The sequence below is a fragment of the Oribacterium sp. HCP3S3_B9 genome (assembly GCF_052064255.1).
Lineage (GTDB): Bacteria > Bacillota > Clostridia > Lachnospirales > Lachnospiraceae > Oribacterium.
This window is the reverse complement of record NZ_JBQHVY010000016.1, coordinates 1-57397: the sequence shown is the minus strand read 5'-3', so window position 1 is coordinate 57397 and position 57397 is coordinate 1. Positions and strand designations below refer to the sequence as shown.

Here is a 57397-nt window from a genome sequence, read left to right as displayed (position 1 = left end):
ACAGCCCTGCACCATACAGCGATTTCCACGACGCGTTTTTCAGACGCATATCTTATTTAGAATATCTTTTCAACACGATGAAGTAATGTTCAGAATGTAAAACAATCAGGTATTATCATAGCACGCGCTCGGCCTGCCGTGAACGCTCAAGGGGATAACTCGCACGGTGACCGTTATCGTATAAAACACAAAATCTTCAAACAAAATTAATTGTTTTTTCTATGATAAAAGGGTAATATGTAGCGGTATATCGAAAATGTGAAACCACTTCATAAGGAGAAGTACTATTATGGATTTTAAGGAATTTTTCGAGCAGAATAAGAAGGCCTGCATCGGCGGCCTGGCAGGTGCTGTCGTGATCCTCATGGGGATCGCGGTCGCAACCAGCCATACCGGTGGTGACAGCACAGTGGAGACCGCAGCCGCTTCCACCGAGGCAGCCGAGACGACCACCGTCGAGACCGCACCGGTCGAGGTTACCCGTGGCGATTTCTATGATAAGCTGAATTCCGGCAATGCAGTCAACGTACTCGTGCTCGGCGACGGCTTCGCATACGGCGACGGCGCGACGAACCTCGAGGACAGCTGGTCCGAGCAGCTCTCTCAGAAGCTCGGTGATGCATTTAAGTCAAACGTATTCGTAAACAACTACGCGCTCGCTGGTGACAACGGTGCCTACGCCGGCTTCGTCATCGCAAACGAGCTCACCACCGATGTCGAGTATGACGCCGCTGTACTGAGCTTCGGAAGCTACGACGATCAGGACACCTTCCCGGCCTTCTACGAGGCCCTGATCCGCGCCCTGAATAAGAAGTTCCCGGGCATCGAGATCATCTCCCTCATCGAGCCGTCCAGCGTGACGAACCCGGACGGTCCTGCGGCGGCCAATGCAGACGCCATCAAGAACATCACCTCTCACTACCTCGGCGAGACCATCGACATCGCGAAGGGCTTCGAGGATGCCGGTAAGGATGTGAAGAAGACCGTCGCAAAGGATCAGATCAACCAGAACGATGAGGGCAACGACATCACGTCCGATGTCATCCTGTCCGCGATCCAGGCATCCGCTGCCGCTGGTGATCAGAAGGGTGAGACCCAGACCATCCAGCCGCTCGACGAGAAGATCTCCGAGCTGGAGAGCTTCGCTTATATCCCGGCAAGCAGCTTCGCAAAGCTGAACGACACCACCTACGAGATCCTCTCCGATTACGTAACCGACGCCGACGGCAACAAGCTTCAGGGCCTCCTCGGTCTCGACTACGATTATCTGACCGGTGACAATGATGTCTACGTGACCGTCGATGGCCAGCCGTTCGGTCGCCACAGCGTGAAGTTCGACGGTGCCGAGTCCGAGCAGCACATCGTGCTCATCAACGATAACTTCACTTCCGCGGATCACGTCACCATCAAGTTCGCGACCAAGGAAGAAGCCGATACCTTCGCAGGTATGAGCATCTGTGGAAACATTGCCCTCCCGGAGAGCTTCGATAAGTTTGAAACCATGGCGGCAGACGACGAGCTGAGCGCCGAGGATCTCCTCGCAGCTGTTGAGGAGACCAACGCAGACGGTACCCCTGTTCTTCAGCAGGCTGGCGCTATGGAGGAGGGCGATATCGCGGTCGGCGGTCCTGGCTCCGGCGTCGTAGCGGAGGGTGGCGTACTCGCACCGCAGGAGTCTGTTCCAGAAACCACAAAGTACGAGACCACGAACCCGACCCGTTACAACAGTGAAGGTATCCTCGAGGAGAAGTATAACGGCGAGTGGTATGAGGTCGAGCTCGAACCTGTCACCGACGCAAACGCAGGCGTATACGCAGCCGGTGTCGATCATCCGGGTGCACAGCCAACTACCATCGTCGGCAAGAACGCAAAGCGTAAGTCCAAGGCGGCCGGCCCAGGCGGAGACACCGAGGAAACAACGGTAAGCAGCGCAGCAGCCGCAGCTGCCGCAAACGGCACCACCGCTACCCAGGCAGCCGCTGCTGCCGGTACCGAGACCGCTGCACAGACCACTGCAGCCGCAGCGGACGCTTCCAGCTTCGCAAACCCGGGTGCGCAGGTCAAGGCCGCTGGTGACTACAACATCAACGAAACCGATGCAAACGGCAAGGTAATCGCAAGCAACGGCCGCCTCTCCATCAGCAGTGGCGACGATGACGAATAAGTCATAGAGCTTGCATCAAATCCAGACAATCCTGATCGATCGAATGGATTACATATTAAAAAGAACGCGGAGGACTCTCATCGGTTCTCCGCGTTGTTGTTTCTGTAGAATAGCTCAAATATGACAGCTACTCTTCTTCAAATGAAATGCACGCAAATACATATAAAAGTGTGATATTTCTCACACTTTTATTAATAATAATGTGATTTTTTATTTCTTCTTCACCATACACCGCTTCTTGAAGAACGAGATGCCATAGCACAGGATTTCATCGTAGTCGTCCTCGTATTCCTTCGCGTACATGCGCTCATCGATCTGCTGCAGGGCGACGTCGCACGCACGTTCGAGCTGGCCGAGGGACTTCGTGTATTACGCTTCGAAGATCGCGACGCGGGCGTGGATGCCATCGTGCACGACCACGTCGCTGCGGCCCTCGCCATGTTCCTTATTCGAGTCGACCATATAGCCGGCACCGGTAAAAATACCGGCGAGGAACGCATGGTAGAAATCCTCACGGTAATCATGGTAGCTGATGGTCCGGCGAAGCAGCGCATTCATCTCCTTCGTGATGGCCACACTGTCGCCCTGCCACACGGCGTCGAACAGCGCCGTCCGGTTCCACGTCTTCGCGCTGTCATCAAACCAGCGCATGACCGTCATTTCGAAGATGTCACGGATCTCTGCATTCGGGATCATCAGGGCAATGCACCCCTTCGGAACCTCTCCCTCGATGTCTTCGGCACGTGCGACGGTCAGATAGCCACTGAGGTACAGCAGACTCCAGAGATTATCCTCCGAAGAATGGATGAGGTCATAGGTCAGGTTCTCATCCACACTCTGAACGATGACGCCGCCGGCCATCAGAGTCTCCAGCTTCTGCGTGATGTCGCTGCCTGCAACGTCGATGAAGGAACGGATGATCGCGTTATCACTGGTGTTTTTCCAGTAGCTCACCGGCTCTGCTTGCGGGTCCCGCTGCAGCTCCAGCATATAGTTCATCACATCCCACGGACAGTACACATCCGAATCCCCGAAGTGGTAGCCATCGTACCATCTCTTCACACGATCTGCCCGGTCGGAGACATTGGCATCCTCCAGGATACAGTCGACCTCCTCCTACAGGAAGCCGAAGTACTCGCCCAGACGGGCGTGCAGAACATACGCATGCTCCTGATACAGAAGTGCGATTTCATACAGAAACTGACCATACGCATCCTGGAAGTTCAGGCCATCCACCTGCCGAAGCGTGATGAAGACCATCGGATACCGGTTCATCCATGCAGCACACAGCGCAGGATACGATGCGATTTCGAGACCCTCAAACAGCGCCCGATGATCCTTCCGGATGTCGAAGAAAGCCTCCAGCATGCTCATTCCCAGGGTCTTACCGAAACGACGCGGACGAGTGATGAGCATGACCATAGGTGTTCGCTCTGTAAGAATCTCTTTGATCATCCCCGTTTTATCAACGTAGTAATATCCTTGACTTCGAATCTTCTCGAAATTCGAAGTACCAACCGGAAAATATAAATACTTCATGTTTTTTACATAACATACATTGTCATTCTACTTACGTTTTTCCCATCTGCTCCAGGCAACATTTTTCTTTTCCCTCCAGACGCTGTCGACACGTATTACCATCGTTTCCTATAACCCTCACCCATATGCCAGCGTCTCTTTTGGTTTGTTTGCCCACCCCATTCGACGTTCTTTTTCTATTTACTTATCGGACCCGCCCCATGCAAACAAACAAAAATCGACGCCAATGCATCCTGACCGGAGTGAAATCGGATGAAAAACTTGTAATCGGAGTTTTAGAAAGGCGGCATGCGGATCACTGTCATAACGGTTTCCGAAGTTTTCACAAAAACCATTTATAGAATTCTTGCGCCATTAGTTTTTTTGATCTTTGTTACAAACAAGCGATTTTCGGGCTGAGAGCCATTAGATGATTTTCGCAAAGAAAGGATTTCAAAGAGCGATGCCATTATGTTTTCTGGAGTTTGTAACAAACAGGGCATTTTAAAGGTTCGTGCCATTAAGTGACTTTTACAAATCATTAATTTCAGTGATCTGTGACATTAGATTATTTCACAGAATAAGAAATATAAAACTCTGTGACATTAAGTATGCGGCGACGAGACTGGCTCAGCTGGGCGAATGAGGAGCAGACTCAAACTTCCCAAGGGGAGCCGTGGGTGTCTGAACTGTTACACATAAGCAAGGGTTGGGTCACTCAAAAAATATGCTTGGCGGTGTCTCACGCCCGCTCGCTATCGCCTTGACCTTCATGCTAATATAAATCACAATATAAGCACGAAAGCTTGGTATAATATGGAGCGATGAATGTGTGACGATATATGGAGGTATTATTATAAATGCAATTAACACCAGTACAGGTTAGAGATTCGTTGATGGAGGGGCTAAATGATGCTCGTCTGCTCGCTGTTGCCTCTGAACGTATGGCGCACTTCGATCCTGCCTCTTTGATTTCCGAAGAAGAAATGAACCGGCGCCTCGGTATTTCCGACAACGATCTCACAGGTTTTGACGAGGTGGATATCGAATGAAGCATTCAGATTTAGAATTATGCAAAAATAAAAATAATTCCTGTGACTCATCCTTCTCTTCTTCGGTGATTAAGGATGTAAGGAACAGAAAACAGGATATCCGATTCAAAAACGAAAGGAAATAATACTATGAGAAAGAATATGATCAACAGCAGCATGAAGAGCATCCTCCTCGCGGGGATCCTGATCGCGACGGTCGCGACGACGGCGTGTGCGGGTGTGAAGGCGCAGGGCGTGACACCGAAGACCACCGAGACAGAAACCAGCGGTCCATACGTACCGACCGCGGATATGAATCAGGAAGCAGCGAAGCCGGAGGCAGGCATGGCGTTCGATGACGCATACACGAAAACCGACGCAAATCAGGAGGCGGGCATGGCGCTCGATGGCGCATATACAAGCGCTGACGCGTCGGATCTTCAGATCAACTACTACGATACCGAGGAGGCGGGTGGCATCATGACCCTGGAAGCCGCGAACCACTGGGCGCGCTTCGATTTCTTCTCGAATCCGACGATCGGCGAGGACTGGAGCTACACCATGGATAACAACATCCTCGATGTCGAGAAGACCTACACAGCGAAGGATCCGTCCGATACCATGAATATCAATGATGGCACCACCCGTTTCATGCTCACCCCGAACGCACTCGGCACCGTGACCGTCACCTTCAACTACGGTAAGGCCGGCGCAGAGCCGGATGACACCATGATCTACACCTTCGTGGTCGATGAGGATCTCCGCATCACCCTCGTGAAGGCCGAAAATCCACACGGTGACAAGAGCATGATCGTACGCCCGGTCGTAAAGTAAACAAAAAAGCGATGACTCCTCTTTTGAGTCATCGCTTTTTTGTTTACCTGTTTTACAGTTCTTCGACGGCCTTCGTGAAGATCTCGCCGGCGGCGCGGGCGAGCTGGGCAATGTCGTGAATCCGAACCTGATGATGGCCATACATGAGGCTGAGGTTCCCGAGGTTTTCTGTTCGTCCGAGGAAAAGTCCGTACACGAGGATGCCTTGGGCGCGCATCTCCGCGATGGCGTCGGCGGCGTCATCGACCGCCGGGCGGCCTTCATAGGCACTGCCGAAGGGGTACTTCTCACAAGCGGAAAGGCGCGTCGAGTCATCCGGGCTCGCATCCGTCAGGACGATCAGGATGTGTTTTCGGTCACCGGGGCTCCCGCCGGCAGCCATGCCGGGTTTCAGTGCAGACGGCCCGCCAGCACCGGGCATGCTGTGATTTCGCACACCTCCATGCTCCGTTGACATGGTGGCTTTCTGTGCTTCCAGGCGTCGATCAGCTGCCGGCATGCCCGTGCTTCGTGCTTCAGAAACAGCGAGGTTTCGCCGGCTTCCGTGCAGGAGCTCCTCCGCGGCGAGGCGCAGGCCGAGGCCGTCGCGGTTCCAGCCGGCGGCATAGAAATGAAAGAGGTGCGCGCAGTCCCGCTCGGAGAAGTCCTTCATCTTCTCAAGAACAGTGTAGCCGCGGAGCGAGCGGAAATTCCAGACAGCGGCCGGCATGTGGCAGTTTTTCAGCGCTTCCGCGAGGATCCAGGCCTCGGCAGCGAGCTGCTCCTGCATCTGCATGCGGGAAGCGCTGGCGTCGAGCAGCAGCGTCACATCGAGCGGCATCTCCCGCTCCGGGCGCTGCTTTTCGAAGACATCCGGGTCATGCACGACCGGCATGCGCCAGGCGCGCACCGGATCGAGGCGGCCCACAGGGGCATGCACTGCGACGTTCTCCCGAAGATCCGACAGCGTGAGCTCGAGGCGCGCCGAAAGGCGTCGCACGAGTGAACGCGCAAGCTCTCCCTCCGACTCGAAGAAGCGCCGGTTCGCGAGCGCCTGCTGCGCACTGTCCTGCCGCACCTTCGCCGTTTCAGAGTCGAAAAAGCCGCCACGCGACGCTGCCACGTCTGTCCGGGTGCCTGTCCCCGAAGCTTTTCCTGCCCCATCTTCCGTTCTCTGATTTGTCCGACTGATGTCGTTCATCTGTGCACCAGATTTCTCGCGCAACCAGGTCCGGCCATCCGAAGAGCCCATACCGAACTTCCCATCCGTCACATACACGTGGCAGCCGCGGTGCCCGCCGACGCAGAGCCGCGCCTCGAGCTGCTGCAGATCCTCGTCCGTATACAGCGAGCGTCCGAAGCAAGCTGTGATGTAGGCGCGCTCACCCGTCGCCCCCGCGCCGCCGTGCTTGCCATCCGAAGCCACCGGCGTCCCGGCGGAGGCATTGGCCGCGTACGTGTTTTTCATCATCAACGTGTCGGTGTGCTGGTGCTCGGTTCTGAAAATGTGCTGCAGAATCCAGGCCTCCACCGTGTTCAGGCGAATGTGCACGGGCTTCACTTCAGCCTCTCCGCGGTAGGCGAAGAAGCGCGTGAGGATCGCGCGAAGGGTGGCGGCCACCTCGTCCGAACTGAGATCCGGGTCGAGCTCGAGGGCAGCGGCGAGGGCCCTGCGGTCGGGCGCATACACCCGCGTTTTCCGGCCGAGCACGCGGCTCCAGCGGATCGTCTGCTGGTCGAGGAGGCGCTTGTTTTCCGCCATCCACTGCTGGCGATTGAGATTCTGAAGGTGCGCGAAATACGCCTCGGCATGCTGCACACGAAGCGTCTCAAGTGCGGGACGGGACGGCAGCTCACGCGCATAGACGTAGGACTCGATGCCGAGCCAGAGGGTGTCACTGAGGATCGCCGCACGCCGACTCCGGGACACTTCCTCGAGCAGCGCCTCCGTCGGGCGACCGAGCCACTTATGTGCGAGCCCGATGACGAGGTTCATGTAGAGGTCCGCGCTGCCATCCTCTGTAAACGACAGAAAATCCGGCGTGAAGGCATAGTCTCCCGCTGCCGTCCACACCAGATTTTCCGCTCTTTTCCGCTCGTCTTCTGTTCCAGCCATACCTCACCTCAGTCAAATACTTCTCTCCCGTCGCGGTCCGGGATCCGTGCAGTGATCACGTCGCGGATCAGCTGCTGCTCATGTGGGTCGAAGCACTTGTTGACGATGCCCATGTCGAGGGCCGTGCGGATCGAGATACCGAACTGCATGAGGCCGATCGCATCCTGCAGGCCGCGCAGGTCCACCGCCCGCTCCGAAATCTCCGCGTGCTCCGCCTTGTCATTCAGCTCATAAAAGAGCTTCACAAACTGGTCACGCCAGCTCTTCCGGATCGTCAGGAAGCGACCCTCGAGCACACGGCAGAGGTTCTCCTCCGAGATGATCGGCATCGCGATGACGAGAAAACGCGACGCCAGCGCCTCATTGAGCTCGCGCGTGCCTTCGTAGCCGTAGTTCATCGTCGCGATGAAACGTGTCGCCGGATGCAGCTGCAGCCGCTCATAGCCCGGCACATCGATGACCCGCCGGTGATCCAGCACACTGTGCAGCACCGCCAGCGCCTCGTTCTTCGCCATGTTGATCTCGTCAAGCACCGCGAAGCCGCCGTATTTACCCGCGAGGTAGACCGGCCCCGGTTTGAACACGACCCGACTTCCATCGAAGCTGTCCGCCCCGATCATCGACGCCGCATCCATCCCCACATGGAAGGACACATCCCACACCGGGCGCTCAAACAGCGCCGCCAGATTCTCGCAGAGGATGTTCTTGCCCGTCGCCTTCGGCCCCGACAGCAGCAGATTTCGCCCGCTGAGAAGCGCCGCGACCGTCGCCTCCCAGATCTCCCTGCCATAATACGGACACTCCGGCGTCGGGATTCTCGCCACCAACTCCTGTGTTAATACGGATGCATCGGAAGCATACGCCTGCGCCTTATTCAGAAGATCCGAATCCACGCCATCCTTCTGAAGTAATTGAATTAAATTCTCTTTCACTTTCATATTCACATCTCGTCCCACTACTCGTAATCGAAGTTCAGAAACATAGGTTTGATTTCGACGACTTCATCGTACTCCTTCTGCGAGACGGTGACGCTCGAGTTCAGGGCCTGCAGGTCCTTCTTCACGAGGGCGAGGGCGTCCGCCGGTGTTTCAGCGCGGCCCTCGCGGATCACGCGGATCATGCGTTCGATCACAACCGGATGGGCATAGCGGGCCGGCACGTCGAGGGCTTCACCGACGAGCGCGTGCTCCATCTGCTCGACGGCAGAAGCATTGGCCTCACGCACCTTCTGCACGTTGTTCTGTGCGTTCGGCAGCACACGCGACGCGGCGAGCAGAAAGATGATCGCGAAGCCGAAGAACACGACGTAGATCGCGGTCGTACCGCCCTGCAGGAGTCGGACAATGCCGAAGGCCGTCGCGCAGATGGCCATGATGAGGACGACGAGGGCCACCCATTTCGCGCTCGGATTCACGCGCTGGACGATGCGGAGCTGCTTCGCAGACGCGGAGAGCTGGCGGTACAGTGCCGGCTGCTTCTCAAGCGTCGCCTTCTCCGCCTCGAGCTTCTCGATCGTTGCTTCGGCAGCCGGCGTGAGGTGCTCGGCGTAGCGCCGCTTCTCTTCCTCTTCCGCGGCACGCAGCTTCTGCTCGGCCTCGCGGCTGTGGGTCGGGAGCTCCGGACAGCGCTTCGCGACCTCCTCGAGAAGCGTGTCCGCGAACGGCTCAGCCTGCACAGCACAGCTGATCTGGTGCCCGCTCTTCAGCTCCACGACGATGTACGCCATACTGCCGAAGATCCCCTTGCCGGTGAAGCCGCCCTTCGACATCGCGACCTGCTTGAAGATGCGGTTCATGTCCGTGAAGAGGACGTAACGGCTCCGGTCCAGCATCAGCGAGGACAGGAACACGGCCCGATCGCTGACGCCGAGACGCCCGATCTTCACCATGTGCTTCTTTTCGATATTCAGTTCCTCCGGAGACAGGTCCGTGGCCACGGCTGATAAAAACATTCCCATAATTTCGTCAATCCTTTGCTGTAGATTTACAAAAGGCGGAAGTGCCACCACCTCCGCCTTTCGCATGAATATTCAGTTTTAAGTTTATGCCTTCGCAGGCTTCTTCGTAGCCTTCAGGAAGAGACCGAGGAAGAGAATGGCGACGATGATGCCGATCGGATAAGCGACCATGGTGTTGTAGATCGTCGCGCCCTCTGCAGTCTTCTGGTTCACGAAGCCACCGAGACACTCCGGAGCGAGGATGAAGTAGGTCGCGCTGACGGCGCTCATGAAGGTCGCCGGTACAGCGGTGATCCAGTAGTTCTTCTTCTCGCGGAAGAGGTACATCGATGCGGCCCAGAGGACGATCATCGCGAGGGTCTGGTTCGTCCAGCTGAAGTAACGCCATACGATGGTGTAGTCGAGCTGGGAAATGATGGCACCGGCACCGAGTACCGGGATCGTCAGCATTAACCTCGTCTTCCAGTTCTTCATGTCGAGGCCAGCCCAGTCGGCGATGGTCAGACGTGCGGAACGGAAGGCGGTATCACCAGAGGTGATCGGGCAGGCGATGACGCCGAGCATCGCGAGTGCGACACCGACGGAGCCCATGGTCTTGATGCAGACGTCGTAAACGGCGGCAGACTGACCACCTGCGAGGCTCTCCTGCAGTCCGGTCGAAAGTCCACCGGTCTTCTCATAGATCGCGCAGCCGGCAGCGGCCCATACGAGGGCGATGATGCCTTCGCCGACCATCGCGCCGTAGAATACGAAGTGGCCCTGCTTCTCGCTCTTCAGGCAACGTGCCATCAGCGGGGACTGGGTAGAATGGAATCCGGAAATCGCGCCGCAGGCGACGGTGATGAACATGAAGGACCAGATCGGGGTTCCCTTCGGGTGCATGTTGTAGAAGTTCGTCCAGATCTCAGGGATCGTGTAGGCCGGATTCGTCATGATACCGAAGATAACACCGACAGCCATCGCGATCAGGCAGATACCGAAGATCGGGTAGATACGTCCGATAATGGCATCGATCGAGATGAAGGTGGCGATGAAGTAGTACAGCAGGATGATGGCGAGCCAGAAGGAACCGTTCGCCAGCAGTCCGGTGCCGGTGCCTGCCGGATCGATCATCTTGACGATCAGGCTGGCCGGGCCCTTCGCAAATACGGTACCGACCATGACGAGGAGAACGACCGAGAATACACGCATGACGTTCTTCATAGCACCACCGAGATAATTACCAGTGACCTCCGAGATAGAGCCACCGTTGCTTCGCTCGGAAAGCATACCGGAGAAGTAATCATGGACACCACCGGCGAAGATGGTACCACAGGTGATCCACAGGAAAACGACCGGGCCCCAGAGTGCACCCTGCAGGGCACCGAAGATCGGGCCGAGGCCGGCGATGTTCAGAAGCTGAACCAGGAACAGCTTCCACTGTGGCATGACGACGTAATCGACGCCATCATTGATTCTGACGGCCGGTGTTTCACGGTCATCCGGTCCGAAGGTGCTGTCGACGAGCTTACCATAGGTAAAATAGCCGGCGACGAGTGCGATCAGACATAAGAAAAAGCTAGTCATACAAGCCTCCTTAGCGCAGTGGACATACTAAGGCCATACGGAATTGCATGGACATATCCCCCTCCACTGCTATTATTAATTTCCATCTTAGTCTTCTGAAATTTAATATTCAATAGTTTTTGTGAAATCAATTTTCGAAATTTTAGATGTTTCGAAATTTTCATGCAGATTGCACGAAAATTTTTTTCATTTTTGAGCAGAAATCATCTTGAATTCTGGCGGAAGCGTGATTCACGGGGTGTCATGGGGGCGAGGGTTTACAAAATCAAGTACAGCCGCCCGGCCCTCTTGACAAGTGAATTCCATCAATGGTACATTAGCACTCCAAAACCATGTAATGGAGTGGATTTTTCTGAAGCGACAATGCGCGCTTTATTTTTCGCCACACAGCCGGGAGGCTCTCCCCGCTGCGTGGCCTTTTTTTGCGCCGAAAACGGGGGTCTGACCCCATTAAATTTTTCTAAACAAAATCTAAAGCTGGAGTTTATGGGGTCAGACCCCCTTACGAAATTCTTAAGATGATGCCCGGCAGCCGCGGGGTCTGACCCCATCGGACATTCGGCATCCCTGTTCCGGGGCCATGACGGGGTCAGACCCCCAGTCGTCCCGGGAAGCCAGGATGTGCAGCTACTATAATGAAGTAAAGGAGAACTTATGGACCAGACATTTATGAAGGATCGTCCGATCGTGCCGCTCGTGATTTCCATGGCGATTCCGATGACGATTTCCATGCTCGTGAACTCGCTCTACAACATCATCGACAGCTACTACGTCGCGCGCATCAGCGAGCAGGCGATGACCGCGCTGTCCCTCGTCTACCCGGCGCAAAATCTGCTCATCGCGGTGACGGTCGGCTACGGCATCGGCATGAACGCCGTGATCGCGTATTCGCTCGGCGCGGGGCTTCAGAAACAGGCGAACACCGCCGCGACCCTCGGTCTTCTCGGAAACATCCTTCACGGCATCCTCATCAGCGTGCTCTGCATCTTCGGGATGTCGGCCTTCGTAGGACGATTTTCGGACAATGCTGACATCATCCGCCTGGGCACCGAGTATGCACGTATCGTCTTCCTTTTCGGTGTGCCGAATGCCGCCGCCATCTCCTATGAGAAGATGTTCCAGGCGATCGGCCGTATGAAGGTTTCGATGATCAGCATGCTGATCGGCTGTCTCGTCAATATCGTGCTCGACCCGATCATGATCTTCGGCTTCGGTCCGATCCCGGCCATGGGAATCGCCGGCGCGGCCTGGGCGACCGGCATCGGACAGGTCGTCTCCCTCCTCATCTACCTCGTCGTCTACTACCGCGACCTCGCGAACATCCCGATTCGCATCGCTCCGCGGAAGATGCATCAGGTCGGCGCCACCCTCGTAAAGGTCTACAGCATTGGCATCCCGGCAGCCCTCAATCTGGCGCTGTCCTCCCTGATGATCACCGTACTGAACGGCATCCTCGCCGTCTACTCCGCGTCGTATGTGCTCGTGCTCGGCGCGTATTACAAGCTGCAGACCTTCATCTACCTCACCGCCAACGGGATCGTCCAGGGCATGCGACCGATCTGCAGCTACAACTACGGTGCCGGCGAGTTCCGGCGGCTGAAGGCGATTTTCCGCACCGGACTCGCGATGGTGAGCGGCGTCATGGTGATCGGCACGCTGCTCTGCATTCTGCTGCCGAACCAGCTCATCGGGATTTTTGCGTCCAATGCTGACACCATCCAGCTGGGGCGCGAGGCGCTGCTCATCATCTGCCGCGGCTTCATGCTTTCCGGCGTCTCCGTCACCATCTCCGGCGTCCTCGAGGGCCTCGGCAAGGGCGCGGAGTCCCTCGTGATCTCCCTCGCTCGCAATATCGTCGTGCTCCTGCCACTCGCCTATGTCCTGAGTCAGGCGATCGGCGCCGCCGGCGTATGGCACGCCTTCTGGATCACCGAAGCCACCGCCGCTGTCCTCTCGATCCTCCTCTTCCGCCGCATCATGCGGAAGATCCAGGCCGAGGCGCAGAACTGACGGGGTCTGACCCCATTAAATTTTTCTAAACAAAATCTAAACTTGGAGTTTATGGGGTCAGACCCCCTTACGAAATTCTTAAGACGGAAGGTTAAACATGACACAAACCGGGAGTGCATCGTAGTGATACACTCCCGGTTTTGTATTTCATGATCTATGGATATCCAGAAACTCCAGGGCGGGTGCCGGATGGAGGCATTGGCCTGAAAGGGTCTCCGGCAGTTGGTCACCAGGTGCGATGCGCATCACTCCGTGATGGCCCAGACACGTGCCGGGAGGCCGGTCGCACCTTCGATGCGCGGGTAGGAAATGAGGACGACGGCGCCAGCAGGCTGCACCTGATCGAGGTTCGCGAGGACTTCTACCTGAAGCTTGCCCTGGTCGAGGACATAACGCTCGCAGGCGAGATCACCCTCTGCCTCGGCGACCGCGGACGAATCCGTGTCGAGGGTCTCGTGGCCATTGGCGGCGGCGTGGCGGACCTCATAGATGTACTTGAGTGCCTCGAGCGACCAGCCCGGTGCATTCTCATGGCCGTCGGCATCGATGCCGGACAGTGCGTCGATATCCGGCCACTTCTTGTACCAGTCGCTGCGAAGTGCCACCAGTGCCCCCTCCGGGATCTCGCCGTACTGCGCCTCATATGCGCGAATATCGTCGACCGTTACCGTGTAGCGCGGATCCTGCTTCGCCTGCTCGGAAATGTCGATGACCACCAGCGGGAAGATGAGATCATGCACGTCGTACTGCTCGGACAGTGCTCGTCCCTGCACGAAGTGTCCCGGGAAATCGATGTGGGTACCGAACTGACCCGGGAACTTGAAGGTCTGGATCAGGCACTCCAGCTCCGGCTTGCCCCAGTCCCACACCGTCGTGCCCAGCTCGACCGAGCCCTCCGGGATGCCCGACCAGTACGGACTCTCGTTGTTTAATGAGTGGGAAAGCTCCACCCACTTATACTTCTTTGCTTCCTTTAATGCATCCCAAAGCTTGTACTCTGCCATAATATCGTCTCCTTTCGGGTAACCTTTTCTTACGTGATGAAATCATCATAACACCTCCGTTTGATCATGCCTAATACCGGATATTTCGAATCAGTTATAGATTAATCCTATAGTTAAAAGGCGTTTATTTATAAGTGCAGGCATGCTGACTGCCATTCTATTCCGTATGATGGGTTCCATTTCAACGGCAGCGGTCAAACCCTGTTCGTTATGTTTCAGGGACTCTTTCAGACCTTGCTCTTACGCCTGCCGATGTCGTATTATATGAGCATACAGACAGATGCCATCTGATTCCGTGATGGGCATTCCCATATTCTCTGAAAGAAGGTATGAAATGAAAATCACCTACATCGAACACTCTTGTTTTCTGGTCGAAACAGCGGAATGCTATATGTTGTTTGACTACTACTGTGGTGACGTACAGCTTCCAGAGCTGGATCCTGTAAAACCGCTGCTACTCTTTAACAGCCACGCGCACCCTGATCACTTTTCGAAGGAGATTTTCACACTGCACGAGCGATATCCGAGGTCTTTCTTCGTACTCTCGGCTGACATCCCGGTACCGGCGGCCGTTCAGCCTTTCACCTGTTCAATGCTTCCACACGAGCACCGTCTCATCCAGCTCGCAGGCGGGCGGGCAGCTGTAGTGCCGACATCCGCTGACAAGCTGGTTCAGCCGATGGACACAAAACAACAGGAAGCTGTCTTTCGTGCAGGCATCCTGCGGGCGAGCGAAACTTCGATGAAGCCTCATCCTACATCAGAGGCGAGAATGGATGATAAGGCACCGGATGCACCGAACGTACATAGTATCACAGATGCTTCGATCATCGACGTTTCCATCGACACTCTCCGCTCGAATGATGAGGGCGTCGCGTTCATCGTCCGGCTCGGCGACCTCCGCATCTACCATGCCGGTGATCTCAACAACTGGTGGTGGGACGGCGATGTGGAGGATCAGAAGCTCGCGGACATCTACCACGAAGAACTCGAGCGCATCCGCGGACGACATTTCACAGCCGCCTTTATCCCCCTCGATCCTCGCCTCAATGGCTGGTGGAAGGGCATCGAGGATTTCATGCACTATGCCGACGCCGATCGGATCTTCCCGATGCATAACTTCGGCGAAAAGGGACTACCGAAGAAGTTCCTCGCCCTCGACTGTGCTGCCGGCTATAAGAACCGCATCTGCGATGTCGAGGAACCGCTGACCCGCTGGAAACTCTAAGATTTTTCGCAATAGGTGTCTCTGAAGATTTCAGGCATTATGCTTTTTCGCAATAGGTGTCCTGAAAAAATCCGGGCATTATGTTTTCTCAAACATCGCCCTGCTTCATGGGCTGTTTTTCCTTATTTTGACGCAATAGAGCTTCCTTTTAGAAAAGGGACATTACCTCAGGTAATGTCCCTTTTCTTATTATGACCGATTTTGTGTCAAATCTTTCGAAAATCTAATGCCCTTTTTTCTGATGCTCTTTTATTGCGAAAAAACATAATGTCATATTCTATTCAGAGCGCGATATCGTCAAACTTGGTTAATGTCTTTTTTCCCCAGGCCCCGGTATTGCGTCAAATTCAGAAAAAACTAATGTCACAGAGCCTGCGCAGGCCTGTTCTGCAAAAAGAGCTCCGATATCGCGCTTACGTAAAGGCCTTTTCTTCGCTCAGTGCGAGGCTTCCATCAAACCCGCTCATCATCATCGAGAAGCAGCGTGGTGTGCCGTTCGCATCCACGAAGGAAATACCGTGGTGCGGTGTATCGCCTGGGAAGGAAAGCTGCAGGTAGATCGACTGACCGGCTGCGAGCTTCGGTATACTACTCTTCTCGGTGCCATGGAAGTAGATATCGTCGGATCCCGCCTCAAAATCCATTTCCAGTGTGTAGATACGAACGTCGGTCAGTGTCTCGGTCGCTGTCAGCTTCGCAAACTGGCTGTATGCATCGTTCTCAAGCACGATCATCGCCGCGCGGTCCGCCGCACTCAGCATCCCACCATCTACAAAGGTTCCCGTAACTGCCAGATTTCCAGTGCTCATACTTTCCTCCTTTTCTGCTGCATCCGCAGCCGTTGCATCCCCCATCGCGAGGCTGAGCTCGCGCACTTCGTCGTCGCTGCCGAAGAGGTCATAGCCGCCGAGGTGCTGGTAACGCATGTACTCATACCACTCGTCGGTCTTCTCATTCAGTTCCTCCACGCGGCGGATCTGGAAGCTGCTGTAGTGCATCTGCCCGAGGTCCTCATCATAGAACTCGACGCAGAACACGAGGCCCTGCCCATTCATGCCGAGCCAGGTGCAGCGGCCCTCATAATTCAGATAGATTTCCGCGTCCACACACGCATCCTGATACAGGAACTTCGACGGATCGTTCGGATCGAAACCGAGGTAGAAGCTATCCGTGTAGCTCGTGCCGGCATCGGTATCGAAGCTCGTCTCCGTCGTGCAGCCCTCGTTCTCGTAGAGGCCCATCACCGTACGGCTGAACGTGTCGCTGCTCCCAAACATGTTCTTCTCAAGTGCTGCTGCGATTTCGCCTGCATTGCCCTCCCCGATCGCTTCGATGTTCACGATCCCGCAGGCCGGCTCGGTCAGGCAGAAGTGGCCGCCCCACGCGCCGTGGTAGAGATCGAGGTAAGCGATCATGCCGTCGTTCGAGACGAAGGTCGGCACGACATGCTCGCCGTGCATGATGGTCAGCAGCTCTGCGCTCACGTAATCCTTATAGACGCCGTCGACCTCATACTCCTTGCCATAGTCAATGCTTCCGACCCCGAACGCAGCCTCGGTCCACTCATTCTGCTCGATGCGGACGGTCATGCGACCATCCTCGTAGTTGACGAAAAGTGCATCGTCGAAGCTGAGCTCCAGATCATGACGCTCCGCGTTCATCACGTCCCCACTCGTACCCGCCTCGCGTGCATCTTCAAGCCTGTCTTCCCAGTCCTCTCCGGAGAGAACACGACCCGAAGCAGCATCATACTGATAGATCGTCTGCATTGGCTTAAGCTCGCAGTTGTAGAGACCGCCGCCCGCCATCACGTGGACCGGCACCGCGACCACGAGCTCACCGTCGTCGTCCAGATACATCGGGAGGTCCGACGTGATGTTGTCGTCCGCGAGGGTCTGCATGCGGTACTTCATGAACTCGGCGTAGAGGCTCTGGCGTTCGGCCTCGCCCGCGCTGCTGTAATAATCGGAATCGTACATATAGCGCACGGACTGGTCGAACTCGTAGGCAGCGGCCCTTCGGATCACACGAAGAAGTGCGGCCTCAACGGTTTCGCCGCTCTGCAGCTCGAGGGTCAGCGGTGCGTCGTCCTCGTCATCGTCAAAATCGTCGAAATCGTCTGCATCGGTCGGCACACCACGCACCAACAGCTGCGCGAGCTCCTTCGCCGACATGCGCGTGCCGTCCGTGAGGTTCAGGTTGTACGCGTAATACTCGGTATAATCGTCGAGGTTGCTGCTCTTCGTGAGGACGAGGCTCAGCGTGTCGCCGTTCAGGTAGCTGTCGTAGTCGACCTCGATCCAGCCCACGTAGTCGTCCTCCTTCTGGCTCGTCACATCCTCGCAGGCCGCCGCGATCGCCTGGTTGATTTCCTTCGCGCCGGCGCTGTCGGAGCAGATCTTCGGCACATGATAAGAAACATCGGTCCGATCCGCCGGGCCGTCGTTCACCTCGCCCTCGAAGGTGTAGCTGTCCTGCACGAGCGTCTTCAGCAGCTGCTCCTTCTTATCCTCGTCGAGCGCCGTAAAGTCGATGTCCTCCGGGAGCGCCGACGTCGATTTGTCCTTGCTCTCCACCTTCGACGTAGTGCCGCCGGATGGCTTCGGCCCCGCCTGCGCCGGATTCTTCCCGCAGCCCGTCAGAAACAGAAACATGCCGAAAAGGCACAGACCTGCCATCCAGCCGGTACGAAGCTTCCGGCTCGAACACCGACCCGCGCTCACTCTTCTCACATCGCCTGCGCTGAACTTCTCATGCTCTTTTCTATGCATCACACGCCTCCTTTCCAGACGAGAATTACAGATACGACGAAATAGCCTGGAATATACGACATCCCCAGTCGTTTCTCACTCTTTAAATCACGAACACCCGCAGGATGGCCACGCGCTGCCCGCCACCCGCTCTCTACTATTAATCTATCATAAATAGAAGGAAAAATGTTCTTCGTTTGCGCATTTTTTCTTACAAATCAGTGAATTTTGCACAAATTTAATAGTAGCCATGAACCACTTAAGGCCTGCAGTTTATGGGGTCTGACCCCATAAACTGCTGTTTAGATTCTGTTTAGAAAAATTTAATGGGGTCTGACCCCCTTACGAAATTCTTAAGATGAGGACTTCGCGGCGTTCACGTTCTTCACGACGAGGGCGGTGAGGGCGAACAGGGCGATGACGTTCGGCACGACCATGAGCTGGTTGAACATGTCGGAGAACTCCCACACAAGGTCACTCGAGGTCAGGGTGCCGAGGAAGATGAAGACGAGGGCGATCAGGGTGTAGACGCGGCTGCCGCGGTCGCCGAAGAGCCAGATCACGTTGATCTTTCCGAAGAGATTCCAGCTGAGGATCGTCGAGAAGGCGAAGAAAAAGAGGCAGATGGCGACGAACATCGCACCGAGGCGCTCGCCGAAGACGGTGCCGAAGGCGGTCTGCGCGAGATTGGCCTTGCCGATGGTCTCCGGAATCACACCGCCCGCGAGGATACCGTCACTCGTATACATCGTCGAGATGATGACCAGCGCGTTGAGGGTCAGCACCACATAGGTGTCGATGAAAACACCGACCATCGCGACCACACCCTGCTCATGCGGGCAGGAGACATTGGCCAGCGCATGCGCATGCGGGGTCGAACCCATACCGGCCTCGTTCGAGAAGAGACCGCGCTTCGCCCCCTGGCTAACCGCAGTCTTCAGGGCATAGCCGAAGCCACCGCCGATGATGGCCTGCGGCTGGAAGGCGTAGCGGAAAATCATCGCGAAGGTCGCCGGCAGATACTGGATGCGCAGCACGAGCACCGCGAGGCCGCCGATCAGGAACACGAGCGCCATCACCGGCACGACCTTCTCGGTCACGGACGCGAGGCGCTTGACGTCGCCGAGGAAGATGGCACCGCAGAAGATCACGAGGGCAATGCCGACGATCCACGACGGCACACCGAAGGCGGTACTGATCGTCGAGCCGATCGAGTTGGACTGCACCATGCAGCCGAAGAAGCCGAGCGCGAGGATGATCGCCACCGCGAAGAAGCGAGCGAGGAACTGGCCGAAGTGACCGCGGAATGCAGTCGTGATGTAGTAGACCGGGCCGCCGTGGATACTGCCGTCCTCACGGACTACTCTCGTCTCCTGCGCGAGGATCGCCTCCGCGTAGATGGTGGCCATGCCGAAGAAGGCGATGACCCACATCCAGAAGATCGCGCCCGGGCCGCCGGTGAGGATCGCACCACTCGCGCCGACGATGTTGCCGGTGCCGACCTGTGCCGCGATGGCGGTCGCGAGGGCCTGGAAGGAGGACATGCCGGCGGCGTGTTTCTTACCGGAGAGACTCAGCTCACCGAAGGTCTTCTTCATCCCATAGCCGAAGTAGCGGATCTGGACGAAGCCGGTCCGGATGGAGTACCAGAGACCCACGCCGAGAAGCAGGATCACGAGAACATAGTCGGACAGATAGGAATTGATCGTCTGGACAAGTGATAGCAGCATAATGTAGAACCCCCTGAAAATCATGATGTGCTGTCACTTCGGAGAATTGAAAGATGGTATCGCGGTCTGGTGCCCGGCCCCATGCAAGCATGGGCTTTGGCTCGTTTCTCGCGAAAAAAAAGAGCCTTCCGTTTCCGGCAGGCTCAAGAACTTCTACGCAAATACAAATACGTGTACGACATTGTACACACGATGATTTCACTTGCAGCTTCGTTCTTTTGCCTGAGAGATTCGGCGCATGCGCACCTTACACCTTCGGCATCCAACTGAATGGAATTCTCCAAAGCGCCCTCCATGTTCGGTTTCTTGCGATTCCTAACACTTCAACGGGTGAAACAATGTGGTAACACTACCATAAGTCTATACTATATGCAAGTGGTTTTTTCAGCGGATAAAGTTCGTGCGTGCACTCTTCTCCACCTCCGGGTGGTCGATGCCCGCCTTCCGTCCCGCCTCGATGCACTTCAGCATCCACGCCATATTGCGGGCGAGGTTCCGCATAGTCTGCATACCCTCGAGGTCCTGTCCGGCTTCACCCGGCACACGGCCATGCGCGACATTCCAGTAGGTGGATGGCACCGTCGGCATGTTGTTGATGCCGAAGTACTTCTCGAGCACATCGACGGAGGCAGTCGTGCCGGCACGTCTCGCTACAGCGACTGCTGCGCCCGGCTTGAACGCGAAGGCTGTGCCGCCGGCATAGAATGCGCGGTCGAGCAGCGACTGGATGCGGCCGCTCGGGTGCGCATAGTACACCGGTGTGCCGAAGATGAAGCCATCCGCTTCCTTTGCCTTCGCGATGAAAGCATTCGTCACGTCATCATCAAACACACAGCCCTTCTCCGTGCACTGGCCACAGCCGATGCAGTCCCGGATCGCCTGCCCGCCGATCTGGAAGATCTCATAATCGATGCTCTCCTTCTTCAGCTGCTCACCGATCTCCGTGAGCGCACGATTCGTATTCCCATCTGCCTTCGGACTTCCATTCAGCATTAAAACCTTCATATCTTACCTCCATGTAAAAAATCTATGCGGACAGGGGTCTGACCCCGTGCGGGCATCGCGGTCACGCCTCGCCGACCAGCTTCACCACGCGGTAATCGTGGTGCACGGCCTCGAGGTACTTCCCGAAGATGTCCGCGGTTCGGAGCTTCAGCGACGAGGTGTTCACGCACGGGTGGCAGCCGACATACTCGCCCTTCAGGACGTCCTCGTCAACCAGCAGCTGCACGTGATTCTCCGTGTCGTTCATGAGGCCCATGATGCTCACTGCGCCCGGGTGGATCTCGAGGAACTCCATCATCTGCTCCTCCTTCGCGAAGCTCAGGCGCGCGGAGCCGATCTGGTGCGACAGCTCCTTCGTCTTGAAGACCTTGTCGCCCGGCATCATCAGCAGGTAAAACTCCGTCTGCTGGCGGTTGCAGAGAAACAGATTCTTGCAGATCAGGCAGCCGAGCGCCGCGTCGATCACCTCGCACACCTCCATCGTCGTCGCCGGCGCATGATCTGTCCGCTGGTACGAGATCCCCAGCGAATCGAGCAGATCATACACACGCATCTCCTTCGGCTCACGCCCCTCCGCCGTCGCCGGCCGTCCATCAAATAATTGCATCTTTCTCTCCTCTTTAAACTTAATGGGGTCTGACCCCATAAACTTTTGTTTAGATTTAGTTTATAAAAATTTAATGGGGTCAGACCCCCTTACGAAATTCTTAAGACTTGAGTTCCTGGGTGCGCACCAGGGCGGCGTAGGCGCCGTTCCGGGCCATGAGCTCGTCGTGGCTGCCGAGCTCGATGATGCGGCCGTCGTCGATGACGGCGATGCGGTCCGCGTTCTTCACGGTCGCGAGGCGGTGCGCGATGACGATCGTGGTGCGGCCCTGCGAGAGCTTCTCGAAGGTCGCCTGGATGCGGGCCTCGGTCACACTGTCGAGCGCGGAGGTCGCCTCGTCGAGGATCAGGACCGGCGGGTTCTTCAGGAAGATCCGCGCGATGGAGATCCGCTGCTTCTGACCACCGGAGAGCAGGACACCCCGCTCGCCGACATTGGTTTGATAGCCCTCCGGCATCGCTGCGATGTCGTCCGCAATCTCTGCCTTCGCAGCCGCAAGCATCACCTCTTCCATCGTCGCATCGAGACGACCGTAGCGGATATTGTCGGCAATGCTGCCGGCGAACAGGAACACATCCTGCGAAACGACGCCGATGTTCTGGTGCAGGGACTCCTGCGTCACCATGCGGACATCGTGCCCGTCGAGGTAGATCGCGCCGTCCGTGACATCGTAGAAACGCGGAATCAGCTGGCTGAGCGTCGTCTTGCCGCCGCCGGAGGAACCGACGAAGGCCACGGTCTCACCCGGCCGGATGTCGAGCGACACGTCGTGCAGGATGCCCTGCCCCTTCTGGTACGCGAAGGACACGTGATCGACGCGGATCTCACCCTGCACGTCCTCCAGCGCAAGCGCGCCCGGGCTGTCCTGGAGCTCCGGCTCGGTCCGCATCAGCTCCACGAAGCGATGCAGCCCCGCCGTGCCGTTCGCGATCACCTCCGTGGTATTCGCGAGCTTCCGGATCGGATTCACGAAGGCCGACACATACATGCTGAACGCGATCAGGTCAATGACGGTGAGCTGGTCGTTCATGATGAGGGCGCCACCGACCGCGATGACCACCACGGACATCATGCAGAGGCAGAACTCCATCGTCGAATGAAATTCCGCCATCGCGCGGTGGAACCCGAACTTCGCGCTCCGGTAGCCTGCATTGGCCTTCTCAAACTTCTCGAGCTCCTCCCCCTCGTTCGCGAAGGCCTTCGCCGTCCGGATGCCGGACAGACCCGACTCGAACTCGGTGTTGATCAGGGAAACCGTTGACTTCACCTTGCGCGAGGCGTCGCGCATGTGGAAACGGCAGCGCAGCACCACCGACAGGAAGATCGGCAGCATGAGCGTCAGCACGAGTGCGAGCCGCCACTGGATGGTGAACATGATGACGAGCGCGCCGAGGATCGTCACCGAGCTGATGAAGATGTCCTCCGGGGCGTGGTGCGCCATCTCTGTCACGTCGAAGAGGTCCGTCGTGAGGCGGCTCATGAGCTGGCCGACGCGGTTATGGTCGAAGAAGCTGTAGTTCAGCTCCTGGATGTGCCGGAACAGGTCGCGGCGGATGTCGGCCTCGACGCGCGCGCCGAAGTTGTGGCCCCAGTACGTGATCACGTAGTAAAACACGGAACGCAGCACGTAGGCGGCGGTCACGACGGCCATCACCGTCCAGAAGGTGCGCCAGGCGTTCGCCGGCAGCAGCGTGTACATGCACCAGCGCGACACCGCTGGAAAGGCGAGATCGATCACCGCGATCGCCAGCGCACTCACCATGTCGAGGTAAAACAGCTTCCGGTGCGGTCGGAAATACGAGAGAAAAATCCGGAGTTCCGACCAGTTTTTGAAGTCTTTTTGTGTTGTGTTCTGATTCTTAAGTTCCATACATCACCTGCCTGGCAGTTTATGGGGTCTGACCCCATTAAATTTTTCTAAACAAAATCTAAAGTTAAAGTTTATGGGGTCTGACCCCCTTACGAAATTCTTAAGATGAGAAATTTCGCGTGGGCGGCCTGCGTCCACAGGGGATATTCTAGCAGATTCCGTACTATAAAACTACAAATCACATGTCAAAACACACGCCGGAAATGATCAAAAAAAGAGCCGGAGGTCTCCCTCCGGCTCCGCATCCTTAACGGAATTATTTATTTTCCTTCGCAGCGAGTGCAGCGGCTTCCTTCGTCGCCGGTGTTACCAGCGCCTTCTCTGCCGGTGCCTCTGGCTCATCGACCTCAGCTGCCTTGCCATGCTGATGTGCTGTGACATGAAGCACAGTATCGGTAAGCGGTGTCTTGATCTCAAGCTTGCCTTCCTTCGCGATGTCGAGATCACCGACGGTCAGTCTCGTGCCGACCGGATACTTCGCGAGATCGATCACGATATGATCGACGAGGTCCTTCGGATAGCCGACGAACTCGACCTCCTCACAGGTCTTCGTCAGGAAGCCCTGCGCCTTCTCTGCATTGATAAACTCGATGACTGCCTTCGAGTGGATCTTCTCATCGTTCAGCAGCTGCTGGAATGTAACATCAATATACTGATGCTTCATAGCATCGAAATCCACGCTCTTGATCAGAACGGAATACTTCGTACCATCGACCGAAAGCTCTGCCTCGGAGCCGACATGATGATCCTGGAAGAACATGCCGAGATCCTTCTGCGTCATGATGATCGCGAGGGACTCCTTCATTGCCTTACCACTGATCGAACCGGTCGCATAGCCTTCTCTTCTAAGCTTCTTTCCCTTGACGCTCAGATCTCTTGTCTTCGCCTCTAATGTCTCCATAACTACCTCCTGTGGCCTCTGCCACTGAAAATGTTATCCACGTCCACAGTGGGCGCGGCAGAAACATCGTAACATCCCCGGCAAATTTCCCGCGAAAGATTTCTGCTCTTACAGGATGTAAGGGCCGTGGTGATACGGTGCACAGACAACTATCTGTAACGCCATTATGGTAGTCCTTTTTCGGCTTGAAGATTCACCAAATTTGTATTTTTTTCAGGGGCTGTTTTCGCCACTTTTTCGGCGCAGACTTCACAGAATCGACATATTTTCGTTTGGCTTTGGCCAATGCAGGCGGCCTCGAAACAGGTGGCTGCGCGTAAAGATGGATTCGGTCAATACATGCAGCGCCCCTCTGGGCCCTGTCTGCACAATGGTTCGATTCAGATCCCGAACTCCACCAGCGCCTGGTCAAGCGTCGCGATGTCGGCGTCGCTGAGTGTCCAGTCGAGGGCGTGGCAGTTCTCGATCGCGCGGGCGCGGTGCTGTGTGCCGAAGAGGGCCGTCGTGAGGAAGGACTTCTGAAGCGCCCAGTTCACGGCGATCTCCGAGAGCGGTACACCGCCGCGGGCAGCTGAAATCTCATCCATCACGCCGAGAAGCTTCTGCGCCTTGCTCCAGCCCGGCTCGCGGAAGAACTTGTAGAAGCGGTTCCGGCTGTCCATGGTTTCATAGGTCCGGAGCTCGCGGTAACGTCCGGTGAGTAAACCTCCGCCGAGGACGCCATAGCCCATCGTCGCCATGCCGTGTGCCTCTGCGTACTTCATCTCCACCTCACGCTCGCGCTCCAGCATGGAATACTGCACCTGGATGAAATCGATGTCCGCATACTTCGCGGCCTCCTCCATTTGCGCCACACTGTGGTTGGAGAGACCGAGGAAACGGACCTTGCCAGCCTTTTTGAGTTCCATCATTGCTCCGAGCGTCTCCTCCGGTGTCGCATCGTCCTGCGGCCAATGCAGGATGTACAGGTCGATATAGTCGGTCCGGAGGTTTCGAAGCGACGCGTCGCACTGTGCGAGGATGTGGTCGCGCTTACCGCAATGCACGTACTGCCCGTTCACGAAGTCATTGCCACACTTCGTCGACAGGATCACATCCTTCCGAACACCCATCTTCTCGAGTGTCTCGCCCAGGATCCGCTCCGCCGCGCCCGCGTTGTACGCCGGCGCCGTATCGAAGATATTCACACCCTGCTCAAACGACGCCCGGATCGCATCCATCTTCGTCTCCTCCGGATTCTGATCCCAGCCCGCACCGCCGATGCCCCAGGTGCCGAGACACAGCTCCGAAACCTCCAGCCCCGTCTTACCAAACGCCTTATATCGCATGTTTTTCCTCCTCTAGTTTATGGGGTCTGACCCCATTAAATTTTTCTAAACAGAATCTGAACAGAAGTTTATGGGGTCTGACCCTATTAAATTTTTCTAAACAGAATCTGAACAGAAGTTTATGGGGTCTGACCCTATTAAATTCACCAAATGAGATTTTTGCCAATTTGATACAGCATTGGCGCAGGCAGGTGCCGATGGCGCAGGTGCATCAAGCTTACAGCAGCTCCCTGTAGGTCTCGATCACCTGCGCGGCGCCGAGCGCTCGAAGTGCCTCCGGGTCGGCCGTCCCCGCCACAGCGATGACCTTCGCCGCACCGGCCGCCACTGCAGCCTGCACCCCCGACTTCGCATCCTCGAATACATAGCTTCGATGGATGTCTGCGTGAAGCTTCTCCGCCGCGCGCAGGAAGATGTCCGGCGCCGGCTTTCCTGGGAAGCTGTGGTCGTTGTACGTCACCTGCTCGAGCGTGAACCAGCGCGCAAGGTCGATCTGTCGGAAATAAAACTCGACATTTTCGATCGGCGACGAGGTCGCGATCCCAAGCTTCACGCCCGCGGCCTGCAACCGGTCCAGAAACTCTGGCAGCCCGTCCCGTAGCTGATAGATATCTGCATGCGAAACGCAGATCTCCCGGTAGGTCTCCTCCTTCTCCTCGACGAGCTGCTTCACCTCCTGTTCGCTGAGCCCCTCCCCGAGGAAATGCCGGATCGTCACATCCGCATGAATCCCGTGGATGTACCGATCGAACTCCTCCTCCGTGAGATCCCGCCCGAGATGCCGCTTCATAAACAGACTCCAAGCCTCGTTATGGTAGATCTCATCATTCACCATCGTCCCATTATAATCAAAAATCACCGCTTCTGGATATTCCATCATCATTACACCTCCTATAACAGCACCTTGGCTGTCCTGCTTTCACTACACCAGCACTTTCCGCTCTCCAATGCAAACGCCCTGTCGATCGTCACTTCGGGGGAGTTTATGGGGGCAGAGCCCCTTAATTTTTCCTTACGATGCTTCAGAAATTCTTAATGGGGTCTGACCCCATTAAATTTTTATAAAGTCCCTCATCGTCCCATCTTCGCTTTCACCTTCTCCGGCACGTCGATGATACCGAAGCGGTAGAACATCGCGTAGATGTAACTGATACCGCGGATGTCGCCGAGGTCCTTCGGGCGCTGGATGACCGGCACCGTTGTTTTCTGCGGTTGCGGCTCCTGTTTCCCGAAATCTGACATCACGCCGAGCTCTGCTGAATTCCGCCCATCCGGCATCTTCCCAAGTGCCAGCATCGCCTGCTGCCCGGAATCTGACATTCCGCCGAGCTCTGCTGACTTCTTCGTTCCCGACACCTTCCCGAGCGCCAGCATCACCGAGCTCCACGCAAGACTTTTGCTCTGCGCGCGGCGATCGATCCAGAGTTCCCGCGTGAACTCGCCATTCCGTCCACGCCGCAGCTGATAGCTGAACCCGAGCCCTGACCAGGTCTTAAACTGCGCGCCCGCGTAGGCCTGCACCACGCCCCAGAGGTTCTCCTCCGTCGGTGCTGCCCGCCACTTCTTCATCGCGCGGTAACGCCGCTGCCGCTCCGCCCCGGCGCTGATCTTCTCGACGCTGTCCGTCGCCGCAAAATACACGCCCTTCTCATACGGCAGGTACGAGTTCACCGACGGAATCGAGAGCCGAAGCTCCTCCGCCGTCGCCTGCACCGCCGCCCGGTAGTCCTGCCGCGCCCGGTACGCCTCAAACGTCGCCCGTACCTCCTCCGCGATCTCCGATTCGTACACCTCCGCCGTGATCAGCAGCTTCCGCACCTTGATCGGATTCAGCGCAAGCTCGTCCGCGATCGCCTGCAGTGACTGCCCCGCATCGTACAGCTCCACTGCTGCGTCCATCAGCTCCTCGAGGTTTCGCCCCGCATCATAGTCCGGCCGCTTCCGCTTCCTGCCACCGCCCGGCCGCCGCTTCCGCACCCTCGCCGCTTCCGCACCCGCGGCCAATGCCTCCTGCTTCACATCTTCACCTCCACCGATCGGCTCTACGCTTCCGCTACGTCGTCTTTCCGTCGCCACTACGCTCTCGCCTCTTCCACCATTGAACTCTCGTGTCATCACTATCTATATATCATATCACAAACAAAGCCGTATGGAACATCCATTCCACGCGACTTTTTTGTTCCGGCTTCGCAGGCGTCACGCGAAGGTCCTGTGCTACCGGCGGAAACATTGGCCGCGGTCAGCCGAACGAATCGTACTGCTCGTCGCGCGGCATGACCAGCGCGAGGTCGGTTTTCTCCTCGCCGTCGGCGGTCTCGACATCCATCAGCAGAGTCCGCGTCGGCAGATCCATGTCCGTCTCGAGCTCGGTCAGGATGTAATTCACGCCCGCTTCGCGTGCCTCATCCAGCGCCTCGTCGAGTGTCCCACCCTCACCGAAGCAGTCCTGCAGGTCCACGTAACGCACGTTGTAGCCCGCCGCCGTCTTCTTAATAATCGCCGGAAAATAGTATGTCATTTGCATTCTCCTTCGTTCACATCTAACGCTTGTTCTTCATAGCGCTTTGCCATCCACCACCCGCATGTCGGCGCTGGTCCGGCAGCGCTGGTTCTTCCTCCATCCGCGCTGCGGCGATTTCCTTACAGAGGGCGAGCCACTGGCAGTCCGGGCAGGCCTCGTCCAGGCGATGCAGACTGATCGGGCAAGTCGCATCCGTGAACGCGCGCCACGTGAGCCGCTGCCCGTACTGAAATCCGGTCAAGCACAGCACATTTTCATCAAAGAGTGGCGGATGCGTCGAGGTACAGCCCTCGCCACGCCGATTCGGGCACTTCGCGCAGAGATCATCTGCGCCCCGCGTGATGCAGATTTCCGTCTCTGGCTCTGCCATCAGCCGCGCCTGCATCGCCGCCATATTCCGACTGAACTCGTCTGAGTAGCCCTTACCCCTGAAATTCAGAAGACAGACACCATGATGTGGTCGTAAATGAATCATCGCTTCGCTCCTTTTCGTCCTGATCTTATTCTCACCAAATCATAAATCACCCGCGGCATTTCTCCTAGCTCTTTTTTCGGAAAGACGTGCTGAAAAAGAACGGTGGACTGATCAGTCCACCGTTCGCTCCTTATATATCCGGGGAAGCTATGATTTTAAGCATACTGTACACGCAGGGCTTATTTCAAAAACTGTGTATACCGATTTCTCTGCGAAAAGCAAAAATCAACAGTCAAAATAGACACAGCCGCTTTGATTCTGGAATCGTGTATATTTAATCGACAACGGACATAGAAAATCAGCTGCAGATTTCGATTTTTATATACACGATTTCTGAAACAGATTTTCCGTGTATAGCTTTACTTCTGACTCCCTCTCCGAAGCCTGAATTCCATATACACGATTTTTTGAAATGTTTATTTGTGTATATTCCCCCTCCAGCTGTGATTCCAGAGCACAAGTAATATATACATGGAGCTGTAAAAGACTTGATTGTGTCTATTGGCGTTCGCGATAAAGGGATTTTGTCAGGTGAAGCTGCTATACCGCGTGCTCTCTAAAGACTCACCATGCCTGGGCGCACCGTAAAAAGCGCGCCGCTTCTGCGACGCGCTCACTTTTCGAATTTGAAATCACATGCGGTCTGAAAATATTCCGTCGGGGCATCGTCTTCGTAGCCTTCTGGCGACGGCGCGCCACTTCAGGATGGATTTCATCCCTCCGCGCCAGCATATCGTCCTTACAGCATGACCAAGATGCGCCGTCGACGGTCACGCCTGTCCTTACGGCATGATCGAGTTTGCACCGTCGACGATGACGCTCTGGCCCGAGAAGTAGCAGGAATCCGGGCCTGCGAGGAAGGCGATGACCGGTGCGATATCCTTCTCCGGGTCACCGAAACGCTTCATCGGGTTCAGGTTCACCTGCTTCGCGTACTCCTCCGGGAACTTCTCCGCCCAGGCCTTTGCGGCTGGCGATTCTGCGCCTGGGAGGACAATGTTTACACAGATGCCGTACTGCCCCCACTCCTTGGCCGCGATCTTCGTCAGTCCGCGCAGCGCCTCCTTGTTCGAGCCATACGCGAGCTGTCCGGCGATACCAAACATACCGGTCGCCGACGCGAAGTTAATGATGCGGCCCTCGTGCTGCTCCTTCATATAAGGGAACGCCGCCTGCATATAGTTCAACGAACCGATCACGCCACTCTGCCATGCCTTCAGCATATTGTCGTAGCTCGTCTCCTCGACCGGCGAAGACGGCACGATCGCCTGAGCATTATTCACGACAACATCGATCGTTCCATACTTCTCGACGGCCGCCTTCACGACCTCATCCACTCTCGCTCTGTCCGCAGAGTCACAGCTCATCGCGAAGCCCTCTCCGCCAAGTTTCTTGATTTCTGCGATAGTCTGCTCGATCGGCTCCAGACGACGCCCCGTCGCGATGACCTTCACGCCCCTCTTCGCGAGACAAAGGGCGATGCCCTTTCCGATTCCCTGTCCCGCACCCGTCACGATCGCTACCTTTTCATTTAACTGCTTCATGTGCCATAGACCTCCTATATCATAATATATCGATTATATTAGTTTATGGGGTCTGACCCCCTTACGAAATTCTTAAGAAAAAAGCGGCGCCTCCGAGGGAGGTGCCGCGAGTGCGTGCGTTTATGAGGCCACGCTCTGGTGTCGAGCCCCGCCCCAGTATGGTGCGGGCTATGGTCATCACAGATGAAATTTTCAGTAGCCGGCGCCGTTGTCGTTGTTCTTCATGATCTTCACGAGGCGGCTGGTGCCGAGGCGGTCCGCACCGAGGCTCATGAACTTCTCGGCGTCGTCGAAGGAGCTGATCCCGCCGGCGGCCTTCACCTTCACGCCCGGGCCGACGTGCTCATGCATGAGCTTCACGTCATCGAAGGTTGCGCCCGCAGTGGAAAAACCGGTGGAGGTCTTGATGAACTCCGCGCCCGCCTTCGTCACGATCTCGCACATCTTTATCTTCTCTTCCTCTGTGAGGAGGCAGGTCTCGATGATGACCTTCAGGATATGCCCATCGCAGGCCTCGTGGATCTTACGGATTTCATCCTCTACTTCATCGTATCTTCCATCTTTCAGGAAGCCAATGTTGATGACCATGTCGATCTCCGCTGCCCCGTTTGCGATGGCGTCCTTCGCCTCGAAGACCTTCGTCGCGGTCGTGCTGTAGCCGTTCGGGAAGCCGATGACGGTGCAGATCGGGAGTCTGCCATCGACGTAGTCTGCAGCCTGCTTCACGTAGGCCGCCGGGATGCACGCCGACGCGCAATGGTACTTGATGCCATCATCGAGGATGGTCTTTATGTCTGCCCAGGTCGCAGTCTGGGTGAGCAGGGTGTGATCTACAATCTTTAATACATCCGTGGTGTTCATTTAGTTTTACCTTTCTTTTCATTCGTTAAAGTTCCACCAGGGGACTCGGAGGGCCGGCAACTGAAGCACAGTACTCCGATGCCGGTGAAACCTAAGCCAGGAACCCTAAGCGGCACTAGGCCCTCTGCAATCACAGAGTTTTCCTCATGAAAACTCTGCGTTGCAGTGGGTTCCAATGAGAGATAACCCCAAGTGCCACTAAGGGGACCCGGCTTGATTTCACACGTCCTCTCCGTATGGCTTCTGTTGCCGGTACTCCGTAGTCCCCTTAGCTGAACTGTTTCATTAATTCAGTTTATCGAGAATCGAGTGGCCGATCGTGCCGTCCGGCATGGCGATGCCGAAGTTGTCCGTGATGGTGGCGCCGATCACGGCGAAGGTGTCGGCCTCCACCAACGCGCCCGGTGTCTGCATTGACCGCGAGTACGCGAGGAACGGCACCTTCTCTCTCGTGTGGTCAGTGCCTGTGTAGGTCGGGTCGTTGCCGTGGTCCGCGGTGATGATCAGAAGGTCGTCGTCCCGGAGCGTGTCCAGCAGCTCGCCGAGCTTCACATCGAAGCGCTCGAGCTCCTCACCGTAGCCGACCACGTTGCGGCGGTGGCCCCAGAGCGCGTCGAAATCCACGAGGTTCACGAAGCAGAGACCCTCGAAATCACGCTGCGCGATCTCGATCGTCTGCTCCATGCCGTGCACCGAGCTCTTCGACTTGTTGGACTCGGTGAGGCCCTGGCCATCGAAGATGTCGAAGATCTTGCCGACGGAAATCACGCTGAGGCCCGCATCCTTCAGTGTATCGAGCGCCGTTCTGCCGTACGGCTTCAGCGCATAATCGTGGCGGTTGCTCGTGCGCTTAAACTCGCCCTTCTTCCGTCCTACATACGGGCGGGCGATGACACGGCCGACCTTCCACTCATCCTTCATCGTGATCTCGCGGGCGATCTCACAGCAGCGGTACAGCTCGTCAATCCCGAAGGTCTCTTCATTGCCGCAGATCTGCAGCACTGAATCCGCCGAGGTGTAGACGATCATGTGCCCCGTCGCGATCTCCTCCTCACCGAGCTCGTCGAGGATCTCCGTGCCGCTGGCCGCCTTGTTGCCAATGATCACACGTCCGGTTCTGCGGGAGAGCTCGTCGATCAGCTCCTGCGGGAAGCCGTGCTCCGTAAAGGTCTTAAACGGCTTCGTGATGTGCAGCCCCATCATCTCCCAGTGCCCCGTCATCGTGTCCTTGCCGTTGCTCGCCTCGCGCAGCTGTCCGTAGTACGCAAGCGGCTTCTCCGCCGGCGCGACGCCATGAAGGCTCTTCAGATTCGCCATGCCGAGCCTCTGCAGATTCGGGATCTTCAGCGCATCGAAATGCGCCGCGATGTGGCCGAGGGTATCTGCCCCCGCATCACCGAACGCCGCGGCATCCGGCATCGGCCCAACCCCCAGCGAATCGATTACAATCGTAAATACTCTTCTATATTTCTTCGCGTTCATACGCATACCTCCTTCGATCGTCAGGTAGCAACCCCTGAAAATCAGGGGCTTACAATACACTCCGATTATAGCAGATGTGACGCCGACGCGCAGTAAAACTCTGCGCGGCAGTTTATGGGGTCTGACCCCATAAACTTCTGTTTAGATTTTGTTTAGAAAAATTTAATGGGGTCAGACCCCATTACGAAATTCTTAAGATGCGCACGAAAACGGGGCAAACGTTCAAGCGGATCGAAAATCCGGTCAAACGTTTGCCCCCATTGTATCACTTTACGTGACTATACATTACGTTACTTTTGTTTACTTCATTTTAATTTTCAGCTGCTGACGCCCATCATCTACTGTTTAATGCGTCCCTACGAATTCTGCTACAAGCCTGTTAAACTTGTCGGCTTCATCCCAAAACAGCATGTGTCCGGAATCCTCGAAGAACACGGTCTTCGCACCCGGGATGTTCTCGCCTACCCAGGCGCTGCCATGCCAGTCGAACACCTGACTCTGCCGTGCGACGCAAACCAGCGTCGGCAGTTTGATATGAGGAATGAAATCACGCCAGTCGAGGTTCGTATGATCGCGCATGATTTCGATCCGAGCGTACGGAGGGCACTTATTCGCCTCGGCCGCCAGCATTGCCCCATCCTCCGGGTCAGGCGCATGATGCAGACATCCGGTGATGAGTCCGGCTGCCGACCCCACCGGATCCGCCTGTATACCACAGCAGAGCCTGATAAATGTCTCCACATCATAGCAGCTCTTCTGTCCCCACTGCCAGTCCGGGCTCACGTACTGTGCCGGCGACTGATCCACGCAGATCAGCCCACTCAGCCGGTCCTCGCCAAACAGCTCGATATAGCTCCACCAGATCGACGCTCCCATCGACCAGCCGAGTCCTGTGACGTCCTGAAGATCCAGATGCTCCAGCAGATTTCTCACGTCCATCGCATATCTCGAAATCCTGTGACTATGCAGCACCTTCTCCGACTCGCCATGGGCCCGCAGGTCCATCGTAATCACCTTACACGACTTTGCGAGCTCCTCCACGTTCTTCTTCCAGAACTTCGTGGAGCAGGTCCAGCCCGGCAGCATCAGCAGTGGCCGACCCTCGCCCCTCACCTCATAATAGATCTCGACACCATCATTGGTACGAAATGTGCTCATGTTAAAACCTCCTTATCACGAACGATATTTGATACCACTATTGTACCATGATTTCCTCGCCCGTGAAGCCCCATGGCTGACTCATCCTAAGCCGTTTTCGCCAATGCACTCGCCCGAAGCATCGTCGCTCCGCGACAGTTTATGGGGTCTGACCCCATAAACTCCTGTTTAGATTCTGTTTAGAAAAATTTAATGGGGTCAGACCCCATTACGAAATTCTTAAGATGCTTGCGAAAACGGGGCAAACGTTCAAGCGGATCGAAAATCCAGTCAAACGTTTGCCCCCGTCACATTACTTCGTCCAGTCTTCCACTTCCAGTTCGTTCACCCGGAAAAACTCTCTCGTATTATTCGTCACCAGAATCAGCCCGCGTGATCTTGCGTGGCCGGCGATCAGCATATCCATCGGACCGATCGGCGTTCCCTTTCGTTCCAAATCCGCACGAACCGCCCCATATTTCTCTGCTGCATCACTGTCAAAGGGCAGAATCGAAATAGCCGATAAGAACAGCGTGATCGCCGCACGGTTACGCTCTACCGCCTGACTCTTCTCTACACCATGCATCAACTCCCCATACGTGATGGAGGAAATGCACATATCGTCCGGCTCATGACACAGAAAAGCCTTGATCACCTCCGGCGGCTTGTGCTTGATCGTGTAGATACAGATGTTTGTATCCAGCATATACTTCATATCACTTCCCGCTCCTGTACTACCGGCTGTTCCCTGCCATCACACATGAAGTCATCCGAGAACAGCTCCAGTCCACTCAGGAACCCGGCCCACTTATGATTCTTCGGCATCAGTATAACGACGTCACCGACTTTATTGATCGCCACCTCGTCACCATCGAAGCGGCACTCCTTCGGAAGTCGAACCGCCTGACTACGACCATTTTCAAACAATTTTGCTGTCATCATGATACCCCACCTCCTTATGCCTTAAGTATATACCATGATATATACTAAGTCGAGCTTTCTCATTCAGCCCTGTACTTTTTTTCAATCTGGCACTGATACTTTCAAATGCTTCCTCAATTTCCACACCACGTCCAGCTTTTGCATCTGCCAGCCCTGCTGCCATTCTCTGGTCAAATTCCGTCCTGGTCAACGTCTCCACCCCTTCTTGCCGGATGCCATCCCTTCACACCGGAAGCCACATTTCGTCTTCCTTCATGTCCGTCTGGATCGCCTCCTCATCCTCCGCGTACCGTGCCTGCGCCTCCACCAGTTCACGATATTCCGCCGCGCCTTCCGCAAAAAACGACAGCGTTTTATCTGGGGTCACGATGCCATCATTCCACATATCCATGATCGTGATATAGGAGCTCCAGCGATACTGCTCCGGCCGGTCCACGATCTTCGCCTTCACTGGATTCAAGTGGATGTAGCGACTCGTCTGCAGGAAATAGCCATCCGTTTTCACCAGACAGGACACATAGCGCCCCTCGAAAACATGCCCCTTGTAGCCGTAGCGCCGGTTATAAAACATCGCATACCTCTCTGCAAGGCTCTTCATAAAGAATCCTATTCCAATGTCTCCAGTTTCGACCAGGAGATGAAAGTGATTGTTCATGAGACAGTATGCGTGAATTCGGCACGCCTTCTTCTCCGCCTCGCTCTCCAGGATCTGCAGAAAGATCTTAAAATCCATCTCATCCTGAAAAATCACCTGCCTGCGAATCCCTCGCTCCATCAGATGATATGTCGCGCCCGGATACCACTCACGTCGTTTTCTAGCCATAAAAGCACCTCAAAAATCAATTAATATTTCTCTCCATATTTATCAAATAAACTCAGGGACTATCTGTCTACTAAACAGGACAATCCATAAAAATATGTCTGCCAAATGGGTTGCGCTTCATCTGCATCCAGAATATGGGGGAAACTAAAATTTTCCGTGTCCACAGTTATGGATACAGTACAGTGTTGACTGTCCAAATTCATGGCAGATCATGAATCCGTAGTAATGGTTGTCATAGGGAAAGAAAGCGTCGTTGAGTCCAAGGTCTACCACGGAGCAGAACTCCAGATGGCAACACGGTCAACCTGTTTATCCGCTCAACGACTCTAAAGAATATAAGCTCATTCTATCACGAAGATCCCGAAATGTGTATGGTCGTCAAACAGACTATATTCCCCGGTTAACCACACGATTTTCCGTCATTTTTCAAAATCACTTTATAAAAAATTAATGGGGTCTGACCCCATAAACTCCAGTTTAGACTCTGTTTAGAAAAATTTAATGGGGTCAGACCCCATTACGAAATTCTTAAGATGCGCACGAAAAGGGGGCAATCGTTCAAGCGGATCGAAAATCCGGTCGAGCGATTGCCCCCAGTGCATCACTTTACGTGACTATACATTATGTTACTTTTGTTTACTTCACTTTTTCAGCTGTCGAGGCCCGTCATCTACAGTTTTGATGCGGACTTACGAATTCCGCTGCAAGCTTGTTAAACCAGTTTATAGAGTCAGACCCCCTCTTCCCAGCCTTTGCAGATGTCACACCAGCCCTTCGGCTCCGTGATTTTCTCCAGTTCCTCCGGTGTGAGCTTTACGGAGGTGAATCCGTTACCGCCGGCCGGATGGACGTACGCGAAGCGCTTCATCGAGATGTCGAGCCAGATCGGAATCTCCTCCGGAACTGCAAACGGACACACACCGCCCGGCTGAAATCCGGTGATTTCCTCCACCTGCTCGCGCGGAATCATGTGCGGCTTCGTATGAAACACCGCCTTAAACTTCGAGCTGTTCACCTTTCCGTCGCCCGCCATGACCACGATCACCGGCTTCTCATCCACGATAAACGACAGCGTCTTCGCGATCTCCGGCTCCGAACAGCCGATCCGCAGCGCCGCATGCTCCACCGTATCGATCGTCTCCGCATGCTCCGTCAGCCGATCACCGAAGCCCTTCCGCTCCAGAAAATCCTTCACCTTCTCGTTTATCATCCGCGCCACACTCCTTCGCGCATCCGTTCGGTCACCCTCACAGACTGCCCGCTATCTATCTAGAATATACATCATGTCATCAGCCATCACTATACCCCCGATCGCCCGATTTCGCCAATACGATTTCACTATCGTTCGTGATAGATCCAGCCTATATATACCTGGAGTTTATGGGGTCAGACCCCATAAACTCCAGTTTAGATTCTGTTTAGAAAAATTTAATGGGGTCAGACCCCATTACGAAATTCTTAAGATGTTATTCTGAATAACGTTCAAAAGTAGGTTTCATCTTCCATCCTTCGCCTTTCCGCAAGTTCGCAGAAACTTTTTTTCTTGAATTCTTGTCTTTCCATATCTCATGCACTATACTGTATGTGTTTTAACCTACGTCACGCCGCAGGCGAGCACGTTACTCAAAGTAACACACAGTGCATCTGCAGATCACCGGTCTGCCACTCCTGCCTGCCAATGCACCCGCCCGGAGCCTAATCACTCCGCGGCAGTTTAGATTCTGTTTAGGAAAATTTAATGGGGTCAGACCCCATGAAGTTTTCCTTACGAAATTCTTAAGCCGGCTGTAAGGGGGTCTGACCCCATTAAATTTTTATAAACTTTCAGAATCGAGGGTATATATGAAGAAGCTTTCTACTCAGAAACTGGCGGATACGATCACGTCACTGCGGAAGTCACAGAAGATTTCGCAGCAGGAGCTGGCGGATCGTACTGGTATCAATCGTGCGCTGATCTCTCGGATCGAGGGGCAGGCTTTCACGCCGTCGATCGAGCAGCTCGAGCAGCTCGCGGGCGCGCTGCACTTCGATCTCTGCGATATGTTCGAGGACGACAGCATCCACCCGCTCGCGCCGGTGTCTCCGATGAACATCGTGGTAGCCGGAACGGGCTACGTCGGTCTGTCGCTCGCGACGCTGCTCGCACAGCATAATCACGTCACCGCAGTCGACATCATCGAGGAGAAGGTGCAGGATCTCAATGCCTGGATCAGCCCGATCCAGGACGAGTACATCGAGAAGTTCTTCGCCGAGGCGAAGGCCGGCACTCGCAGGCTCGACCTCCACGCCGTCCTGAACACCGGCCTGCACGCCGACGGCGCCGGCTCTCACACAGCTTCCGCAGCCGCCACCACCCCAGCCAGCGCCGGCACCACCGGCATTGGCCCGCAGAACTCGGCCAGCGCCACCACCCACACCGCTTCCGCTGCCGACACCGCACCGGCCAGCGACGGCACCACCGGCATTGGCCCGCAGAACCCGGCCAGCGCCACCACCCACGTCGCTTCCGCTGCCGACACCGCACCGGCCAGCGACGGCACCACCGGCATTGGCCTGCAGAACCCGTCCGACGCTGCCTACGCGTCCGCGGATCTCGTCATCATCGCGGCACCGACGAACTACGACAGCAAGAAGAACTACTTCGACACGAGCGCCGTCGAAAGCGTGATCGAGCAGGTTCTCGCGTGCAACGACCACTGCTACATGTTCATCAAGTCCACGATCCCGGTCGGCTACACCGCCTCGATCCGCGCGAAGTACGGCACCAGCCGCATCCTCTTCTCCCCGGAGTTCCTCCGCGAGTCGAAGGCCCTCTACGACAACCTCTACCCGTCCCGGATCATCGTGTCCTGTGACGAAAACGACCCGGCCTCCGTCGACGCCGCGCACCGCTTCGCCGCCCTCCTCCAGGAAGGCGCGATCAAAACCGGCATCCGTACCCTCTTCATGGGCTTCACCGAAGCCGAGGCCGTCAAGCTCTTCGCGAACACCTACCTCGCGCTCCGCGTGTCCTACTTCAACGAGCTCGACACCTACGCCGAGACGAAGGGCCTCAACACCCAGCAGATCATCGACGGCGTCTGCCTCGACCCGCGCATCGGCGACTTCTATAACAACCCATCCTTCGGCTACGGCGGCTACTGCCTCCCGAAGGACACGAAGCAACTTCTCGCGAACTACCAGGACGTCCCGGAGAACCTGATCCAGGCGATCGTCGAGAGTAATCGCACCCGGAAGGACTTCATCGCAGACCGCGTGCTCGAAATCGCCGACGCATATGAGGCCAATGCAGGCTACAACAAGCAGCAGGAGGCCCTCCAGGAGGAAACCGTCGTCGGTGTGTATCGCCTGACCATGAAGGCGAACTCCGACAACTTCCGCCAGTCCTCGATCCAGGGCGTCATGAAGCGCATCAAGGCGAAGGGTGCCCGCGTCATCATCTACGAACCGACCCTCGAAAACGGCAGCACCTTCTTCGGAAGCCGCGTCGTTAACGACCTCGCCGAGTTCAAGTCCGAAAGCCGCTGCATCCTCGCAAACCGCTACGACACCGTCCTCGACGACGTCCGCGAAAAGGTCTACACCCGTGACCTCTTCCACAACAACTGACCCCGCCGAAAATTTAATGGGGTCTGACCCCATTAAATTTTTCTAAACAAATTCTAAAGTTAGAGTTTATGGGGTCAGACCCCCTTACGAAATTCTTAAGATGGGCCAGGGCAACCACCCCGAGCCAATCACCCCCGGGGTCTGAACCCCATCACATGAATATGGAAAATATGGATAACACAGAGAACACAAAGAAATCAAAGAAAATAGAGAAAACCAGCGTATCCCTCGACGGAAAATCCATCCTCGTCACAGGCGCAGCGGGCTTCATCGGCTCGAACCTCTGCGCGCGGCTGCTGCGCGACACGCAGAGCGCGACGATCGTCGGCATCGACTGCATGACCGACTACAACCCGCTCGAGCTGAAGGAGTACCGCCTCCGGAAGGTCGAAGAGGCCGCGCAGTCCTCAAAATCCCACTGGGTCTTCATCCGCGGCGACATCGCAGACAAGCCACTCATCGACGAGCTCTTCGCGACCTACCGCTTTCACGTCCTCGTCAACCTCGCCGCCCAGGCCGGCGTGCGCTACAGCATCGACCACCCGGACGTTTACATTCACTCGAACCTGATCGGCTTCTACAACCTCCTCGAGGCCGCGCGCCACGACGACGCAATGGAGCACTTCGTCTACGCCTCGTCCTCCTCCGTCTACGGCGGCAACAAAAAGGTCCCGTTCAGCACCGACGATCCGGTCGACCACCCGGTGTCACTCTACGCCGCGACGAAAAAGAGCAACGAGCTCATGGCCCACGCCTACTCGAAGCTCTACAACATCCCGTCCACCGGCCTCCGCTTCTTCACCGTCTACGGCCCGGCCGGCCGCACGGACATGTTCTACTTCTCCGCGACGAACCGCCTCGTGAAGGGCGACAGCATCCAGATCTTCAACTACGGAAACTGCAAGCGCGACTTCACCTACATCGACGACATCGTCGAAGGCATCACCCGCGTCATGGGCGGCGCACCTGAGAAGCAGAACGGCCCCGACGGCCTCCCGATCCCGCCATACGCCGTCTACAACATCGGCGGTGGCACCCCGGAGAACCTCCTCGACTACATCACGACCCTCCAGGAGGAGCTCGTCCGCGCCGGCGTCCTGCCTCCGGATTACGACTTCGACGCCCATAAGTCCCTCGTGCCAATGCAGCCGGGCGATGTGCCTGTCACCTACGCGGACAGCACCGCCCTCGAAAGGGACTACGGATTCCGCCCGGAAATCAACATCCGCCAGGGCCTCCGCGCCTTCGCCGAATGGTATAAAGCCTTCTATATGTCATGACGCAACAGCGACCGTCGCTCTACGCCTACCGCCACTCGTCCGGCCAATGCAGACCGCGGTCACGGGCTCACCGACTCGAAGAAGCTCGTCAATGGGGTCTGCCCCCATCACGACATCCGTTGCCTGCTTTCCTCCGCGGGCACCGGATTTTAGATTCTTGCCAGTAGCTCGGATGGAGTAAAAGCCATCACCCTGCTCTGCGTAAAATCTTTAAGGTTTCTCGTAATAATATAGTCGGCATGGATAGCTTCTGCTGTTGCGCTCTGAACAGCATCCTCAAAGTCTTTCCACTTCATGGTTACTGCCCTTTCCAGAACAGCCGGACTAAAATCAGCAAACTCAAATATGAGACTCAGTTTGCGGAAAATCTCTGCAATCTGGTCTGGAGTCATCTGCCTGCGCATGACATACATCATATTGGCATAGGTCAACGTGGAAATGTATCCCCTTGCCTGTTCTGTCTCACACAGCTTCCAGATCATAGAGGAGTCTTTTACGAATTCCGGACGGTTAATCAGCACATCCAGAATAACATTCGTGTCAATCAACAGAACCATATTTCGTCCTCATGCTTTCTGCCTTGACTTCATCCAAATCATAGTCTTCTTTCAGAATTCCAGTAAGGGAATCTGTAAGATACGACACAGTGGCATCCTTCGGAATGAAACGTCCGACTTCCCGGCCATTCTTCGTCACGATAATTTCCTGCCCTGACATTACAAGGCTTAAATACCTTCCGAAATTATTCTGCATTTCGGTTGCAGTTGCGGTCGCAGTAATCATAACAGCACCTCCTTATTAGCTAATTTTATTATATGATATTTTAGCCAATTCATAAAGCCCTATCAAAATTTTCATCTTGTTCCGTCCAATGCAGACCGCGGTCACGGGTTCATCGACTCGGAGGAGCTCGTCACCCCAAACACCTTACACACTTCCCGGTAGCTCTCCACGTCCCCGACGTCATACCGCTTCCCCGGCATCACGAACGCGTGCATCGGCACCTGCCGGCTCAGCCACGCCGCGGAGCTTCCCGGCGCGTCCGCGCCGCAACCTGCGGTCAATGCTTCCGGAATCCGCATCACGTCCTCCCAGCGATAAAACGTCAGCACAGCTAAATCGTCACCATAGTTTATGGGGTCTGACCCCATTAAATTTTTCTAAACAAATTCTAAACTTGGAGTTTATGGGGTCAGACCCCCTTACGAAATTCTTAAGATCATCTCACGTCAACAGCCAGTCGATGACGTTCACGACCTTTATGCCCTCGTAGTTTCCGAGCGAAAAGCGATCCAGCGTCAGCACGAACTTTTCATAATTATCCTGAATACTCCGCAGTGGCCTCATCTCCCGCTCAAACGTTTCCTCTGCGGTCATATCCGCCGTCACCTGATAATAGGTAATCACGCCATCCTTCTGCGTCACGAAATCGACCTCAGTAGAGCCATATTTACCGATATTGACCTTGTATCCTCGTCTGGCAAGCTCCAGATAAACGACATTCTCGATCGTAAATCCGAGATCATATCGTTTTCTCGGAAGAATGTGGTTTCGGATGCCCATATCCACCATATAGTACTTCTGGTTGATCTTCAGAAGCTGCTTTCCTACGATGTCAAATCTCTCCACAGGATAAAAAACGAAGGACTCCGTTAAGGCTTCCACATAATCACTTACCGTATTCTGCGATACCTTGCGCCCCGACGAGATCAGATAGTCGGTGATGCTTTTCATCGACACCGGGCTGCCGATCACGCTGGCCAGATACCGTGCGATCGTCTTCAGTAAAGTGATATCCGTCACCTTACGTCCACGCCCCTCCACTTCTCTCCGCTCCTGCCGCTGCTCGATATCCTTTACGATCACTGTGTTATAGATCCCCTCCAGATACTGATCGATTTTCTCGTCCGTCCGATCCATCACTGCAACATACGGAATCCCACCAGTCTTCATGAACTCTGCAAAGGCATCCTCCTTCGCCATCCCCGTCACCGTCATATACTCACGGAAAGAAAGCGGCAGCATCCTGATCTCTATGTAACGACCTGACAGAAGCGTCGCAAGCTCACTTGACAGCATATATGCATTGGAGCCTGTGAGATATATGTCCACACGCTCTCTGATATACAGACTATCTACCACCTTCTCAAACGAAGGAACCTCCTGAATCTCATCCAGAAAAATGTAGGTCATCTTCTCAGCGCAAAGCCGTTCCTTCAAATACTGATACAGTTTCCTGTAATCCTTTAAATCCTCGTAATCCAGGTTTTCAAAATTGATCGAAATAATCTGATCCGGTGTGACACCATGTGCCAGAAGCCTATGCTGATACTGCTCCAGAAGAACAGACTTCCCACAGCGACGAATTCCGGTCACGACCTTTATCTGCTGCTCATCCTTCCATGCCCACAACTGATCCAGGTATTCCTTACGCTCAACCATAGACGCACCTCCTTTTCTCCAGTATGGCACATCCCCTGCCGATTTTCAATTTATTTTCCCATTTGGGAAAACATTTGTGTATTTTCATCTATTTTTCTCATTTTGGCATCTTCTCGTTTTTCCACTCATCTGCCTAAACTAAGATTCCTTTCGCCAATGCAGCCGACCACCTCGTCTTCACTTCTCATCAACTTTTCGTCCCCTCAACACCCGACATACACTTCGGTAGCTCTCCACGTCCCCGACGTCATACCTCTTCCCGGGCATCACGAACGCGTGCATCGGCACCTGCCAGCTCAGCCACGCCTCGAAACTTCCCGGAGCGTCCGCACCGCATCCCGCGGCCAATGCTTCCGGAATCCGCTTCACGACCTCCCGACCCCTGTTGATTTCATCTGGTATTCTATTCTTTCTGCTCCACAATTTTCTCTGCCCAACCTACAATTTCTTTTGCATATAGTAACGCATCTCGTACATGTCGTTCTTCAATGTCAAGTTCATTTGGATACCGTACTGCGATTCCATATGGCGTTAATGCATCCGCATAATCATAATACTTCTCTGGAATTTCCACCTTGTTCTTTATTTGCTCCAGATGAAATGAGAGATTGTGTTTCTTCGGCATCCCGCCTTGTGCACCATACGATATAATGATTGCTTTGATTGCTTTCTCTACCGCCTGCTGGCAGTGATAGCAAATGATTTCCTATGGCTTTGGATAGTACTGTTTATCAAGATGCTCCGCTACTCCAAGATCTGTTTTTGCAAACTCAATCCACATGATGTCTTCATGCTCCATATAGCAGCACCCCCTTCTGTACCACCTCACTCTCCACGGAAGCGATTTTTTCTTTTCTGTCTTCAAATGTCTTTTCCGTATTTACTATGATGTCAACAGATCGCTTTTGCTTATGCCTTATCGCCTTATACGCTTTAGCCGTAAGCCCAAGCATATCCTTTTGCGAATCATCCACAATGATATAAAAATCAAAATCGCTGTCTGCATTCTGTTTTCCTTCTGCAAAAGATCCAAACAAATAGATTCGTATTGGCATTAAGTCTTTAACAAAACTATTTGTTAACTCATTAATCTCAGTTGTAGGCATATGTTTATCCTCCTCCCTTTAAACAAGCTTTTCACCATCACTCCCTTTTAACAGGGACTGGATTTAATATTTATGGTACCCGGCCCTATTGTAGCCTCCCCTTCTAATTGTTTCCTTTAGTATACCATACGCTGTCTATACTTTTGATCACCCCACTTCCCCTCAAACACCTGACCCATTATACTCCTTACTCACGAGGTTGCCCCGCCACCATTTCTTTACTTCTTTATCAAAATCAAATTCTATCGGCTGTTTTTATTAAATATCGTTTTTACAAGTACATTTGTTCTTCTATATTCATAATATTACTATCTACTCAAAAAATCAAGTGCTACTTATGTTGCCTTTCCCTATATTCTTGCTCCTCTTTCACCGTCAAAACATATTCATCCTCGCGCAAATCATTTCCATCTTAATCTATACGTTTCACAATTCATCCGATGCCCGCTTTCTTCCACGGGCACCGGCCTCCCTCCTCTTTTATTCTTTACTCGTCTTCATCTCTCCGTATTCCAGTATATCCGCGATTCTTTCGCATGCGTGTCCGTCCCCGTACGGGTTCGCTGCGTGTGACATCTTTTCATACTCTTCCTAGTTATCGAGGAGCTTCGTAAACTCGTTATAGATTACCTCCTCCGAGGTGCCGACCAGCTTCAGCGTTCCCGCCTTGATGCCCTCCGGACGCTCGGTGGTATCACGCATCACCAGTACCGGCTTGCCGAGTGACGGTGCCTCCTCCTGAATTCCGCCGGAATCCGTAAGGATCAGGTAGCTATAGTGCATATAGTTATGGAAGCAAAAACAATTCAAAACCGGGATTGGTAACAGCTGCGATATCGGATTTTTCAATTTGTTCAACCAGTTCATCATATCCCTGTACCTTTTCTTCAAAAATATCTGCATCGAAGACAACGACCATTTTATCTCTATCAATATCAAAATCGTTATCCGCAACATTTTTTTGCTCAAGCGCAAATGAAATTAGCTTTTTGGCATAAGAAATATCTTTATCCTGCCCCGTTTTTTCCCATAAACGGATATCAATGAGCGGGTGAATACCAAGTTCTTTTCTCAAATCAATCAGCTTTTTAAAATAAAACGTTTCTGTATTTGCACCCTCACAAATAAAAAAATATTTTCTGAATGGCTCAACCTGTTCTTCATGGTCGCTTTCCCTCTTGTTCCAATTTGTATATGCATGTACCGGCATTTGTTTAGCCCTCCTTTCGGAAAGTAAACTGTTTAAATACAGGAATCGCACCATAGCGGCCTTCCAGATAAGCTTTACTCAGTTTCTTATCATATCTTTCCTTGAATCTATCCAGGGAATAAATCTTGCTGGCATTCGTCCCGTCACGCTCTACGAACCATATTTCGTCTCTGCGGAACAGTTCCTGATCCATGATGGTATCTTCATGTGTTGTGAACACCAACTGCACTCTGTCAGCCTCATGGGCCTCCATAAACAGTTTTAAGAAATGCTCCGTCAGCTTAGGGTGGAGACTTCTTTCCAGCTCATCAACCACAAAGACTACATCTTCTCTTTTACTCATCAGCATATCTATCAGATCGAACAGTCTCTTCGTTCCGTCAGATTCCTCATGAAAGCTGAAATCAAATACCAGATTTCCATGTTTTAAAACAAGCGTTGTAATTTCCGGTTCACTCGCACCGGCAATGCGAATGTTAAAGAAACCATCTGCAATTCTCCATGTCATTTTCAATTCCGGAAGATTTGTCATCTGCATTTGTTTCTTCAAGGTATTAAAAATCTCATACAGAACGTCCTTAGGGACCATCTGGCTCATTTCTTCCATGGTGATCTGTTTTGTCTTGATTTCGCTGACACCGGTATCAAAAGTTTTGATTAAACTGCTTATGGTATCCAGAGATTCCTCGCTATAATAGGCATCTGTATCAGAAATGCCGATGTTCGGATTAATGACAACGATATGATTTATAATCCATTCAAACACATTTTTGAAGAACAGCAGTTTTGAATTGTCCTCATACTTCTTTCCTCTGTTCATCTCTGCCAAAAAGAGCTGAGTATTATGACCAGCAAAATCTTCGGCATACACAGCAAACCTGTTTTTTTCAGAAGTGGTTGGATTCACCCCATCTCCCAATACGGGCGCTTTCTCCTTTTCTCTCATAAACAGATTATGGGCAGAGCCATCCTGCATCAGTTCAAAAAGCCACTCTTCCGTGATTTCTCTCTTATTTAAAATTGCAGAAAAACCATACGCATAAAATTTATCTTCTACCGTAAACTGTAATTCGAAGACACTTTCTCGATTCTGATTTTCCAGGCTATTTCTGCAAAAGTCGCTCGCTGAATTTACCGGAAGACCTTCGATGAGTACCTTTTTAATAAAAGCGACCACCTTAACAAGATTTGATTTACCCGAAGCATTCGCACCATATACTACAGCGTTTTTCAATATATTTGTCTGCTTAATTTTTACTCTGTGGCTTTTGTTCGTCTGAATTTTACTGGAAGAAAGCAAAGATAATTCTTCCTTTTTATCAAATGATTTGTAATTTTCTACGGATACTCGTAATAGCATAATCAACACCTCTCCTACCATGAGACTATGATGGAATTATCTGACTATATTATACGCTGTAAAAGTCAACCACACAATATCAATTTCTGTATATAGAGTTTTTTTCTCTATATACAGAAATGAATTTCGAAAGTGATCATTTTCACTTCGTGAAGTCATCAAAATCAGATCACATCTCGCGAGCACCCACACAATCGACGGCTATAATGGATCCGTAAAATCAGACACTGAGCAGGTCCGTGACAGCTCATGAAATCATCCCTGGCGCAAGTTAAATCCAGCATATTCTGACCTGCTCCACATTATCCGGGCACTGCATACGACGCTGTACTTCTACCATTCACTGCCTTTGATTCTTCCGTCATATTATTTGCGTTTTTATCTATACGTCAATCACTATATATCCGCCGCAGAGAGCTGATCTCGGAAATGTCAAAATAACAGTCTCGCGCGGCGGAAGAATGTAAAATTCTTATGTGCACACGGCATGTTATGCATATATCAATCTACCTTTAGGTGCTGGGATTTCTCTACCTAATGCTTCCGCTGTTTCCAGCCATTCAGAAATGACTATTTCTACGTTTTCCAGGGCCTCCTCTGCTGTCGCACCATCTGCCATACAGCCAGGAAGTTCCGGAACATCTACGATCCATTTTTGATCTTCTTCAGACCAAAAAACTATACGCTCATATTTATGCATGTTTATACCTCCAGCTCCCACTCTCCGAAACCAATCCGCCTTCCTCAAACACCCGACATACCCTTCGATAGCTCTCCACGTCCCCGACATCATACCGCTTCCCCGGCATCACGAACGCGTGCATCGGCACCTGCCGGCTCAGCCACGCCGCGAAGCTTCCCGGAGCGTCCGCTCCGTATTTTTCTTTATGGGGCCTGGCCCCAATGTCGTCAACTTGCTTTACTATGAAGATGGCCCCAACACCGTACCCAAACGCTATTATTTTTTCAGGATTTCCAGCATCTCTGCCGGGGTAACAATGAAATTTCTGACCGGATAGTGTTTCTGATTTCCCGTCACAAGATAGGCATCGTCTTCACGCTTTTCCATTGCAACCTCATAGAACACAAGGTCATCCATATCAATCAGTATTTCACCGGTTGGTTTTGGCATCACCTCAACGCCAAACTGCCGTACAGCTTCTAACACTGTCTGAATCGTTTCCGGGTTTAAATGAAACTTTTTTCGGCTTAATACCTCTTCGTATTCCGCTAAAATGTCCGGGTGATACAGTGGGATAATTTCTCCTGACAACATCGCCCGAAATACTTGTCGTGGAGGTGAGTCCGGGTTTTTGGTAATAACAGCTGACACGATTACATTTGTATCAACCACGGCGTAGCATCGCATCACTTTGCCGCCTTTCTAGCCGCTCTCACATCCGCTATCTCTGCATTGATTTCATCCAAAGTCATCTCAGGAACGGCTTCTGCCTGCTTAAACATATCATCTAAAGCACTCAAAGCTTCCGTTCTTGTCACAACGCCTTTTGGCAAAGTCGTATCAAATGGAATCCCCCGTACCATCTTGCTTCTGACAAAAAACATTCTGATAGCCGTTGGAATGTCCATCCCTAAAGCTTCGTAGATTTCCGTCACTTCCTGTTTCAGTTCTTTATCAACACGTGCCTGAACTAAAGTCTGTTCTGCCATAATGAGCGCCTCCCTATTTATATTCGTTTCACATACCACCGTATGATTTTCATATATTCATTATGCGTTATTCAACTAAAAATATCAAGCACTCAACAGAATTTCACTGTGAATGTGAACTTCCTGAAGATTTTCTAAAGCCACTTTACTTCCCTTCAAACACCCAACATACCCTTCGGTAGCTCTCCACGTCCCCGACGTCATACCGTTTCCCGGGCATCACGAACGCGTGCATCGGCACCTGCCGGCTCAGCCACGCCGCGAAACTTCCCGGCGCGTCCGTGCCGCACCCCGCGGCCAATGCTTCCGGAATCCGCTTCACGTCCTCCCGGCGATAGAAATAAAACGGCGGCACAGCGAGATGCCCCTTCGGCACCTTCGGCTCGCCCCAGCGCGCGAAATGCTCCGCAAACTTATGATTCGTCACCACGATAAACTCATCGATCTCCGGATCCGCCGCGAGATCATTCGCCCTGCACAGCACCTCACAGGACTAATCGAGCTTACCGCAGTTCACCCCAACATACTTATTCTCCGCCGCCTTCGCCATCAGGATCAGCTCCATCGGCTCCAGCTGTATATGATTCACCCTGCACAGCGCCACGAGAAAGGCAATGATGACGGCCGCAGAGGAGGACAGCCCTCCGATCGGCAGCTCGCCCTCGATCACCGCGCTCATGCCCACCGAAAGCGTATACTTCTCCGACAGCATCAGCGTCGCCCCGCGAAGATGATCCGCCCAGTCGCCCACCTTCTCCGGCTCGATCGAACGAATGTGAAACTGCGCCCGCTTCGGAAAGTTCAGCGAACAGAGCTCGATGACACCGTTCTTCTTCGCACTGTACGCGATGTGGATTCCCTTATCGATCGCAAGCCCATGGATCTTCCCGTACTGGTGGTCAATGTGGGCACCGAGCGGCGAGATTCTGTACGGACAGAATACCTCACCGTCAGGTTCTCTATGGAATGCGACTCGTAAGTTCCTAAATAATTCATCTGTTTTCAACCCTCTTTTATAAATCTATGGTAATATCATGTATAACTACGCCGCATACAAGTGGCTTAATCTTTTTATTTTTAAGAAAGGAAAATCATCATGAATTCAAGTTCTGAATCCGCACTCGTAGCTCAGCGCACTTCCCGCGCCCTGACCCGTTCTCTGCAGCCTGTTCTTCTCTTCATCCTGGTCATTTTCCTTGCACTGGTGTCATCCTGTTCTGCGATGGCTGCTGAGCCTCCGAACGCTGCTCATCCGCCTAGTCGTACTGTGTCCTCTTCTCCGGCGCTTCGTACATCTCGCACCCGGAACGCACTCCGTCCGCAGTCCGATACCGGCTGGTACTATGCCGATGACTCGCGCCACTGGTACTACCAGGTCCCTGTCCAAGCCACTTCTCTGTTCACCACCACACCTCCATCCGCCTCACCTCCTGACGCACAGGATTCATCATCCCCACTTCTTAAAACCGGCTGGCACCATGACGTCGACGGCTTCACTTACTACTTCGATCCGTCCGACGGTCACATGCTTGCAGGTTCCCACACGATCGATGGCATCGAGTACAGTTTCCTTCCGGAGCGCGACCGCGGCAACTATCATCAGGACAGCCTCGGTGCCTGGTTCTATCGCGCCAACGGCCTCGCTCCGTATGGCTCTCTTCTTAATTATCGCTCTCGGAACAAACGTCACTCTTCACCGGCTGCCACTCGTCCGACGAATACAGACTGCGATAAGTCGTTAATCGACTCAGAGGATCTCGTCACCGATCGGCTCACAATCCCTCCGAAGGCCTCTCCGTCTGAGCTGACCCGCGACGATGACACGGATGCCAGCACGACCGCCACACCATCCGAGATTCCACGTGAGGATGATCCTCCGGCCACGCCTTCCGAGCCGCCACGCTCCGAAGACACTCCGCCTTCACCCCCGGACCCGGACTCTCCAGATCCTGCCGAGATGCCAGATCCTCCATCCCCGCCAGAGACTCCAGATCCAGACAATCCGGATCCGCCATCCCCTCCTTCCGACGATCGCGATCACGCTCACACTTCAGATCCTTCGGTCCATTGTATCGCGACCGATGACTGGCAGACGATCCTTGCGAACCGTGACGCCTACGGCGACTGTATCAAGAATCACTGCACTGCGCTTCTGTGCCTGAGTGGTCCACCAGTTTCCTGGCCACTCCCGTCGACCAACACCACGACGCAGGACTATCCGCTCTATGTCTCGCTCGTCGACGCTCACGATGACCAGCTCACCTTCGCGCAGGCCTACGCCATCCCGGAGCTGAGCGCTGTCCCGATGTATATCGGAACCAGCCTTCATGACTCTGAATCTACACCGATTTATAAACAGTCGAACTTAGGCGGCATCTGCGATACCTGGCTGTTCCGTATGCTAACCGGCACCGGAACGAAATCACCGTTCAGATTCTATCTTAAAGATGATGACGGCACATACTCGCAGCACGAGTACCAGTATCCAGGCTATCAGATCCGCATACCGGCTGCAGATGAAGACAACGGTGCCGCCCGGCTCCCGCTTCAGGAAACCGTGAAGTATATCAGTCGCGGCTACCATACAGAAAACGCGCCTGTGGAAAAGCTGAATTATACCAAATATCTGGCTCGTAAATCGTGGAAAGAAAGCAAACTGGCCCAGCTGTACAGCGAAGCGGAGTCGAAATCCTCCCTGTGGTTCCCGTCCGCCCAGGAACTTCGCGAATACACGCTAGCGAAAACGGAAGAGAACACTTACCTTCCGCTCGACGCCGATGGTGATCCGTTACTCAGTATGTACCTAAAGCCTGAGCGCTACCTCCCGGCCCTCGCCGACAGCTGGCGCAGTGATGAATCCTACTGGCTCCGAAGCACACCATCCGCCTACCTCAGTGAGGATACCTACGCCGAGCAGGGCATGTCCGACGAAGCCAGCCGCGACGAGTACTTCCTCCAGGCCGACAGCGCTGGAAACATACGCGCCGCACACTACGACGACACCGCTGCCGTGCGACTGATGTTTACTATTAAATAACTTACGAACTTTCAATTATTATTTCCATCCTAATCTATACGTCATATACTACTCATTCGGTGCCTGCCAGTCAGCAGGCACCGAATTATATGCATATTTTAGTTAGTTTTACACCTCTTGGCCAAGAGGACTGCTTGTGTTCTCTTAGACTGCAAATGTCATGATGAATAATTCAGGCTTTGTTAACAGCTCACATATAGCTAACCTTCCTCCCATAATAATCGCTGAACTTTGCAGTGATATGTGCACCGCTTCCTTTACCGGCAGCGACGACAATCAGTTCGTCGGACCAGGCGCTGATTATTCGGTTTCTTTCCGGGAAATACCGATCGCCATCGCCAGATCAAAGTGCGACCCGCTCTTCTTGATATCGCCCGGTGCCAGACTGATGATGACACGCTTCTTAGGAAATACATATCCGGTCTCATCGATGGCCGCCTGTACCCTTTCCGATGCCTCTTTCACTGCCTGATCACCAAGGCCGATCACCGAAATAGATGGCTGACCATCGAGTGTTTTCGTTTCGATATCTACCTGATATCCATCGATTCCATCAATCGCAAAGCTTTTTACCAAGGAAGCCATACGTCATTTTCTCCCATCACTTTTCTGATGCCGTCTTCTTCGACGACGTATTTATGTGCCGTATTTTCTACAAACTCCCGATACCCGAAGATCCCCTTCGGGCCAAAATATGCTAATGTCTTCTCCGGTTCTGTGATGCCATCGTCCTGCAGACGTATGATCGTTTTATAAGAACTATAGCGATAGTCCTCCGGATGCGCCGCCATCCTCGCCTTCACCGGATTCAGATGAATATACCGGCTTGTCTGCAGAAAATAATCATCCGTTTTCACTAAACAGGACTTGTATCTCCGCTCGAAAACATGCCCGCTATAGCCATGATGGCGGTTATAGTACATCGCATATTTTCCCGAAAGATGCATCATAAACTGGCCGATTTCAACATCTCCCGTCTCTACCAGAAGGTGAAAATGATTCGTCATCAGGCAGTATGCATGGATACGACAGTCATTATTTACTGATTGCTGCTGCATGATTTTCAGAAACACCTGAAAATCAAATTCGTCTTCAAAAATTTCCATTCGGCGGATTCCACGTGCCATCAGATGATACGTCGCACCGGGAAACCACTCTCTACATTGTCTGGCTATGGCATCGATGACCTCCTTAATCGAAGTTTACTGTGGGAGAAGATGTACGCGAAATATGCGCTTACAGGATAACAGAACATGAATCATCCACTGGGTGGATTCCGTAGAAGAATCTTTAATATAACCAGATTCTAGCACGAAGTTTCAGAATTGCATATGGTCGTTAATCAGACTATATGAAGCGGTTTACCCCACGTGTTTTCAAGGGGTCTCGAGATTTTGCCTTTAAAAAATTTTTTGACTTTTTACAGAAATCAGCCCTGACGCAAGTTAGATCCAGCATATTCTGACCTGCTCCGCATGATACGGGCAATGCATACGACGCTGTACTTCTACCATTCACTGCCTTTGATTCTTCTATCACATTATTTGCATCTTTATCTATATGCTAATCACTATATATCCGCCGCAGAGAGCTGATCTCGGAAATGTCAGAAAAACAGTCTCGCGCGGCGGAACGAAATTGATTCTCAATAACTCTGCATATATTTTTCCCAGAATTCCTTAGCTGTAATAATTTCAATATTCTCAAACTTTTCTAAAACCAGCAAGTCTTTATCACCGCTTACGATATACAGCGCTTTTGCATCTTTGGCGCATCCAAGAAACTTGTCATCGTCAGGATCTCTGCTCAATTCGACATGTGTTACAGGTTCAACTACTTCCAAAGCCTGTACCAGCGGTGCCAGCAATTGACGGTTAATATGCCCCTGCTTCCTATCGATCATTTCTTGCACGATTTCCTCGTATTCATCAATAATCTCAGTTGTAGCGCATGCCGTCAATCTGCTTTCTACCACCGCATTTAAGATTTGTCGAGGAAATCCGCCAAAGAAAACTCCGGAAATTAAAACGTTCGTATCAACAACTATTCTCATTTCCGTTTACTCTGCCTCACAGACTTAATGATATCGTTTACGTCTTCTTCCTTATACCCAACCGAAGACGCCCACTTCTGCGCTTCATCAAGAGATGCTTCAAACTCTTCTGCCGTCGGCAGTTTCAACGTTTTCAGCATAATAACATCTCCAGAAGCATACGCCACTAACTTGTCACCAGCATCAATAGACAATAACTTTCGGATAGCAACAGGTAAGGAAATCTGCCCTTTAGATGAAACTGTCAAAACCTGCGTATTCATATAATGCCTTCCTTTCAAAAGTAAGATTTTCTTACTAAAATTATGCCACAATCCATTTCTTTGTGCTACGCGTGCTACTTCGAATTTACAAATATTTTAGAATTTGTTTATTCTTTCTTTATGGGGCCTGGCCCCAATGTCGTCAACTTAACATTTAGATCCACGCGAAAGCGTGGGTCTTATTTTTTTACAAATAAATTTATCAAAAGACTTGACAAAACCTCCCGAAAGTGAGGTCGCTTCGCGACCTTGTCAGTCAAGGGGATGTTCGCAGCGGCGCGAACCCTTAACCGCACTTCAAGGAGGTCAGTCTTATGAATCGAATCAACATCTGCAAAAACATTATTCAATCCATCCGTGATTATATCACAAATCCGGATAACCTCGATGCTTATCGTGAAAAAAATCGCTTCGTCCGTAAGCGGAAACTATCGATTTTTCATGTAATCATGTACCTGCTCTTCACCTCGAAAGCGTCCATGTATCAGAACCTTTTCAAAATCCGAACGGAGCTGAAAAACCTTGAATTTCCTGATGTTTCCAAGCAGGCGCTCTCCAAAGCCCGCCAGTCCATTCACCCGGATTTATTCCTTTCACTCTTTAACATCTCCGTTGATTTGTTTTATAAGCAGCAGCCTCAAAGACGGACATGGAACGGTTACCATCTTTTAGCTGTTGATGGTTCCAAGATCGAACTACCTAATTCGAAATCCAATTTCGAATTCTTTGGCGAAATGTCGACCTATCCAAATCCAGAGCGACGTTTCACTTCGGGGCTGGCATCGATCATCTATGATGTTCTGGACGATTACATCGTTCACGCTTCTCTCAGCCCGTATTTGGCCTCTGAGCGTACGGCAGCGAAGGAACACATCGCAAATCTTGAAGCACTTGATATCTTCGCCGATAACAGCATCGTCATATTTGATCGAGGCTATTACTCTGAAGGTATGTTTCGCTTCTTTTCTGAACGAAATCATCTTTGCCTTATGCGCTTGAAAGCCAACACAAAGATAGTTAAAAACTGCAAAGGCGATACCATGTCCATCCTACCGGGCAACCCAAAATCTGGAACAGAAGATGTAAAGATACGAGTCGTCGAGGTCGACCTTCCGAATGGAACCCAGGAATATCTCGCTACAAACATTTTTGATCCAGGCATTACGCCGTCGATGTTCCGTGAACTTTATTTCTATCGCTGGCCGATCGAAGTGAAGTACAGAGAGCTCAAAAACCGCCTGTGCCTTGAAGAATTTTCAGGAGCAACTGCCGTCTCGATCATGCAGGAATTCTATATCAATGTTCTTCTCTCAAATCTTGCATCTCTTATCAAAAACGAGGCCGACAATAATCTGCAAATCCCTGCAGAAAGCGCCAACAAGCACCGATATCAATCGAACAGGTCCTTTATCATTGGCTGTCTCAAAGGCTTACTTCCTAAAATTCTGTGTAGCATTCTCAAACCGACCTGTATCGATCGATTATACAAAGAAACGCTCCGAACCAAAGGAAAGGTGCTGCCAGGAAGATCCTATCCGAGGAAAAAACTCAAACTGGTGTGCCGAAAGCATTTCAACAACAAAAAGGTAGCGTTTTAATTCTGCTCAAAATCAATACCGCTGAAGGAGTTTCTTAACGGAGCTCTGTTAAAGTGCGCCTTCTTTAAAGATTTTTCGCTGGTATTCAAATTTTCCGCCGCCTTTGTGATATCATCCTTCTGGTAACTAATCTTAAGTTGACGTTGGGTTGACGACATTGGGGCCTGGCCCCAATGTCGTCCAAAGTCGCTTAAGCCGGATGCTCTGGCAGCGAGTATGATCTGATGCCACTCTTCATCAGAGCGGCGAGGTGCACGTTTATTCATCATGGGATTTCCTCTCTTCTTAAGTAGAGTAAAATAGTCCCATAGTGGAAGCGGCAGTGTAGTGAAATGATCCACCACTGTAAATGCCAGTGGGAAGACTGAGACTAAAATACTCTCGTTTTCCATGATTATGGCATTTTCAAAAGTATCAAACTAGCCGCACTGACACTGAGCGCTTACTTTATATCTCCACCAGTGGCCATTTTCCATCTCTATCTATATATATACATCACTCAACCGGCTGCAGGTTGCCTGCTGGCCGATTAGCGAGTTTATAGAAATTTTAGAAATTGTTTATTCTTTCTTTATGGGGCCTGGCCCCAATGTCTGGCAGATTTTATGGAGCACATTAGCATCCGGCTTACAAATGTTGTTCTCAAATCGGCTGATGTGCATACCAGAGAATCCAATTGCCTCTGATTATTCCGTTGCGCCGGAGGCGCCAGTCCGGCAAACTGGGAAGCAGTGTTCCGAGAGCAGAGCAGCACCTAAAAGCAGCTTGTCTGTCCATCTCGGCATCCTTGCATTTGCGTCAAGGCCTTGCCGTTATTGACGGTGCTAGCAGCCTTGACGAAATTGCAAGGATGTCGCATGCTTCTAAAGCTGCAGCTTTTTGGCCGGAATGGTGCTGCTCTAGCTCCGGTCTACTGCTGCAAAATGCCCCATAATATTCAGCCTCACCAAAGTTTTTGAGCGAAAGGCCCAGATACGATCTGAGATCATGGATTCTATCTCCCATTTGTGTGTACATGATATCACCTTACCAGTCAATAAAGGGAAGTCTTTTACTCTTTCACGCGATATGTATTACGATAGTCTTCGCATCGGCAATGATGCCAATGAATGCGCTCAAGCCATCGACCTCATCCAGCATGCCAGGGAAGTGCTTAGACATTGCAAAAAGCTGATCATCGTACACCGCGATCTGGTTTGGTCCATCCTCACTCCGGTTCACAACGCATTTGACTATTTCCGGAGGATTATCATTCAGCCTTTCTTTGGAAAGAATAATAGACTCATCTGTTCCGTAGAAGTAATAGTCCTCAGTGACCTGCTCCATCATTTTCTCCGGCGCAAACAGAACAAATGAATCCCACGGCTTTTCTTTTTTGTTCATCATTTTGTCCTCCTTCTTCTCTTTATTTCTGTCTTTTTCAGTAGCATCGGTTTTAGCACCGATATTGGTTCCGATATCAGCTCTTCCGTGACACTTCTTGTATTTCTTCCCGGAACCGCAAGGGCACGGATCGTTTCTGCCGACTTTTATCTTTTTGACCTTTCCATTCTCCGTTGTTGTAAAGGAGCCGAACCCAGACTCGTAGTCCACCTTAACGCCCATAGCGTTAATGTCGCTCTCGGCTTCTCTCATCATTTCTGCCATCTGGCTGCTCATCGGAGCAATGGAATTCGGCATTCTGAATCCACCCAAAGCCTCCTGCAGCTTAATCGGCTCCCAACCTCTGTTCTCTCTTAGGTTGGTGTGGTTATAACATTCTCCTATCATTCCGGCAATCGCCATGTAGACATCCATGTCCACAATGGGCATACCGTCATGTCGTTCACTTGTAATACCGGCAATTGCCTTCTCGATTACTTCTTTCATCTCTTCGCCGCTGTAGAAACCATCCCATATCTCCTTGATTCCAGGGACCTTCTTTTTGAGCTTCTTGTAATAACTGTTTGCAATCATCCCAGTCTCGCTCAATTCTTCAATTTCAGAACGATTTGGAATATAGAAGGGCCTTGGTCCCTGATCCTTAATCAGCAGTTCTACTTCACGTTCACTGATATGCAGCTTATCCCCTTGGGCCTTATACTTTTCGTACTCTTCGCCATCCTCATAGATGGTCGGTGTAAAATATCCAGGTGCATAGCTCAATGCCTCAAACTCGTCCAGATTGGAATCGATATAATCGACTTTCCCTTCTGCTGCTTTTATTGTCTCATCCCTGTCAAGCTTGCCGCCATATAGTCTTTCCAAAACTCCAAACGGAAACACACCGTAGAGTGTTGTTGACTGCCTAGATTGACTTCGGGCTGATCTGCTTGCGTGTCACGAGATTGATCTGTATACTGTCATGAGATTAAAAAGAAAGAAGGTCCGGGGTACCCTCTTTGC

56 protein-coding genes, 2 pseudogenes and 1 riboswitch are annotated in these 57397 nt (G+C 53.1%); of the genes and pseudogenes, 9 read left to right on the top strand and 49 right to left on the bottom strand.

Going from position 1 to position 57397, the window contains the following annotated elements; translation table 11 throughout:
• Positions 1 to 289: 289 nt before the first annotated feature.
• Positions 290 to 2164, top strand: a complete 1875-nt coding sequence (locus tag ACTNC3_RS08660; protein ID WP_441227161.1) for an SGNH/GDSL hydrolase family protein — start codon at positions 290 to 292, stop codon at positions 2162 to 2164.
• A 210-nt stretch (positions 2165 to 2374) separates the two neighbouring features.
• Here ACTNC3_RS08660 and ACTNC3_RS08655 read toward each other — a convergent pair.
• The 3 genes and pseudogenes from ACTNC3_RS08655 to ACTNC3_RS08645 form a co-directional block, all read right to left on the bottom strand.
• Positions 2375 to 2518: pseudogene (locus tag ACTNC3_RS08655) on the bottom strand (AAA family ATPase); the annotation flags it as partial.
• 15 nt (positions 2519 to 2533) lie between these two features.
• Positions 2534 to 3226 carry a hypothetical protein gene (locus ACTNC3_RS08650; protein WP_441227160.1) on the bottom strand — a complete coding sequence of 231 codons (693 nt, stop codon included), beginning with the start codon at positions 3224 to 3226 and terminating at the stop codon, positions 2534 to 2536.
• 54 nt (positions 3227 to 3280) lie between these two features.
• On the bottom strand, positions 3281 to 3703 hold the full coding sequence (locus ACTNC3_RS08645; RefSeq protein ID WP_441227159.1) for an AAA family ATPase: 423 nt from the start codon (positions 3701 to 3703) through the stop codon (positions 3281 to 3283).
• An 839-nt stretch (positions 3704 to 4542) separates the two neighbouring features.
• Here ACTNC3_RS08645 and ACTNC3_RS08640 point away from each other — a divergent pair.
• Together ACTNC3_RS08640 and ACTNC3_RS08635 are read left to right on the top strand one after the other, a co-directional pair.
• Entirely contained in the window at positions 4543 to 4734 is a 192-nt protein-coding gene (locus ACTNC3_RS08640) for a hypothetical protein (protein WP_441227158.1), read from the top strand.
• 129 nt (positions 4735 to 4863) lie between these two features.
• Positions 4864 to 5547, top strand: a complete 684-nt coding sequence (locus ACTNC3_RS08635; protein WP_441227157.1) for a hypothetical protein — start codon at positions 4864 to 4866, stop codon at positions 5545 to 5547.
• Positions 5548 to 5599: 52 nt separating this feature from the next.
• Here the strand turns inward: ACTNC3_RS08635 and ACTNC3_RS08630 are convergent, their stop codons facing one another.
• The 4 genes from ACTNC3_RS08630 to ACTNC3_RS08615 all read right to left on the bottom strand — a co-directional run bounded on the left by ACTNC3_RS08630 (position 5600) and on the right by ACTNC3_RS08615 (position 11165).
• Positions 5600 to 7642: a hypothetical protein gene (locus ACTNC3_RS08630; RefSeq protein ID WP_441227156.1), complete on the bottom strand. Its 2043-nt coding sequence runs from the start codon at positions 7640 to 7642 to the stop codon at positions 5600 to 5602.
• Positions 7643 to 7650: 8 nt separating this feature from the next.
• A complete protein-coding gene (locus tag ACTNC3_RS08625; RefSeq protein ID WP_441227155.1) occupies positions 7651 to 8580 on the bottom strand; it encodes an AAA family ATPase in 930 nt (309 codons plus the stop codon).
• A 17-nt stretch (positions 8581 to 8597) separates the two neighbouring features.
• Positions 8598 to 9599, bottom strand: a complete 1002-nt coding sequence (locus ACTNC3_RS08620) for an ATPase P (RefSeq protein WP_441227154.1) — start codon at positions 9597 to 9599, stop codon at positions 8598 to 8600.
• An 84-nt stretch (positions 9600 to 9683) separates the two neighbouring features.
• The gene (locus tag ACTNC3_RS08615) at positions 9684 to 11165 is read right to left on the bottom strand and encodes a carbon starvation CstA family protein (protein ID WP_441227153.1); all 1482 of its coding nucleotides are present in this window, start codon (positions 11163 to 11165) and stop codon (positions 9684 to 9686) included.
• A gap of 654 nt (positions 11166 to 11819) precedes the next feature.
• On the opposite strand from ACTNC3_RS08615, the gene ACTNC3_RS08610 reads away from it, so the two are divergent.
• Positions 11820 to 13175: an MATE family efflux transporter gene (locus tag ACTNC3_RS08610; RefSeq protein WP_441227152.1), complete on the top strand. Its 1356-nt coding sequence runs from the start codon at positions 11820 to 11822 to the stop codon at positions 13173 to 13175.
• Positions 13176 to 13420: 245 nt separating this feature from the next.
• On the opposite strand, the gene ACTNC3_RS08605 is transcribed toward ACTNC3_RS08610, so the two are convergent.
• Positions 13421 to 14179, bottom strand: a complete 759-nt coding sequence (locus ACTNC3_RS08605; RefSeq protein WP_441227151.1) for a cyclase family protein — start codon at positions 14177 to 14179, stop codon at positions 13421 to 13423.
• Positions 14180 to 14513: 334 nt separating this feature from the next.
• On the opposite strand from ACTNC3_RS08605, the gene ACTNC3_RS08600 reads away from it, so the two are divergent.
• Positions 14514 to 15407 (top strand): MBL fold metallo-hydrolase, encoded by an 894-nt coding sequence (locus ACTNC3_RS08600; RefSeq protein ID WP_441227150.1) that lies wholly within the window; start codon positions 14514 to 14516, stop codon positions 15405 to 15407.
• Positions 15408 to 15820: 413 nt separating this feature from the next.
• Here the strand turns inward: ACTNC3_RS08600 and ACTNC3_RS08595 are convergent, their stop codons facing one another.
• The 20 genes from ACTNC3_RS08595 to ACTNC3_RS08500 all read right to left on the bottom strand — a co-directional run bounded on the left by ACTNC3_RS08595 (position 15821) and on the right by ACTNC3_RS08500 (position 36593).
• Entirely contained in the window at positions 15821 to 18178 is a 2358-nt protein-coding gene (locus ACTNC3_RS08595) for a hypothetical protein (protein WP_441227149.1), read from the bottom strand.
• 332 nt (positions 18179 to 18510) lie between these two features.
• A complete protein-coding gene (locus ACTNC3_RS08590; RefSeq protein ID WP_441227148.1) occupies positions 18511 to 19887 on the bottom strand; it encodes an alanine/glycine:cation symporter family protein in 1377 nt (458 codons plus the stop codon).
• 200 nt (positions 19888 to 20087) lie between these two features.
• A riboswitch (glycine riboswitch) is annotated at positions 20088 to 20181 on the bottom strand.
• A 90-nt stretch (positions 20182 to 20271) separates the two neighbouring features.
• The gene (locus tag ACTNC3_RS08585; protein WP_441227147.1) at positions 20272 to 20892 is read right to left on the bottom strand and encodes a flavodoxin family protein; all 621 of its coding nucleotides are present in this window, start codon (positions 20890 to 20892) and stop codon (positions 20272 to 20274) included.
• Between the two features lie 61 nt (positions 20893 to 20953).
• A complete protein-coding gene (locus ACTNC3_RS08580; protein WP_441227146.1) occupies positions 20954 to 21499 on the bottom strand; it encodes a prolyl-tRNA synthetase associated domain-containing protein in 546 nt (181 codons plus the stop codon).
• Positions 21500 to 21599: 100 nt separating this feature from the next.
• Positions 21600 to 23369 carry an ABC transporter ATP-binding protein gene (locus tag ACTNC3_RS08575; RefSeq protein WP_441227145.1) on the bottom strand — a complete coding sequence of 590 codons (1770 nt, stop codon included), beginning with the start codon at positions 23367 to 23369 and terminating at the stop codon, positions 21600 to 21602.
• A gap of 256 nt (positions 23370 to 23625) precedes the next feature.
• Positions 23626 to 24270 carry a hypothetical protein gene (locus ACTNC3_RS08570; RefSeq protein WP_410043826.1) on the bottom strand — a complete coding sequence of 215 codons (645 nt, stop codon included), beginning with the start codon at positions 24268 to 24270 and terminating at the stop codon, positions 23626 to 23628.
• A gap of 380 nt (positions 24271 to 24650) precedes the next feature.
• Positions 24651 to 25598, bottom strand: coding sequence for an aldo/keto reductase (locus tag ACTNC3_RS08565; protein WP_441227144.1), 948 nt, complete (start codon positions 25596 to 25598; stop codon positions 24651 to 24653).
• Between the two features lie 217 nt (positions 25599 to 25815).
• The gene (locus ACTNC3_RS08560; protein ID WP_441227143.1) at positions 25816 to 26481 is read right to left on the bottom strand and encodes an HAD family hydrolase; all 666 of its coding nucleotides are present in this window, start codon (positions 26479 to 26481) and stop codon (positions 25816 to 25818) included.
• A gap of 188 nt (positions 26482 to 26669) precedes the next feature.
• Positions 26670 to 27674, bottom strand: coding sequence for a hypothetical protein (locus ACTNC3_RS08555; protein ID WP_410043823.1), 1005 nt, complete (start codon positions 27672 to 27674; stop codon positions 26670 to 26672).
• A 163-nt stretch (positions 27675 to 27837) separates the two neighbouring features.
• On the bottom strand, positions 27838 to 28116 hold the full coding sequence (locus tag ACTNC3_RS08550) for a type II toxin-antitoxin system HicB family antitoxin (protein ID WP_441227142.1): 279 nt from the start codon (positions 28114 to 28116) through the stop codon (positions 27838 to 27840).
• 22 nt (positions 28117 to 28138) lie between these two features.
• Positions 28139 to 28594 carry a DUF1284 domain-containing protein gene (locus ACTNC3_RS08545; protein WP_410043821.1) on the bottom strand — a complete coding sequence of 152 codons (456 nt, stop codon included), beginning with the start codon at positions 28592 to 28594 and terminating at the stop codon, positions 28139 to 28141.
• Between the two features lie 782 nt (positions 28595 to 29376).
• Positions 29377 to 30138, bottom strand: a complete 762-nt coding sequence (locus tag ACTNC3_RS08540; RefSeq protein WP_441227141.1) for an SDR family NAD(P)-dependent oxidoreductase — start codon at positions 30136 to 30138, stop codon at positions 29377 to 29379.
• A 192-nt stretch (positions 30139 to 30330) separates the two neighbouring features.
• Positions 30331 to 30999 carry a deoxyribose-phosphate aldolase gene (deoC, locus tag ACTNC3_RS08535; protein ID WP_441227140.1) on the bottom strand — a complete coding sequence of 223 codons (669 nt, stop codon included), beginning with the start codon at positions 30997 to 30999 and terminating at the stop codon, positions 30331 to 30333.
• Between the two features lie 285 nt (positions 31000 to 31284).
• Positions 31285 to 32481, bottom strand: a complete 1197-nt coding sequence (locus ACTNC3_RS08530) for a phosphopentomutase (protein WP_441227139.1) — start codon at positions 32479 to 32481, stop codon at positions 31285 to 31287.
• Positions 32482 to 32826: 345 nt separating this feature from the next.
• On the bottom strand, positions 32827 to 33639 hold the full coding sequence (locus ACTNC3_RS08525) for an alpha/beta fold hydrolase (protein WP_441227138.1): 813 nt from the start codon (positions 33637 to 33639) through the stop codon (positions 32827 to 32829).
• A 292-nt stretch (positions 33640 to 33931) separates the two neighbouring features.
• A complete protein-coding gene (vapC, locus tag ACTNC3_RS08520; protein ID WP_441227137.1) occupies positions 33932 to 34333 on the bottom strand; it encodes a type II toxin-antitoxin system tRNA(fMet)-specific endonuclease VapC in 402 nt (133 codons plus the stop codon).
• Positions 34330 to 34560, bottom strand: a complete 231-nt coding sequence (gene vapB, locus ACTNC3_RS08515; RefSeq protein WP_410044193.1) for a type II toxin-antitoxin system antitoxin VapB — start codon at positions 34558 to 34560, stop codon at positions 34330 to 34332. The genes vapC and vapB overlap by 4 nt, the downstream gene beginning before the upstream one ends.
• Positions 34538 to 34750 (bottom strand): hypothetical protein, encoded by a 213-nt coding sequence (locus tag ACTNC3_RS08510; RefSeq protein ID WP_441227136.1) that lies wholly within the window; start codon positions 34748 to 34750, stop codon positions 34538 to 34540. Before ACTNC3_RS08510 ends, vapB begins: the two co-directional genes overlap by 23 nt.
• A gap of 33 nt (positions 34751 to 34783) precedes the next feature.
• On the bottom strand, positions 34784 to 35383 hold the full coding sequence (locus ACTNC3_RS08505; RefSeq protein WP_410044192.1) for a transposase: 600 nt from the start codon (positions 35381 to 35383) through the stop codon (positions 34784 to 34786).
• A 730-nt stretch (positions 35384 to 36113) separates the two neighbouring features.
• Entirely contained in the window at positions 36114 to 36593 is a 480-nt protein-coding gene (locus ACTNC3_RS08500; protein WP_410044191.1) for a YbaK/EbsC family protein, read from the bottom strand.
• A 632-nt stretch (positions 36594 to 37225) separates the two neighbouring features.
• Between ACTNC3_RS08500 and ACTNC3_RS08495 the strand changes: the two genes are divergently transcribed.
• Positions 37226 to 38992 carry a nucleotide sugar dehydrogenase gene (locus tag ACTNC3_RS08495; protein WP_441227135.1) on the top strand — a complete coding sequence of 589 codons (1767 nt, stop codon included), beginning with the start codon at positions 37226 to 37228 and terminating at the stop codon, positions 38990 to 38992.
• 170 nt (positions 38993 to 39162) lie between these two features.
• On the top strand, positions 39163 to 40272 hold the full coding sequence (locus tag ACTNC3_RS08490) for an NAD-dependent epimerase/dehydratase family protein (RefSeq protein WP_441227134.1): 1110 nt from the start codon (positions 39163 to 39165) through the stop codon (positions 40270 to 40272).
• A 149-nt stretch (positions 40273 to 40421) separates the two neighbouring features.
• On the opposite strand, the gene ACTNC3_RS08485 is transcribed toward ACTNC3_RS08490, so the two are convergent.
• From ACTNC3_RS08485 to ACTNC3_RS08420, 14 genes and pseudogenes are all read right to left on the bottom strand, one after another.
• Positions 40422 to 40829 carry a type II toxin-antitoxin system VapC family toxin gene (locus ACTNC3_RS08485; RefSeq protein ID WP_441227133.1) on the bottom strand — a complete coding sequence of 136 codons (408 nt, stop codon included), beginning with the start codon at positions 40827 to 40829 and terminating at the stop codon, positions 40422 to 40424.
• A complete protein-coding gene (locus ACTNC3_RS08480; protein ID WP_410044198.1) occupies positions 40813 to 41055 on the bottom strand; it encodes a type II toxin-antitoxin system Phd/YefM family antitoxin in 243 nt (80 codons plus the stop codon). Before ACTNC3_RS08480 ends, ACTNC3_RS08485 begins: the two co-directional genes overlap by 17 nt.
• A 101-nt stretch (positions 41056 to 41156) precedes the next feature.
• Positions 41157 to 41384: a hypothetical protein gene (locus ACTNC3_RS08475; RefSeq protein ID WP_441227132.1), complete on the bottom strand. Its 228-nt coding sequence runs from the start codon at positions 41382 to 41384 to the stop codon at positions 41157 to 41159.
• A gap of 112 nt (positions 41385 to 41496) precedes the next feature.
• Positions 41497 to 42714 (bottom strand): ATP-binding protein, encoded by a 1218-nt coding sequence (locus ACTNC3_RS08470; protein WP_441227131.1) that lies wholly within the window; start codon positions 42712 to 42714, stop codon positions 41497 to 41499.
• Between the two features lie 403 nt (positions 42715 to 43117).
• The gene (locus ACTNC3_RS08465) at positions 43118 to 43414 is read right to left on the bottom strand and encodes a HEPN domain-containing protein (protein ID WP_441227167.1); all 297 of its coding nucleotides are present in this window, start codon (positions 43412 to 43414) and stop codon (positions 43118 to 43120) included.
• 88 nt (positions 43415 to 43502) lie between these two features.
• On the bottom strand, positions 43503 to 43820 hold the full coding sequence (locus ACTNC3_RS08460) for a nucleotidyltransferase domain-containing protein (RefSeq protein WP_410044095.1): 318 nt from the start codon (positions 43818 to 43820) through the stop codon (positions 43503 to 43505).
• Positions 43821 to 44300: 480 nt separating this feature from the next.
• Positions 44301 to 44642: pseudogene (locus tag ACTNC3_RS08455) on the bottom strand (UDP-N-acetylglucosamine 2-epimerase); the annotation flags it as partial.
• Positions 44608 to 45030: an RloB family protein gene (locus tag ACTNC3_RS08450; RefSeq protein ID WP_441227130.1), complete on the bottom strand. Its 423-nt coding sequence runs from the start codon at positions 45028 to 45030 to the stop codon at positions 44608 to 44610. The gene ACTNC3_RS08450 and the pseudogene ACTNC3_RS08455, both read right to left, overlap by 35 nt.
• Positions 45031 to 45034: 4 nt before the next feature.
• Positions 45035 to 46390, bottom strand: a complete 1356-nt coding sequence (locus ACTNC3_RS08445) for an AAA family ATPase (protein ID WP_441227129.1) — start codon at positions 46388 to 46390, stop codon at positions 45035 to 45037.
• Positions 46391 to 46880: 490 nt separating this feature from the next.
• On the bottom strand, positions 46881 to 47090 hold the full coding sequence (locus ACTNC3_RS08440; protein ID WP_410044093.1) for a type II toxin-antitoxin system HicB family antitoxin: 210 nt from the start codon (positions 47088 to 47090) through the stop codon (positions 46881 to 46883).
• A 258-nt stretch (positions 47091 to 47348) separates the two neighbouring features.
• A complete protein-coding gene (locus ACTNC3_RS08435; protein ID WP_410044092.1) occupies positions 47349 to 47744 on the bottom strand; it encodes a putative toxin-antitoxin system toxin component, PIN family in 396 nt (131 codons plus the stop codon).
• Positions 47745 to 47758: 14 nt separating this feature from the next.
• The gene (locus ACTNC3_RS08430) at positions 47759 to 48061 is read right to left on the bottom strand and encodes a type II toxin-antitoxin system RelB/DinJ family antitoxin (RefSeq protein WP_410044091.1); all 303 of its coding nucleotides are present in this window, start codon (positions 48059 to 48061) and stop codon (positions 47759 to 47761) included.
• Positions 48062 to 48206: 145 nt separating this feature from the next.
• The gene (locus ACTNC3_RS08425; protein ID WP_441227128.1) at positions 48207 to 48545 is read right to left on the bottom strand and encodes a hypothetical protein; all 339 of its coding nucleotides are present in this window, start codon (positions 48543 to 48545) and stop codon (positions 48207 to 48209) included.
• 9 nt (positions 48546 to 48554) lie between these two features.
• The gene (locus ACTNC3_RS08420; RefSeq protein ID WP_441227127.1) at positions 48555 to 49067 is read right to left on the bottom strand and encodes a GHMP family kinase ATP-binding protein; all 513 of its coding nucleotides are present in this window, start codon (positions 49065 to 49067) and stop codon (positions 48555 to 48557) included.
• A 90-nt stretch (positions 49068 to 49157) separates the two neighbouring features.
• Between ACTNC3_RS08420 and ACTNC3_RS08415 the strand changes: the two genes are divergently transcribed.
• Positions 49158 to 51098, top strand: a complete 1941-nt coding sequence (locus ACTNC3_RS08415) for a hypothetical protein (RefSeq protein WP_441227126.1) — start codon at positions 49158 to 49160, stop codon at positions 51096 to 51098.
• Positions 51099 to 51288: 190 nt separating this feature from the next.
• Here the strand turns inward: ACTNC3_RS08415 and ACTNC3_RS08410 are convergent, their stop codons facing one another.
• The 5 genes from ACTNC3_RS08410 to ACTNC3_RS08390 form a co-directional block, all read right to left on the bottom strand.
• Positions 51289 to 51375, bottom strand: a complete 87-nt coding sequence (locus tag ACTNC3_RS08410; RefSeq protein ID WP_441227166.1) for a hypothetical protein — start codon at positions 51373 to 51375, stop codon at positions 51289 to 51291.
• A 23-nt stretch (positions 51376 to 51398) separates the two neighbouring features.
• A complete protein-coding gene (locus tag ACTNC3_RS08405; RefSeq protein ID WP_441227125.1) occupies positions 51399 to 51683 on the bottom strand; it encodes a magnesium chelatase domain-containing protein in 285 nt (94 codons plus the stop codon).
• Entirely contained in the window at positions 51668 to 52273 is a 606-nt protein-coding gene (locus ACTNC3_RS08400) for a transposase (RefSeq protein ID WP_441227165.1), read from the bottom strand. The genes ACTNC3_RS08405 and ACTNC3_RS08400 overlap by 16 nt, the downstream gene beginning before the upstream one ends.
• Before the next feature lie 470 nt (positions 52274 to 52743).
• Entirely contained in the window at positions 52744 to 53151 is a 408-nt protein-coding gene (locus ACTNC3_RS08395; protein WP_410044082.1) for a putative toxin-antitoxin system toxin component, PIN family, read from the bottom strand.
• Positions 53148 to 53414, bottom strand: coding sequence for an AbrB/MazE/SpoVT family DNA-binding domain-containing protein (locus tag ACTNC3_RS08390; protein ID WP_410044081.1), 267 nt, complete (start codon positions 53412 to 53414; stop codon positions 53148 to 53150). Before ACTNC3_RS08390 ends, ACTNC3_RS08395 begins: the two co-directional genes overlap by 4 nt.
• Before the next feature lie 314 nt (positions 53415 to 53728).
• Here ACTNC3_RS08390 and ACTNC3_RS08385 point away from each other — a divergent pair, with 314 nt between their 5' ends.
• A complete protein-coding gene (locus tag ACTNC3_RS08385) occupies positions 53729 to 55012 on the top strand; it encodes an IS4 family transposase (protein ID WP_441227124.1) in 1284 nt (427 codons plus the stop codon).
• Here the strand turns inward: ACTNC3_RS08385 and ACTNC3_RS08380 are convergent.
• Together ACTNC3_RS08380 and ACTNC3_RS08375 are read right to left on the bottom strand one after the other, a co-directional pair.
• Entirely contained in the window at positions 55009 to 55404 is a 396-nt protein-coding gene (locus tag ACTNC3_RS08380) for a hypothetical protein (RefSeq protein WP_441227123.1), read from the bottom strand. The two genes, ACTNC3_RS08385 and ACTNC3_RS08380, sit on opposite strands and share 4 nt — an antisense overlap.
• A 667-nt stretch (positions 55405 to 56071) precedes the next feature.
• The gene (locus ACTNC3_RS08375) at positions 56072 to 57259 is read right to left on the bottom strand and encodes a YecA family protein (RefSeq protein WP_441227122.1); all 1188 of its coding nucleotides are present in this window, start codon (positions 57257 to 57259) and stop codon (positions 56072 to 56074) included.
• Positions 57260 to 57397 lie beyond the last annotated feature (138 nt).

Excerpts from the sequence above, each read along its gene's own strand:
- ACTNC3_RS08480 (WP_410044198.1), bottom strand. The coding sequence starts at position 41,055 with ATGATTACTGCGACCGCAACTGCAACCGAAATGCAGAATAATTTCGGA.
- ACTNC3_RS08385 (WP_441227124.1), top strand. The coding sequence starts at position 53,729 with ATGAATCGAATCAACATCTGCAAAAACATTATTCAATCCATCCGTGAT.
- ACTNC3_RS08660 (WP_441227161.1), top strand. The coding sequence starts at position 290 with ATGGATTTTAAGGAATTTTTCGAGCAGAATAAGAAGGCCTGCATCGGC.
- ACTNC3_RS08495 (WP_441227135.1), top strand. The coding sequence starts at position 37,226 with ATGAAGAAGCTTTCTACTCAGAAACTGGCGGATACGATCACGTCACTG.
- ACTNC3_RS08525 (WP_441227138.1), bottom strand. The coding sequence starts at position 33,639 with ATGAGCACATTTCGTACCAATGATGGTGTCGAGATCTATTATGAGGTG.
- ACTNC3_RS08645 (WP_441227159.1), bottom strand. The coding sequence starts at position 3,703 with ATGAAGTATTTATATTTTCCGGTTGGTACTTCGAATTTCGAGAAGATT.
- ACTNC3_RS08585 (WP_441227147.1), bottom strand. The coding sequence starts at position 20,892 with ATGAAGGTTTTAATGCTGAATGGAAGTCCGAAGGCAGATGGGAATACG.
- ACTNC3_RS08485 (WP_441227133.1), bottom strand. The coding sequence starts at position 40,829 with ATGGTTCTGTTGATTGACACGAATGTTATTCTGGATGTGCTGATTAAC.
- ACTNC3_RS08625 (WP_441227155.1), bottom strand. The coding sequence starts at position 8,580 with ATGAAAGTGAAAGAGAATTTAATTCAATTACTTCAGAAGGATGGCGTG.
- ACTNC3_RS08380 (WP_441227123.1), bottom strand. The coding sequence starts at position 55,404 with ATGGAAAACGAGAGTATTTTAGTCTCAGTCTTCCCACTGGCATTTACA.
- ACTNC3_RS08490 (WP_441227134.1), top strand. The coding sequence starts at position 39,163 with ATGGATAACACAGAGAACACAAAGAAATCAAAGAAAATAGAGAAAACC.
- ACTNC3_RS08580 (WP_441227146.1), bottom strand. The coding sequence starts at position 21,499 with ATGCAATTATTTGATGGACGGCCGGCGACGGCGGAGGGGCGTGAGCCG.
- ACTNC3_RS08390 (WP_410044081.1), bottom strand. The coding sequence starts at position 53,414 with ATGAATACGCAGGTTTTGACAGTTTCATCTAAAGGGCAGATTTCCTTA.
- ACTNC3_RS08500 (WP_410044191.1), bottom strand. The coding sequence starts at position 36,593 with ATGATAAACGAGAAGGTGAAGGATTTTCTGGAGCGGAAGGGCTTCGGT.
- ACTNC3_RS08405 (WP_441227125.1), bottom strand. The coding sequence starts at position 51,683 with ATGGCTTCCTTGGTAAAAAGCTTTGCGATTGATGGAATCGATGGATAT.
- ACTNC3_RS08610 (WP_441227152.1), top strand. The coding sequence starts at position 11,820 with ATGGACCAGACATTTATGAAGGATCGTCCGATCGTGCCGCTCGTGATT.
- ACTNC3_RS08635 (WP_441227157.1), top strand. The coding sequence starts at position 4,864 with ATGAGAAAGAATATGATCAACAGCAGCATGAAGAGCATCCTCCTCGCG.
- deoC (WP_441227140.1), bottom strand. The coding sequence starts at position 30,999 with ATGAACACCACGGATGTATTAAAGATTGTAGATCACACCCTGCTCACC.
- ACTNC3_RS08590 (WP_441227148.1), bottom strand. The coding sequence starts at position 19,887 with ATGCTGCTATCACTTGTCCAGACGATCAATTCCTATCTGTCCGACTAT.
- ACTNC3_RS08545 (WP_410043821.1), bottom strand. The coding sequence starts at position 28,594 with ATGATTCATTTACGACCACATCATGGTGTCTGTCTTCTGAATTTCAGG.
- ACTNC3_RS08560 (WP_441227143.1), bottom strand. The coding sequence starts at position 26,481 with ATGATGATGGAATATCCAGAAGCGGTGATTTTTGATTATAATGGGACG.
- vapB (WP_410044193.1), bottom strand. The coding sequence starts at position 34,560 with ATGATGACAGCAAAATTGTTTGAAAATGGTCGTAGTCAGGCGGTTCGA.
- ACTNC3_RS08505 (WP_410044192.1), bottom strand. The coding sequence starts at position 35,383 with ATGGCTAGAAAACGACGTGAGTGGTATCCGGGCGCGACATATCATCTG.
- ACTNC3_RS08605 (WP_441227151.1), bottom strand. The coding sequence starts at position 14,179 with ATGGCAGAGTACAAGCTTTGGGATGCATTAAAGGAAGCAAAGAAGTAT.
- ACTNC3_RS08445 (WP_441227129.1), bottom strand. The coding sequence starts at position 46,390 with ATGCTATTACGAGTATCCGTAGAAAATTACAAATCATTTGATAAAAAG.
- ACTNC3_RS08630 (WP_441227156.1), bottom strand. The coding sequence starts at position 7,642 with ATGGCTGGAACAGAAGACGAGCGGAAAAGAGCGGAAAATCTGGTGTGG.
- ACTNC3_RS08460 (WP_410044095.1), bottom strand. The coding sequence starts at position 43,820 with ATGCCTACAACTGAGATTAATGAGTTAACAAATAGTTTTGTTAAAGAC.
- ACTNC3_RS08395 (WP_410044082.1), bottom strand. The coding sequence starts at position 53,151 with ATGAGAATAGTTGTTGATACGAACGTTTTAATTTCCGGAGTTTTCTTT.
- ACTNC3_RS08640 (WP_441227158.1), top strand. The coding sequence starts at position 4,543 with ATGCAATTAACACCAGTACAGGTTAGAGATTCGTTGATGGAGGGGCTA.
- ACTNC3_RS08565 (WP_441227144.1), bottom strand. The coding sequence starts at position 25,598 with ATGCGATATAAGGCGTTTGGTAAGACGGGGCTGGAGGTTTCGGAGCTG.
- ACTNC3_RS08600 (WP_441227150.1), top strand. The coding sequence starts at position 14,514 with ATGAAAATCACCTACATCGAACACTCTTGTTTTCTGGTCGAAACAGCG.
- ACTNC3_RS08540 (WP_441227141.1), bottom strand. The coding sequence starts at position 30,138 with ATGAAGCAGTTAAATGAAAAGGTAGCGATCGTGACGGGTGCGGGACAG.
- ACTNC3_RS08440 (WP_410044093.1), bottom strand. The coding sequence starts at position 47,090 with ATGCATAAATATGAGCGTATAGTTTTTTGGTCTGAAGAAGATCAAAAA.
- vapC (WP_441227137.1), bottom strand. The coding sequence starts at position 34,333 with ATGAAGTATATGCTGGATACAAACATCTGTATCTACACGATCAAGCAC.
- ACTNC3_RS08470 (WP_441227131.1), bottom strand. The coding sequence starts at position 42,714 with ATGGTTGAGCGTAAGGAATACCTGGATCAGTTGTGGGCATGGAAGGAT.
- ACTNC3_RS08415 (WP_441227126.1), top strand. The coding sequence starts at position 49,158 with ATGAATTCAAGTTCTGAATCCGCACTCGTAGCTCAGCGCACTTCCCGC.
- ACTNC3_RS08430 (WP_410044091.1), bottom strand. The coding sequence starts at position 48,061 with ATGGCAGAACAGACTTTAGTTCAGGCACGTGTTGATAAAGAACTGAAA.
- ACTNC3_RS08620 (WP_441227154.1), bottom strand. The coding sequence starts at position 9,599 with ATGGGAATGTTTTTATCAGCCGTGGCCACGGACCTGTCTCCGGAGGAA.
- ACTNC3_RS08615 (WP_441227153.1), bottom strand. The coding sequence starts at position 11,165 with ATGACTAGCTTTTTCTTATGTCTGATCGCACTCGTCGCCGGCTATTTT.
- ACTNC3_RS08550 (WP_441227142.1), bottom strand. The coding sequence starts at position 28,116 with ATGACATACTATTTTCCGGCGATTATTAAGAAGACGGCGGCGGGCTAC.
- ACTNC3_RS08530 (WP_441227139.1), bottom strand. The coding sequence starts at position 32,481 with ATGAACGCGAAGAAATATAGAAGAGTATTTACGATTGTAATCGATTCG.
- ACTNC3_RS08570 (WP_410043826.1), bottom strand. The coding sequence starts at position 24,270 with ATGGAGACATTAGAGGCGAAGACAAGAGATCTGAGCGTCAAGGGAAAG.
- ACTNC3_RS08450 (WP_441227130.1), bottom strand. The coding sequence starts at position 45,030 with ATGCCGGTACATGCATATACAAATTGGAACAAGAGGGAAAGCGACCAT.
- ACTNC3_RS08575 (WP_441227145.1), bottom strand. The coding sequence starts at position 23,369 with ATGGAACTTAAGAATCAGAACACAACACAAAAAGACTTCAAAAACTGG.
- ACTNC3_RS08595 (WP_441227149.1), bottom strand. The coding sequence starts at position 18,178 with ATGCATAGAAAAGAGCATGAGAAGTTCAGCGCAGGCGATGTGAGAAGA.